This window comes from Nocardioides pollutisoli (assembly GCF_040045055.1).
Taxonomy (GTDB): Bacteria; Actinomycetota; Actinomycetes; order Propionibacteriales; family Nocardioidaceae; genus Nocardioides; species Nocardioides tweenelious.
The window spans coordinates 791,140-844,935 of the sequence record NZ_JBDZDU010000002.1; the positions used below are offsets into that span (position 1 = coordinate 791,140).

Here is a 53,796-nt window from a genome sequence, read left to right on the forward strand (position 1 = left end):
CCAGGAGTAGCCGTTGTCGGCCATCGTGCCCGGGACCGTCGCATCGCCCGCGGTCACGTCGACCGACTGGAGCTCGGCGTTGGAGACGGTGACGGCGAGCTCGCGGTCGACCGGCACGTTCTTCTCGCCACGCTTCACGTTGGTCGTGACCCGTGCCTGGAGGGCAGCCTGGCTGGCCGAGGCCGAGCCGGACGGGTCACCGGGGTCGGCAGCGCCCGGAGCGGCGTTGCCCGAGTCGCACGCCGTGAGCGCGAGCGCAGTCAGGAGCAGGGCGGCCGTACCGGTGAGGGCGCGGAGACCTCTGTCGGACATGCTGGAACTCCCCAAGAAGACGTGTGTGTGCGGTCGTCTTCCAGAGTAACCGCCGCACCCCGACGCGCCCGATTCGACGCGTCGGTCGGACGCGTCAGTGCGCGTGCTCGCCGCGGTAGTACTCGAAGATCCACCCGATCAGGGTCACGGCACCGATCGCCACGCCGATGATGAAGAGCCACCACGCACCAGCCGCGACACCGAAGACGCAGACGCCGAGCGCCATCGCGCACCACAGCGGCCACCAGGAGTACGGCGGGAAGAAGCCCAGCTCACCGGCACCGTCGGCGATCTCGCCGTCGTTGCGGTCCTCGGGACGCGGGTCCATCTTCGCGGCGTGGAAGCCGAGGTAGAGGGTCACCATCAGCGTCAGCAGGGTGGTCATGGTCAGCGCGGACGTGCCGGTCCAGTCGCCGGTGATGAACCAGTACGCCGGGCTCACCAGCACCAGGAAGATCGTGCAGATCCCGAAGACCCAGGCCTCGGACTTCATCAGGCGTCACCCTCCGGGGCGTTGTTGCGGTCGCGGAGCATCTCCTCGCGACCCTCCATGTCTGGTGCGTCCGCAGCATCGCCGTCACGGGCCGCCTCGTTGTCCTCGAGCTCGATCGCCGCCACCTCCGGGTGGTGCAGGTCGAACGCCGGCGACTCCGAGCGGATCCGCGGGATGCTGTGGAAGTTGTGCCGCGGCGGCGGGCAGCTGGTGGCCCACTCGAGCGACCGACCCCAGCCCCACGGGTCGTCGACCTCGACGAGCGGTGCCCGGCGAGAGACGTAGACGTTGTAGAGGAACGGCAGCGTCGAGGCACCCAGCAGGAAGGCGCCGATCGTGGACACCTGGTTGAGCGTGGTGAAGCCGTCGTCAGGCAGGTAGTCGGCGTAGCGACGCGGCATGCCCTCGACGCCGACCCAGTGCTGGACCAGGAAGGTCGTGTGGAAGCCGATGAACAGCAGCCAGAAGTGCAGCTTGCCGAGGCGCTCGTCGAGCATCCGGCCGGTCATCTTGGGCCACCAGAAGTAGAAGCCCGCGAACATCGCGAACACCACCGTGCCGAACACGACGTAGTGGAAGTGCGCCACCACGAAGTAGGAGTCGGACACGTGGAAGTCGAGCGGCGGGCTCGCCAGGATGATGCCGGTCAGACCACCGAAGAGGAAGGTCGTGAGGAAGCCGATCGACCACAGCATCGGGGTGTCGAAGGACAGAGATCCCCCCCACATCGTCCCGATCCAGTTGAAGAACTTCACGCCTGTGGGTACGGCGATCAGGAACGTCATGCCGGAGAAGAACGGCAGGTCCACGGCGCCGGTGACGAACATGTGGTGCGCCCACACGGCGACCGAGAGGATCGCGATGCCGAGCGTCGCGCCCACCAGACCGATGTAGCCGAAGATCGGCTTGCGGCTGAAGACCGGGAGGATCTCGGTCACGATGCCGAAGAACGGCAGCGCGATGATGTAGACCTCCGGGTGACCGAAGAACCAGAAGAGGTGCTGCCACAGGATCGCGCCGCCGTGGGCGGTGTCGAAGACGTGGGCCCCGAGCTGTCGGTCGGCCTCGAGCGAGAGCAGCGCGCCGGCGAGCACCGGGAAGGCGATCAGCACGAGCAGGCTGGTGACCAGCGTGTTCCAGACGAAGATCGGCATCCGGAACATCGTCATGCCGGGTGCGCGCATGCAGATGATCGTGGTGATGAAGTTGACGGCACCGAGGATGGTGCCGAGACCGGCCATCCACAGGCCCATGATCCACAGGTCACCGCCGACGCCCGGCGAGCGGACGGCGTCGGAGAGCGGCGTGTAGGCGAACCAGCCGAAGTCGGCCGCGCCCTGCGGGGTCAGGAAGCCGGAGGCCGCGATCAGGCCGCCGAAGAGGAAGAGCCAGTAGCTGAACATGTTCAGCCGCGGGAACGCCACGTCGGGCGAGCCGATCTGCAGCGGCATGATCACGTTGCCGAAGCCGAAGAACAGCGGCGTCGCGAACAGCAGCAGCATGATCGTGCCGTGCATGGTGAAGAGCTGGTTGTAGAGCTCGTCGTTGACGATCTGCATGCCGGGGTAGGCCAGCTCGGACCGGATCAGCATCGCCATCAGGCCGCCGATCATGAACCAGGCGAACGACGTGCCGAGGTAGAGCTTGCCGATCAGCTTGTGGTCGGTGGTCGTGAGGATCGTGGCGAGCTGCTGACCCAGCGCCTTGCGCGGAACGGCGGTGGTCGGTGCTGCAGTCGTGGCGGTCACTCCGCCCCCTCCTCGGACTCGTCGCCGGACTCGAGTCCGGCCTGGGTGCTGGCGTTGTCGCCACCGAGCAGCGGCAGGTCGGTCTCGGCGCCGCTGTCCTGCAGGTGCTGCACGTAGGCGGCGTAGTCCTCCTTGCTCACCACCTGGACGTTGAAGAGCATCCGCGAGTGGTAGACACCGCACAGCTCATAGCACTTGCCGCGGAACTTGCCGATGCGAGTCGGCGTGATCTCGTAGTGGTTGACCCGGCCCGGGACGACGTCCATCTTCATGAGGAACGACGGGATGCCGAAGTCGTGGATCACGTCGGGCGAGTGCAGGTTGAAGCGGGTCGTCTCGCCGACCGGCAGCACCAGCAGCGGGATGTGGGAGCCGGTGCCGGAGTCGTGGACGTACGACGAGTAGGGGAACGTCGTCGTCTGCGGGTCGACGTTGCACTCACCCATGTCGCCCACGCCGTAGTTGAAGGTCCACGACCACTGCTGGCCGGTGATCTCCATGCAGTTGTCGACCGGGCGGTCGTCGTCGAGGACGTAGTTCTGGGTCTCCACCGTGTGGGCGAAGAACACGATCACCATGATGATCGGCGCGATCGTGTAGAAGATCTCGAGCGGCAGGTTGTAGCGCGTCTGCACGGGGATCTCGTCGTCGCTGCGCCGGCGGAAGCGGATGAGCGCGTAGAACATCAGCGCCCACACGACACCACCCGTGATCAGCGCCGCGATCCACGCGCCCTGCCACAGGTTGAGGATGTGCTCACCCTGCTGCGACGCCGGGTCGGGCATCGCGAAACGCTCCCACTCACCCTTCGTCTCAGAGGAGCAGCCGCCCAACGCGAGCACGCTGATGCCGACGGTCGCCAGGGCAGTGACCCGACGGATGGCCACGGGCTTCCCGGCCGCACGCCTGGGGAGTTGCAGACCCACGAACGAGCCTCTCTCTCAACGATCACGGATAGGTCGAACACTATCGGAATCGCACCCCAGATGAGCCGCTGGGGTGCCGGTAGGTTGCGGGTGTGAGAAAAGCCGCGGTCTACCTGGACACGGCGTCCTCGGAGCCATTACACCCTGCGGCGCGCGAGACGCTGATAGCGGCCTACGAACGCGGGTACGCCGACGCGCGGCGTCTCCACGGTCCGGCCCGCGACGCGCGCCTGCTGCTCGACAACGCGCGAGCCGTGGTGGCGGAGTGTCTGGAGGTGCGCCCCGACGAGGTCACCTTCACGTCGTCCGGCACCGACGCCGTGCACCGGGGCCTCCTGGGACTGGTGCGGCCCGGCGCACGGGTCGCGCACAGCGCGGTCGAGCACTCGGCGGTGCTGCACGCGCTCCGGTGGGCCGGCGCCGAGACCGAGGTGGTCCCGGTCGACCGGACCGGCCGGATCTCGGCAGGCATCCCCGACGGCGTCGGCGTGGCGGCCGTCCAGTCGGCCAACCACGAGGTCGGCACGCTTCAGCCCACCGCGGGTCCCGGCACACCGCTCTTCGTCGACGCCTGCGCCTCGATGGGCCGGCTGCCGCTCCCCCGCGGCTGGTCGACGCTCGCCGGCTCGGCGCACAAGTGGGGCGGGCCGGCCGGCGTCGGCATCCTCCTGGTCCGCAAGGGCACCCCGTGGCTCAACCCCTTCCCCGCCGACGACCGGATCGACGAGCGCGCGAGCGGCTTCGAGAACGTGCCCGCCGCGCTCGCCGCCGCGGCCGCCCTGCGCGCCGTCGTCGAGGAGCGCGACGAGGTCAACGCCCGGCAGTTCGCGCTGGTCGACCGGATCCGGGGCGCCGTCGCCGAGATCCCCGACGTCGAGGTGGTGGGCGACCCCGTCGATCGGCTCCCCCACCTGGTGACCTTCTCCTGCCTCTACGTCGACGGCGAGGCGATCGTCACCGAGCTCGACCGGAGGGGGTACGGCGTGGCGAGCGGCTCCGCCTGCACCGCGTCGACGCTCGCGCCCAGCCACGTGCTCGAGGCGATGGGCGTGCTGACCCACGGCAACGTGCGGGTCTCGCTGACCCGCGACACGAGCGAGGAGGACGTCGAGGGCTTCCTCGCCGTCCTGCCCGACGTCGTCCGCGACATCCGCGCCGAGGTCGGCCTGTGACTCCCGACCTGGAGCTCGACTGCCGCGGCATGCTCTGCCCGCTCCCGGTCATCGAGCTCGCCAAGCACTACGCCGAGGTGCCGGTGGGCGGGCTGGTGGCCGTGCTCGCCGACGACGTGGCGGCACGCACCGACATCCCGGCCTGGTGCCGGATGCGCGGTCAGGAGTACGTCGGCGAGGAGCCGGCCCAGCGCTACGTCGTACGACGGACTAGCTGATCGCCTTCAGGTGCGGCTCGACGTCGGCGGCCGCTTCGGCGCCGTAGGACTCCTCGACCCGGGCCAGGAACTGCGCGCCGGTGAAGGTGTACTCCTGGGTGCCGACCGTCTCGACGACGTACGCCGCCAGCACGCAGCCGACCTGCGCGGCCCGCTCGAGGCCGAGCTGCCACGACAGCGCGGCCAGGAAGCCGGCGCGGAACGCGTCGCCGACACCGGTGGGCTCGATCGCGGTGACGTTCTTGGCGGCGGGCAGCTCGATCGGGTCGGAGCCGTTCTCCTGCACCCGGACGCCGTCCTTGCCGAGCGTGGTGACCTGGATGCCGACCCGCGAGAGCACCTCGTCGGCCGACCAGCCGGTCTTCTGCTCGATCATGTGCGACTCGTACTCGTTGGACATCAGGATCGCGGCGCCGTCGATCAGCTTGCGGATCAGGTCGCCCTCGCTGAAGGCGAGCTGCTGGCTCGGGTCGGCGATGAAGGGGTAGCCGCGCTGCCGGCACTCGTCGGTGTGGCGCAGCATGCCGTCCGGGTCGTCGGCGCCGATCAGGACGTACTCCGGCGCGCCGACGCGCTCGACGATCGGCGAGAGCTCGATGAGGCGTGACTCGCTCATCGCGCCCGGGTAGAACGACGCGAACTGGGCCATCGTCGTGTCCGTCGTGCACACGAAGCGAGCGGTGTGGCGGGTGTCGGAAATGCGCACGTGGGAGCAGTCGACACCGTGGCGCTCGAGCCACGAGCGGTAGTCGGCGAAGTCCTCGCCGGCCGCACCGACGAGCACGGGCCGCAGGCCGAGACGGCCCAGCCCGAAGCACATGTTGGGGGCGACGCCGCCGCGGCGGATCTCGAGGTCGTCGACCAGGAACGAGACCGAGAGCTTGTCCAGCTGCTCGACGACGAGCGAGTCGGCGAACTTGCCGGTGAAGCTCATCAGGTGGTCGGTGGCGATGGAGCCCGCGATCAGCAGCGACATGACACGGGAGACTACCGACGGGTACTCCTACACGTACTAATCGGTAGCCCCTAGCGTCGAAGCATGAGCACCCAGCGACTCGCCTACGACGACGCCTCGACGCCCGCCGAGATGACCGCCGACTGCCTCGCGGTCCAGGCCTCCCTCACCCGTCCCCTCGCTGCTGCGGCGCGCGACCTGTCGCGCGAGCAGACGAAGTCGGCCATCGAGGTGCCCGAGGCGGCCGCCCGCCTCGCGCGGGCGCTGTACGGCGAGTGAGGACGCGCCAGCGGACTCACTCATCGGTGGTCGAGCAGCGACCGGGGACGCGTCAGCGGACCCGACGGAGCGTGTCGAGACCCGGTGAGTGACGAGGCAGGCTCTAGACGCACATCAGCCCCGGACCGATTCGGTCCGGGGCTGATGTTTGCCTAGAGGCTGCTTCTCGACTCACCAGGTCTCGACACGCGCCTTCTGACTTCGCAAGCTCAGTCAGAGCGCTCGCTCGACCACCATCATCGAGTCCGCTGTCGCGTCCTCGATCAGTGGAACGAGTCGCCGCACGCGCACGAGCCCGTGGCGTTCGGGTTGTCGATCGTGAAGCCCTGCTTCTCGATCGAGTCGACGAAGTCGATCATCGCGCCGTTGAGGTAGGGGACGCTCATCCGGTCGACGACGACGGACACGCCGTCGAAGTCGGTGACGACGTCACCGTCGAGGGTGCGCTCGTCGAAGAAGAGCTGGTAGCGGAGACCCGAGCAGCCGCCGGGCTGCACGGAGATGCGCAGCGACAGGTCGTCGCGGCCCTCCTGCGCCAGAAGCGTCTGCACCTTGGTGGCCGCGACCGGGCTCAGGTTGATCTGGTCGGTACGGCGTTCGGTGGTGGTGTCGACCTGCTCGGTCATGTGCGTTTCTCCCAAGGTCGGAGGAAGTCTGTTACTGGGTCCAATGGTCGCACACGGGCGGTTATTCCCGTGACCACGTGCGGGCGACGCGCTCAGCCAGGTCGGCCAGCGCGCCGGCCGGGTCGGCGAAGGAGCGCTCCTCCCCCACCAGCTCGACGGTCGAGTACGCCGACTCGACGCCCAGGGCCCGCATCTCGCGGGAGCCGACCAGCACCTGCCCGGCGAGCGCGACGCACGGCCGCAGCGCCTCGGCGGCGATCTGCGCGACGCCGTACGGCACCTTGCCCGAGCGGCTGGAGAAGTCGAAGGCGCCCTCGCCGGTGATCACGAGGTCGGACGCGCGGGCGCGCTCGCCCAGGCGTACGGCGTCCGCGACCAGCTCGATCCCGGGCTCCCGCGTCGCGCCGAGCAGCAGCAGCGCGAAGCCGAGTCCGCCGGCGGCCCCGGCGCCCTTGTCGAGCGACACCCGCCGGTCGGTGGCGGCGGCGAAGCCCTCCAGCCAGCCGTCGACCTCCGGGAGCCGCTCCTCGGCGATGCCCTTCTGCGGTCCGAAGACCTTGGTCGCGCCGAACAGCCCGGTCAGCGGGTTGTCGACGTCGCTCGCGGCGACCAGCTCGACGTCGAAGCCGGGCAGCGTCACCTCGGAGACGCCGGCCAGCCCGGCGACCCCGGCATCGAGCGGCCGGTCGGCGGTCGCGCCGAGCGCAGCGAGCAGACCCGCGCCCCCGTCGTTGGTGCCGCTGCCACCCAGGCCGGCCACGATCCGGGTCGCCCCGGCGTCGCGTGCGGCCAGGAGCAGCTCCCCGACGCCGTACGTCGTGGCGGTCTCGGCGTTCTCTCCCCCGGTCAGGTGCAGTCCGCAGGCCTGTGCGGCCTCGACGTACGCCGTGGTCCCGGCGAGCAGCACGGTGGCGGGCGTCGGCTCGCCGTGCGGGCCGCGCACGACCACCGCGAGCAGCTCGCCGCCGAGCGCCGCGTGCAGGACGTCGACGAAGCCGGGTCCCCCGTCGGCCATCGGCGCCAGGTCGAGCTCGTCGCCCGGCGCGCGGCGCCGCCAGCCGGTCGCGATCGCCTCGGCCGCCTCGACGGCGGTCAGCGTCCCGGCGAACTTGTCGGGAGCGATGAGGATGCGCATGCGCCCTAGTCTGTCCGACGTGCAGATCCGGCCAATGACCACCGACGACGTACCGGCTGCGGAGCGGGTCAGCGACGAGAGCTTCTTCGCCCTCGACACGGCGTCCCGCCGCCCCGGCGAGCCCCCGCCCGAGCACCGCAGCGCCCCGCACCGCGAGGTCTGGATCGAGCGCACCCGCCACTTCGTGGACACCGACCCCGGCGGCTGCTGGGTCGCGGAGGACGAGACCGGGATCGTCGGCATCGCGACGTCGTTCCGTCGCGAGGTCCTCTGGTGCCTCGCGACGTACGCCGTGCTGCCGGACCGACAGGGCCAGGGCATCGGCAAGCCGCTGATGGCGGCCGCGATGACCCACGGGAGCGGCTGCACCCGGTCGATGCTCTCGGCGTCCGGCGACACGAGGGCGGTCCGGATCTACCGCCAGGCCGGCTTCGACCTGCACCCCCAGATGTACCTGACGGGCACGGTCGACCGCACCGCGATCCCCGTCATCGAGAAGGTGCGTGAGGGCAGCGCCGGCGACCTCGACCTGATGGACTCGCTCGACCGGGCGGCGCGCGGCGCCGGCCACGGCGTCGACCACGAGCTGATGCTGCGCTCCTGGCCGCTGCTGGTCTCGGACACGCCCACGGGCTCCGGCTACGCCTACCTCAACGAGCGCGGCCAGCTGACCCTGCTCGCGGCGTCCAACCGGCGTACGGCGACCCGCCTGCTGTGGGCCGCCCTGGCCGAGGGCGCCGAGCAGGTGACGCTCCACCACCTCACCGCCGCCAACCAGTGGGCGCTCGACGTCGGCTTCGCGGCCCGGCTCGAGCTGCACCAGGAGGGCTATCTGGCGCTGCGCGGGATGAAGCCGCCCTCGCCGTACGTTCACAACGGTGCACTGCTCTGACCTTGCCCACTGATGAGTGAGCACGCACGAATAGGATCGACCTATGACGACCGTGGACCTCCCGCTGCTGCCCCTGGGCCGTGGTGTCGACCTCAACAGCGAGCGGGGCGTCGAGTGCCCGGGCGACCTGCCCGCCGCGTCCGACCCCGACCTGGTCGCGCGCGCCCTGGCCGCCAAGGAGGCGCTGGGCGACAAGGTCTTCGTGCTGGGCCACCACTACCAGCGCGACGAGGTGATCCAGTTCGCCGACGTCACCGGCGACTCCTTCAAGCTCGCGCGCGACGCGGCCGCTCGTCCGGACGCCGAGTTCATCGTCTTCTGCGGCGTGCACTTCATGGCCGAGTCGGCCGACATCCTCACCGGTCCCGGCCAGCAGGTGATCCTGCCTGACCTCGCCGCCGGCTGCTCGATGGCCGACATGGCGCGGCTGACCCAGGTCGAGATGGCCTGGCAGGCAATGACCGACGCGGGCGTCGCCGACTCCGTCGTCCCCGTGACCTACATGAACTCGTCGGCCGACATCAAGGCGTTCTGCGGCCGCAACGGCGGAGTCGTCTGCACGTCGAGCAACGCCGAGGTCGCGCTCGAGTGGGCGTTCGACCAGAAGCCGGACGCGAAGGTCCTGTTCCTGCCCGACCAGCACCTCGGCCGCAACACCGCGATCCTGAAGATGGGGCTGACGCTCGACGACTGCGTCGTCTGGGACCCGCACCGCCCCAACGGTGGACTCACGACCGAGCAGCTGCGCGACGCGAAGATGATCCTCTGGAAGGGCCACTGCTCCGTGCACGGCCGCTTCACCGAGGAGGTCGTCGACGAGCTGCGCGCGACCATCCCCGGCGTACAGATCCTGGTCCACCCGGAGTGCAAGCACGAGGTGGTCCTGAAGGCCGACCTGGTCGGGTCGACGGAGTTCATCATCAACACCATCGAGGCCGCGCCGGCGGGCTCGAGCTGGGCGATCGGCACCGAGCTCAACCTGGTCAAGCGGCTCGCGGCCGCCCACCCGGACAAGCAGATCACGTTCCTCGACAAGACGGTCTGCTACTGCTCGACGATGAACCGGATCGACCTCCCCCACTTCGTCTGGGCGATGGAGTCGCTGGTCGCCGGCACCGTGGTCAACCGGATCGAGGTCGACCCCGAGACCGAGAAGCACGCCCTGGTCGCCCTCGAGCGGATGCTCGCCCTGCCGGGCAAGACCCACAAGGACTAGCCACTTCCGGAGGTTGAGGAAGGACGAAGTCCTGTCTCGAAACCCCGGAAACCAAGGGTGCTTCGTCCGCTGCGCGGGACAACGAGTGCGGTCGCTGCGCGACCTCCTCAACCAACGGCGTGACTACGCCGGCAGCTCGAACCAGGCGCAGGTGCCGCCGTACGGAGCGTTGGTGAGACCGATCCGGCCACCGTGCGCCTCGACGATGCGGCGGCAGGTCGACAGCCCGATGCCGGACCCCTCCACGTCCTCGTTGACGCGCGCCAGGGGCTGGAAGACCCGCTCCTGCTGGTCGTCCGGGATGCCCGGGCCTCGGTCGCAGACCTCGATGCGCCACCGCTCGCCGATCAGGGTCCCGTCGACCTCGATGTGCGCGGGTTCTCCGGGACGGGTGAACTTGGCGGCGTTCGCGAGCAGGTTCTGGAGGACCGCCCGCAGCTGCACCGGGTCACCGGTCACGGTCGGCAGGTCGCCGACCACGACGGTCGCGTCGGCCAGGGGTCCCGCGAGGTCCTCGCGCACGTCCGTCATCACGGCGGCCAGGTCGACGGGCACGCGCTGCAGCTCCGCGCCGACGCGCGCGTAGGCGAGCAGGTCGTCGATCAGCGACTGCATCCGCTCGGCACCGCCGAGCGCCTTGCTGACGAGGAACCCGAGCTCGGGGTCGTCGGCCTCGTCGCCGATCATCGCCAGCGACATCGTGACCGCGGTGAGCGGGTTGCGCAGGTCGTGGCTGACCTGGCCCGCGAACGCCGCCAGCTGCTCGTTGGAGCGCTTCAGCTCGCGCGTGCGCAGCTCCAGCTCGAGCAGGTCGACGACCCGGTCGGCGAGCGCCGCCAGTGCGTGCTCCTGCTCGTCGGTGATCGTCCGGGGCTCGACGTCGAAGACGCAGAGGGTGCCGATCACGACGTCCTCGGGCGTGACGAGCTGGTGGGTCGCGTAGAAGCGCACGTCGCCGATCACCCCGGTGACGAACGGGTTGTCGGCGAAGCGGGGGTCCTGGCTCGCATCGGGGACGACGACCGGCGCGCCCGCGTGGAGGACGACGTTGCACATCGAGTCCTCGCGCCGGCAGACCGAGGCGTCGAAGCCGTGCGTCGCGACCTGGTACTGCTCGGTGTCGGTGATCAGGTTGATCGTCGCCATCGGCACGCGAGCCACCTGGGCCGCGACCTCCACCAACGCGAGCAGGTCCGCGCGCGGCGGCTCGGTGAGGATGCGGTACTTGCCGATCTCGGCGACCCGGGGCGCGTCCAGCACGTTCGTCGTCACGAGATCGGAGATTAGTACGCCGGCCCTCAGCCGCCGCGCTGCATCATCACCGGGCCGCCCCCCGGACCGCCCGCGGGGAACGTGCCGCCGCCCGGGAAGCCCCCGCCCCCGAACCCGCCCGTGTCGGACGTGTCGGTCGTCGGCAGGGCCGCATCGAGGTCCGCGAGGACCACCTCGTCGCCCTTCTCCAGCCCGTCGGTGATCTCGACCTCGGTCGCACCGACCACCCCGGTGGTGACCCGAGTCGGGGTGGCGACGCCGTCCTTGACCACCGTCACCGAGCCGCCACTGAGCGCTGACGCCGGCACGGTCACCACGTCGTCGGCCGACCCGGTGACGACCGAGACCGCCGCCGTCACGCCGATCGCGACGTCGAGGTGCTTCCTCGTCAGCGTGATGGTGACGGGGTACGTCGAGTCGTCGTCCGGGATCGAGCTGATCTGGCTGACGGTGCCGGCGAGGGCGGTGTCCGAACCGGCCGGCGTCGCCGTGGCCTGCTGCCCGACCTCCAGCTGCTGGACCTGCGTGCTCGACGCCGCGACCTCGACGGTCGTGGTGCCCTGGGAGACGAGCGTGAAGACCGCCGTGCCGGACGCGACCGAGTCACCCGCAGCGGCGTCGACGGCCACGACCCGCCCGGAGAACGGCGCACTGATCGTCGCCATCCTCAGCTGGTCCTCGGCGGTGATCAGGTCGACCTTCGCCTGGTCGATCGCGGCCTGGTCGCGCGCCAACGTCGCCGCGCTCACCGTGACACTGCCCGTGCTGCCAGTCGGGGTCGACTGCTGGGAGGAGCTCGCCGGGGCCGCCTGGGCCTGCTGGGTCGGCTGCGCCTGCTCGGTCGGTTCCGCCGTCTGCGTCGGCTCCGGCTCGCTGGTGTCGCCGCCGAACGACGGCGTGGACTGGAGGGCCGCGACCGCGTCGGTCAACGTGCCGGCCAGTGCCTCGAGGGCGTCCTGCAGGGTCTGCTGGTCGGTCGCGACCTGGGCCTGGGCGGTCTGCACGGTCGACAGGGCCGTCGTGCAGGCGGCGTTGGCGTCGTCGGTGGATCCGGTGCCGTCGTCGGTCCCGAACGCCGTCGCGCACGCCGCCTGCTGAGCGGCGAGCGCGTCGTTGGCCGCGGCGAGCGAGGCGCTCACCGTCGACTGCGCGCCGGTCACCGCGTCCTGCTCGTCCGCGAGCTGCGCCAGCGCCGCGTCGAGCGCGTCCGAGTCGCCGCTCCCCTGGGTCGGGGTGTCCGTCGGCTCCTGGGACGGGGCGGACTGCGTCGGCTGCTGGGACGGGGCCGTCTGGGGCGCTGAGGACTGCGACGTCGACGGCGTGCTCGACGACGACGCCGAGCTCACCGTCGACGTCTGGGCGTCCTCGTCCGACTCGAGCTGGGCCCGCGCCGAGGCGAGGGTGGACCGGGCCTTGCGGACCGCGTTGCGCAGGCTGGTCGTCTCGAGCGTGCCGAGGACCTGGCCACGCTTCACGCGGTCACCGGCCCCCACACCGACCGTGGCGATCGTGCCCGACGTCGCGAACGACAGGTCGGCGCGGCCGACCGGCTCGACGGTGCCCGACAGCGACAGCGTCTCCTGCACGTCACCGGTGGTGGCCGCGACGGTGCGGTACGACGCGGTGTCGGCGCTGGCGGCGTACGCCGCGTAACCGCCACCCACGACAGCGACCACGACCGCGCCGGCGAGCACCCGTCGCGCCTGGCGACCGGGTCGCCTCATCCGTCGTACGTTCACGCGCCGCCACCTCCGCCCCGCATGAACCCGAAGCCGCTCGTGCACTCCCCGCCGACCGGCTTCGAGATGCTGATCGAGCTCGCGGTGAGCGCGCCGGTGTTGTCGGATTCGCCCTGCGCGTTGACGCAGACTCCGACCTTGACGGCGCTGGCGGTCGCCTTCGCGCTGGTGACGTACGACGTGTCGCCGGAGACCGTGACGCTGACGTCGGTGGTCGTGGGTGACGCCGACTGGTCCTGGCCCGGGGTGACCTGCGCTGCGGCGACGGTGAAGCCGCTGCCGGACACGGCGGTGACCTCGCCGACGGTGCCGAACCCACCCGGCCGGGCCATGTCGCTGGGCAGGTCCGTCGGCAGGTCGGTGGGCACGTCCGAGGGCGCGCCGCTCGGCAGGTCGCCGCCTCCGGGAGGTCCGCCCATCCCGCACCCACCGTCGGTGCTCGGGACGATCCGCACGGTGGCGGCCGCGACGTCGGTGCTGTCGGCCGAACTGTCGTCGGCGGTGGTCACCCGCACGCAGGACCCCACCTGGACGTCGTCGAGCGTGCCGTCGACCTCCTGGTCGAAGGTGGTGGCGCCGGTCCACGACACCGCGACCTGGCCCGACTGGCCCTGGACCTGCGCGGTCTCGCCACTCACCGCAGCGACCTTCCCGGAGGCACCGGGGACCGCGCCCGGGCCGGCGGCGCCCTGGCTCGGCTGAGCGGCTGCCGCGGTCGAGTCCGTCGCCGTGTCGCTGCCGCCGCAGGCGGAGAGCATGGCCAGGACCAGGACCGACGAGGCGGTGCTGAGCGTGACGCGGGTGAGGTTCATGACGTGGCCTTTCATTCGCTGCGGAGAGCGTCGATGGGAGTGAGGCGGGCGGCGCGGCCGGCGGGATAGACGCCGAAGCCCACGCCGAGGGCGAGCGAGGTGGCGATCGCCCCGGCCGTCGCGAGGACAGAGAGGGTGACGGGCTGGTCGATCAGCGGTGGCAGGACCCACGAGCCGACGACGCCGATCAGCACACCGACGAGCCCTCCCGCCAGGCCGAGCATCGATGCCTCCACGAGGAACTGCCGACCGATCACGGTCGGCGTGGCGCCGAGGGCCTTGCGCAGGCCGATCTCACGGATCCGCTCGGTGACGGAGACGAGCATGATGTTCATGACGCCGACTCCGCCGACCAGCAGCGAGATCGCGGCGATGCCGGTCAGGAGCACCGTGAGCGTCTCGTTGGTCGAGTTCGCGGTCTCGACCAGGGAGTCCTGGGTGGAGATCGTGAAGTCGGCGTCGTCGGAGCTCACCGCGTGGCGGGTCAGGAGCAGGTTGTCGATCTCCTGGTACGCCGCGCTCAGGGTGTCCGCCGACGCCGCCTCGACGTAGATCGTGGAGACCGAGGTCGAGGTCGAGCCGGTCAGCGACTTCGCGGTGCTGATCGGGACGACCGCCTCGTCGTCCTCGGACGTGCCGGACGAGGAGGCGCCGGACGAGTCGAGCACGCCGATCACGGTGAGCTGGCGACCGCCGACGGACACGGTCTGGCCGACCGGGCTGCCCCGGGCGAAGAGCTCGTTGGCGGTGTCCGGGCCGAGCACGACGACGTCCGCGCCCCTGGTGACCTCGGCATCGGTGAAGAACCGGCCGGCCGCGAGATCACGGGTGCGGACATCGATCCACGACGTCGTCGTACCGACCACGGACGTCGTCCAGTTGGTCTCGCCGGCGGTGAGCGACGCCGAGCTGGAGGTCGTCGGAGCGACCTTCGCCGCATCGGGGACGACGTCGCTGTCGGCGATCGCGGCGGCGTCCTCGGTCGTCAGCGTCTGCGCCGAGCCGAACCCGCCACGCATGCCACCGGAGTCGGTGCTGCTGCCCGGCGCGATGATGAGCAGGTTGCTGCCGAGGGCGCTGATCTCGTCCTTGACCTGCTTCTGCGCGCCCTGACCGAAGCCGACGGTGAGGATCACCGAGGCGATGCCGATGACGATGCCGAGCATGGTCAGGATCGATCGCATCCTGTGCGCGCGCACGGCTTCGCCGGCGGAGCGGAACGTCTCGAGCCAGTTCATACGAGAGCCCCCGCCCGGGCGGTCGGGTTGTCGGAGACGATCTGGCCGTCGCGGATCACCAGGTTGCGCTCGGCACGTGCAGCGACCTCGTGCTCGTGGGTGATCAGGACGATCGTGCGGCCGCTGGCGTGCAGCTCGTCGAGCAGCTCGAGCACGTCCGCCGTGGACCGGGAGTCCAGGTTGCCGGTCGGCTCGTCGGCCAGGATCATCGCGGGCTCGGTGACGAGCGCTCGCGCGACGGCCACGCGCTGCTGCTGCCCGCCCGAGAGCTCACCGGGCCGGTTCTCGGTGCGGTCGCCGAGACCGACCCGCTCGAGGGCGGCGACCGCCCGCTCGCGACGCTCGGAGCGCGGGACCCCGGCGTAGACGAGCGGGAGCTCGACGTTGCGCCAGGCGGGCAGGCTGGCCAGCAGGTTGAACTGCTGGAAGACGAAGCCGATCCGGCGGTTGCGCACCTCCGCGAGGTGGGCCTCGGTCATCGCCGAGACATCCTCGCCGGCGAGCAGGTAGTGGCCCTCGGTCGGGTTGTCGAGGCAGCCGAGGATGTTCATCAGGGTGGACTTGCCGGACCCGGAGGGGCCGACGACCGCGACGTACTCCCCCGTGTTCACGGTGGTGTCGACACCGCACAGGGCCTCGAACTCGATGCTGCCCGAGCGGTAGGTCTTGCGGATGCCGTCGAGCTCGATGATGGCGCTCACTGGGGCGGACCTCCCGCCGGGAACCCGTTGCTGCCGCCCATCTGGCTGAAGTCGGGCAGCTCGCCGCCGCCGGGGAAGCCGTTCTCGCCGGTGTTGCCACTGCCGGTGGGCGCGGTGAAGCCGGGGATCACGACCACGTCGCCGTCCTTCAGGCCCGACGTGATCTCGGTGGTCATGCCGTAGGTCTGGCCGGTCTTCACCTCGGTCTTGACCTCGTCGCCGTCGACGACCACGGTGACATAGGTCGTGTCGTCCTCGGTCGTCAGCGCCCGGCTGACGACGGTGAGGACGTCCGGGGTCTCCTTGACGATGACGGAGACGGTCGCGGAGACGCCCGCGAAGAGGTCCTTCTGCTTGCCGGTCACCTCGATCGTGACCGGGAAGACGGCCGCCCCGCTGTCGTTGGTCTGGGCGACCAGGCCGACGGTCTTGACCGTGCCGTAGATCGTGTCGGTCACGCCGGTGGCCGTGACCTGGGCCTGCATGCCCTTCTTCAGCTGGTCGACGTCCTCGGCGGCGACGGTCGCGTCCACGACGTACTCGTTTGTCGAGACGATCGTGAAGTCCGCGGTCGAGGTGGTGTCGCCGGTCGCACCGGTGTCGGAGCCGACCACGTCGCCGCGCGAGACGCCGACGGCCGTGACGGTGCCGGGGATCGTGGCTCGCAGCGTCGCGTCGTCGACAGCCTGACGTGCGTCGGAGAGGCTCGCCCGGGCGGAGACGATCGCCGCCTGGTCGGCCGCGATCTGCACGTCGCTCGCGCCGGCGTCCTCGTCGTCGTCGAGCTGGGCGACGGAGGCGTTGAGCGACGCCACGGCCGCCGTACGCGCCGCGAGCAGCGCGTCGGAGCCGACCGTGGCGAGCACGTCACCCTTCGCGACCCGGTCGCCCGCGGACACCGCGACCCGGGTGACGGTGCCGGAGACGGCGAAGCTCTCGTCGCGCGTACGCCGCGCCGCGAGCGTGCCGTCCGCGGACACGGTCTCCTGCATGGTCTGGGTGGAGACGGTCGCGGTCGTCGAGGCCGCGGCCTCGGACGAGTCACGCGTCAGCAGCCAGGCGCCCGAGGACGCAGCGGCGACCAGGAGCACGACGGGCAGGGCGAGCCAGGCGCGGCGTCTGCCGCGAAGCAATTTCCTCACGCCCGGACTCTGGGGGCCGGGCCTGTGCCGGATGTGGGGTGTTCCTGTGCGGGTGCTGTGGTTCGCGTGCTCCGGCAAACGAGGTTGGCGCTCGGCTCACGGGGTTTCGAGACGGTTGCTAGCGCAACCTCCTCAACCAACGGTTGAAGAGCGGGACGGCGGTCCGGTGGTTGAGGAAGGACGAAGTCCTGTCTCGAAACCCCGGAACCCACGAACGACGTCGGCGCTCGGCTCACCGGGTTTCGAGACGGTTGCTAGCGCAACCTCCTCAACCAACGGTTGAAGAGCGGGACGGCGGTCCGGTGGTTGAGGAAGGACGAAGTCCTGTCTCGAAACCCCGGAACCCACGAACCATGTCGGCGCTCGGCTCACCGGGTTTCGAGACGGTTGCTAGCGCAACCTCCTCAACCGACGAGGCGACGGTTGCTAGCGCAACCTCCTCAACCAACGAGGCGACGGTTGCTAGCGCAACCTCCTCAACCAACGGCGTCAGAGGCCGGGGGCGCCCCAGACGGCCAGCCAGCGGCTGAGGTCCTGCTCCATCGGCAGCTCGCCGGCGAGGGTGTCGCGGAGCTGCATCTCGGTCAGGTTGTCGCGGCGCCGCTCCCCCGGCTTCGGCACGAAGGGGTAGAACGTGCCCTGCTTGTAGAGGTAGACGAGGCCGACCTTGCGCCCGGTCGGGTCGACGAACGGGATCAGCGAGCAGAGCAGCCCGGGTCCGAAGCCCTGCTCCTCGAGCGCGGTGTTGACGGCGTGCAGGTCGGTGCAGAGACCGGCGATGTCGTCGGGGTCGTCGCGGGTGACCAGCCAGGTGAAGCCGTACTCGTCACGGGTCAGCTCGACGTCGGGCTGGTCCGGGTCGGAGTTGAGCAGCTCGACGAACTCGTCCTGGGTCTCCTGGAAGGCCAGGCCGGTCGCGGCGCGGTAGCAGACCGATCCCTCACCGGTCGGCTTCATCCCGAGCCCGACCTGCAGCGTGACCGCCGCTCCCGGCACCTGGAAGAGCGCGTCGAGGTTGGCCTGCTTGGGCTTCGTGCGCCCGGTGATGACGCCCCAGAGCCCCATCAGCTGGTGCGGCCCAGCTCCGCCTGGATCCGCGCGAGCTGCTCGAGCCGCTGCTCCAGGGTCGGGTGCGTCGAGGTGAGGGTGCGCAGCGAGATCCCGCGGACGGCGGGGGCGATGAAGAACGCGTTCATCGACTGCGAGGCCCGGAGGTCGCGGTCGGGGATCGTGTTGATCTCGCCGGTGATCTTCTGCAGCGCGGAGGCGAGGGCCTCCGGCTTCATGGTCAGGTAGGCACCGGCGCGGTCGGCCGACAGCTCGCGGTAGCGCGAGAGCAGCTTGAGCAGCAGGAAGCTCACGACGTACGTCACCAGGCTGATCACCAGCACGATCACCCAGGTCGGGGCGCCGCTGTTGTTGTCGCGACGGCCGCCGCCGAAGAACGCACCCCACTGGGCACCACGGCTCAGCATCGCCGCGATGATGCCGGCCGACGACGCGATGGTCATCACCAGGACGTCGCGGTGGGCGACGTGGGAGAGCTCGTGCGCGAGGACGCCCTCGAGCTCCTCGGCGTCGAGGCGCTTCAGGATGCCGGTCGTCACGACGACGACCGAGCGCTGCGGGGACCGACCGGTCGCGAAGGCGTTGGGCAGGTCGGTGTCAGCGATGCCGACCCGTGGCTTCGGCATGTCCGCCAGCGTGCAGAGCCGGTCGATCATGCCGTGCAGCTCGGGCGCCTGCTCCGGGCTCACCTCACGAGCACCCATCGCCTTCATGGCGACGGTGTCGGAGTTGTACCACTGGAACCAGACGAGACCGAGACCGATCGCGCCGATGAAGGGCGCCCAGGTCGGCGGCAGGATCGCGATCAGGACCGCGATCAGTCCGACGAACAGGCCCCCGAGAAGGAACATCACCAGCGTGATCCGGGCGGTGAGACCCCGATCGCCGACGAAACGCGTGCGTGCCATGCGACCAATTGTTGCCGGTGGGACCAAGCCTCAGGCTTGCTCGTCCTCGGTCTTCGCCTCGGCCTTGAGGATGTCGCCGCCGTCCGCGGCGGCCTCGATGGCAGGGGTGGAGCCCGCCTTGAGCGCGGCCAGCTCGGCCTCGACGTCGGCCTTCGAGCTCATCGCGTTGAGCTCGCGGGTGATGTCGTCGCCGGAGTTCGTGGCGGTCACGTCGTCGAGGGCACCCGAGGCGATCAGCTCGTCGATCGCGCCGGCGCGGGCCTGCATCTGGGCGGTCTTGTCCTCGGCACGCTGGATGGCGGCGCCGACGTCGCCCATCTCGTCGCCGATGCCGGACATGGCCTCGTTGATCCGGGTCTGCGCCTCGGCGGCGGTGTACGTCGCCTTGATCGTCTCCTTGCGGGTGCGGAAGGCCTCCACCTGCGCCTGCAGCCGCTGCTGCGCGAGGGTGAGCTTCTCCTCCTCGCCCTGGAGCTGGGCGTGCTGCGCCTTGAGGTCGTCGATCTGCGTCGTGAGACCGGACTTGCGGGTCAGCGCCTCGCGGGCGAGGTCCTCGCGGTCCATCGAGATGGCCTTCTGGGCCTGGTCGGTCAGCTTGGCGGACTGCTGCTCGAGCTGGGTGATCTGGAGCTCCACGCGCTTGCGGCTCGTCGCCACGTCGGCGACCCCACGGCGTACCTTCGCGAGCAGGTCCCGCTGCCGCTGGTAGCTGTAGTCCAGGGTCTCGCGGGGGTCCTCGGCGCGGTCGAGCGCCTTGTTGGCCTTCGAGCGGAAGATCAGGCTGACGCGCTGCCACAGTCCCATGGGGTTGGATCCCTCTCCACGACGTTCGGTGCTGAACCCCAACCCTAGGCGGAAAACCAAGCCGGGGCGACGACGCCGGTAGTCTGGTGGCGTTCCTGCCCCACCTTGATTCCGCCCCACGATCGTGAAGGCTCACGCGTTGTTCCGTCGCACCAAGACCGAGACCGTCCCCGAGACCACCCCCGCCAAGGTCGGTGGCAAGGGACGCCCCACCCCGACCCGACGTGAGGCGGAGGCCGCCGCGAAGGCGCGCGCCAAGGTGCCGCGGACCCGCAAGGAGCAGGCGGCCGCGCAGCGCACCGGCCGCACCGGCGAGTCGAGCAGGTCGATCCGTGAGGCGATGCGCAACGGCGACGAGCGCTACTACCCCGCCCGCGACCGCGGCCCGGAGCGCCGGTTCGTCCGCGACTTCGTGGACGCCCGCTTCTCGCTGATCGAGCTCGTGATCCCGCTGCTGCTGATCACGATGATCATGGGCTACTCCGGCAACACAACGCTGCGCCAGTGGGGCAACACCCTGCTCCTCGGCACCGTCGTGCTCGTCCTGCTCGACATCTTCTTCCTGCGCTTCCGGCTCCGCCGCGAGCTCGTACGCCGCTTCCCGGACCAGTCCTACAAGGGCCTCAGCTACTACGCCATCACCCGGGCGCTGCAGATGAAGTTCATGCGGCTGCCGAAGTCGAAGGTGAAGATCGGCCAGCAGCTCCCGGAGGACGGCTACAGCAAGTAGCCGCTAGCCGAAGTCGCGGGTCTGCGGCGACTGCGTCTTCGCCGGGTCGCGCTCGACGACCGGGTCGACGACCTCGTCGATGGCCTTCAGGGTCGCCTCGTCGAGGACCACCCCGGACGCCTTGGCGTTGTCGGTGACCTGCTCGGGCCGGCTCGCGCCGATGATCGCCGAGGAGACGTTGTCGTTCTGGAGCACCCAGGCGACGGCGAGCTGGGCCATCGACAGGCCGGCCTCGTCGGCGATCGGCTTGAGCTGCTGGACCCGCTCGAGCACGTCGTCCTGGAGCCAGCGGCTGATCATCTTGTCGCCGCCCTTCTCGTCGGTCGCGCGGCTGCCCTGCGGCGGCGCCTGGCCGGGGAGGTACTTGCCGGTCAGCACGCCCTGCGCGATCGGCGACCAGACGACCTGGCCGATGCCGAGCTCCTCGGAGGTCGGGACGACCTCGGCCTCGATGACCCGCCAGAGCATGGAGTACTGCGGCTGGTTCGACACCAGCGGGATCTTCAGCTCGCGGGCCAGCTCATGGGCTGCGCGGATCTCCTCCGCGCGCCACTCCGAGACGCCGATGTAGAGCGCCTTGCCCTGGCGTACGACGTCCGCGAACGCCTCCATCGTCTCCTCGAGCGGCGTCTCGTGGTCGTAGCGGTGAGCCTGGTAGAGGTCGACGTAGTCGGTCTGCAGGCGCTTCAGGCTGCCGTTGATCGACTCGTGGATGTGCTTGCGCGACAGGCCGTGGTCGTTGTGCTTGCCAGGCCCGGTCGGCCAGTAGACTTTGGTGAAGATCTCGAGACCCTCGCGGCGCTCCCCCGCGAGCGCCTTGCCGAGCACGGTCTCGGCCGCGGTGTTCGCGTAGACGTCGGCGGTGTCGAAGGTCGTGATGCCCTCCTCGAGTGCCTGCCGGACGCACGCCGTGGCGGCGTCCTCCTCGACCTGGGACCCGTGGGTCAGCCAGTTGCCGTAGGAGATCTCCGAGATCTTGAGCCCGCTGCCACCGAGGTTGCGTGTCTTCATGTCGGCGAGCCTAGCGACGCACCCATACGCAACCAACGGTTGCGCATTCGGCAGGACCGTCGTACGGTTGTGCAACCAAAGGTTGCGAAAGGGAGTCGAGATGGAACAGACCATGGAGCTGGGCACGATCGAGCGCGACATCCAGGTGGATGCCTCCCCCGAGGTGGTCTTCGAGGTCGTGAGCCGACCCGAGCACATCCAGGAGTGGTGGCCCGACGAGGCCGACCTGGACCCGGTCCCCGGCGCGCCCGGCGAGGTGCGGTGGCGCAACGCGGAGTCCGGTGACGTGAAGACCGCGGAGCTCACGGTGGTCGACGTCGACCCGCCGCGGCGCTTCTCCTTCCGCTGGTGCTTCGCCGAGCCCGACCGCAGCGGTTCGTCCCTGCTGGTCACCTTCGACCTGGAGCCGGTCGACGGCGGCACCCGGATCCGGATGACCGAGACCGGCTTCCGCGAGATGGGCTGGGAGGCCGCCGTGCTCGAGGAGTGGTACGCCGACCACGCCCGCGGCTGGGACATCTTCATCCCGCGGCTCGGGACCTACGCCGAGCGGGTCGCTGCCTCATGAGCACCGTGGTCGACGACGACCTGTGGTCGGCGATCGGCGACCCGACCCGCCGCACCATGATCGACCTGCTCCTCACCGACGGTGCAGGCACGGCCACCTCGCTCAGCGAGCGACTGCCGGTCACCCGGCAGGCCGTGGCGAAGCACCTCGCCGTGCTCGACCGCGCCGGCCTCGTGCACGCCGCCCAGGCCGGCCGCGAGCGGCACTTCCAGGTCGACGAGGCGCAGCTCGCCCGCGCCGTCGCCCAGCTCTCCGCGGTCGGCTCCACGTGGGACGCCCGACTGCGCCGCATCAAGAAGATCGCCGAGGCGATCGAACAAGCCACGAAGGAAGGAACCTGAGATGCCCGACATCCTGCACCGCGTGGGCGTGGTCGCCCCGCTCGACGAGGTCTACCGCGCCGTCGCCACCCCCGAGGGCGGAGCCGCCTGGTGGACCGAGGACACCACCGGCACGAGCGAGGTGGGCGCGCAGCTCGCCTACCGCTTCGGCGAGGCCGGCGGCTTCGACATGGAGATCACCGAGCTCGACCCGACCGGCCGGATCCGGTGGCGGGTCGCCGACGGGCCCGAGGAGTGGATCGGCACCGAGGTCGACTGGCGCCTCGAGCAGCGCGGGGACTACACGATCGTGCTCTTCGCCCACCGCGGCTGGGCCGAGGAGGTCGAGTTCATGCACCACTGCAGCACCCGCTGGGCGACCTACCTCCTCAGCCTCAAGTCGCTCCTCGAGACCGGCAAGGGTCAGCCCTTCCCGCACGACCTGCCGATCAGCGACTGGACCTAACTGCCGTGGCGGCGGTGAGCAGGCAACCGTTTTCACCGATGAAGACAGGTGAAACGGTTGCTGGCTCACCGCTGACCCGCAGTCGGCCCTATCCTGGGTCCGCGGATGGGCTGGCCGGGCGACCGCGTCGCCGTCTTCGGACGGCGCCGAGGAAGGTCCGGGCTCCACAGAGCGAGGTGGTGGGTAACACCCACCCGGGGTGACCCGCGGGACAGTGCCACAGAGAACAGACCGCCACTGCCGGCAACGGGAGCGGTAAGGGTGAAACGGTGGAGTAAGAGACCACCAGCGGCCGGGGTGACCCGGTCGGATCGGCAAACCCCACCTGGAGCAAGATCAAGAAGGCTCGTGCTTGCACGGGTCGCGCGCACGTTCGAGGGCTGCTCGCCCGAGTGCGCGGGTAGATCGCTGGAGGGTGTCGGCAACGGCACCCGTAGATGGATGGTCGCCACGCTTCGGCGTACAGAACCCGGCCTACAGGCCAGCCCGTCCGCACCGACCTGACGATCGCGGTCAGTTCGTGGCGTAGGTGAACCACGTGATGAACATGAACAGGCCGATGATCGCGGCGACCCCGAGGACCGCGCCCAGGACCGCGATGAACGAGTCCAACCGGTCGTTGTAGGTCCGTGTCTCGGTGTCGTACGCCGGGTGCTGACTGGCCATGTCGAGGCCCTCCGTTCTGCGGGCGCGGCAACCCGCTGCCTCCTTCCTACTCCTGCTCGCCGAAGGTCGCCAGCCCCAGGACTCCGACATGCTCCGCGCGTGGAACACCGTCCCCAGCGAGCCCCGATCGGTGGAGACTGCCTCCATGAGCCCGAGCATCCGCCACGTCGAGCTGCCGACCCACCGCGCCGAGCTGCTCGAGTGGGGGCCTGCTGACGGCCCACTCGCCCTGCTGCTGCACGGCTTCCCCGACAGCGCCTGGACGTGGCGACACCTCGGACCGGTGCTCGCCGAGCACGGCTACCACGCTGTCGCACCGTTCACGCGCGGCTACGCGCCCTCGGGCGTCCCGAGCGACACGACGTACACCGTCGGTTCGCTGATGGCGGACGCCGTCGCACTGCACGGCGAGCTCGGCGGCGATGCGGGCGCCGTGCTGATCGGTCACGACTGGGGCGCGATCACCGCCAACGCGTTGGCGGCCCACCCCGACTCGCCGTTCGGGCGCGTCGTCTCGCTCGCTGTCCCTCCCCTGTCGACGATGAACCCCACCCGCGACACCGTGGTCCCGTGGCTCGGCGCGGTCGTCCGGCAGCCGGTGAAGAGCTGGTACATCTTCCTCAACCAGCTGCCCGGCATCTCCGAGCAGCGGCTCGACCGGCTGGTCCCCTACCTGTGGCGCACCTGGTCGCCGGGGTACGACGCGAGCGAGGACGTCGAGCACGCGCTGGCCGCCGCGCCCGACGAGGCGCACGCCCGGGCGATCGTGTCCTACTACCGCGCCTTCCTCCGGCCCGGGCCGCGGGCCGTCGCCTACAAGCACTGGCAGCGCACGATGATGGACCCGCCCCAGGTGCCGCTGCTCTACCTCCACGGCGCCCAGGACGGTTGCCTCGAGCCACGGTTCTTCCCGTTGGTCACCGAGCACCTCCCGGAGGGAGCCAGCGCGACGCTGGTGCCCGGCGCCGGCCACTTCCTGCACGTCGAGGACCCGGCGACGGTCAACGGACTGGTCGTGGACTTCCTGGGACACTCCTCCCCATGAGCTGGGCACGGTGCGACCTCGGGCACGTCCACTGGGGACCCCGGGGCGCGGCCGGGCTGCTGGTGGCCGAGGGCGGTCGCCTGCTGCTCCAGCTGCGGGCGACCTGGGCGCACCAGGGCGGCACCTGGTCCGTACCGGGTGGTGCACGCGAGCGCGGCGAGACCGGCGTCGAGGCAGCGCTTCGCGAGGCCGGCGAGGAGCTGGGCCTGGCTCCCGACGCCGTCGACGTCCGCGGCTCGTCGATGGCGGACTGCGGCGGGTGGACCTACGAGACCGTGCTCGCTGTGCCGTACGGCGTGCTCGAGCTGCGCGACCGCGCCGAGAGCGACGGCCACGAGTGGTTCGCGAGCGCCGACGTCAGCGCCCTGCCCCTGCATCCCGCCTTCCGCAAGGCGTGGGACGCGGCGGAGTCACCGCTGCGTGAGTTCGTCGCGACCAGCTAGCGGGACCCGTCGAGCGCGAGCTCGACCTTGCGCGACGCCACGTCAGCTGTCGTGAGCCGGACGCGTACGTCGGTCCCGAGCGGCAGGTCCGCGTCGCCCACGACCCGCGCCTCCACGTCCGGGTCGTGGAGCACCACGACCCCGCGGTGGGGATCCTTGTCGTCGATGTCGACGACCACCCCGTCGAACTCCTCGCCGACCCGGTCACGCAGGACTCCGGACTCCACCAGGTCGAGCACTGCCCGCTCGTAGGCGTGGGCACGGGACGCCGAGGCCCGCAGGGTCTTGGGCAGCGTCGGCAGGGCGGCGAGCACCCAGGGAGGCACGTCGGTCCCGGCACAGAGCGCGAGACAGACCTCGCCGGCGTACCGGTCCCCCAGCCGCCGCAGCGGAGCGGTCACGTGGGCGTACTCCGACGCCAGCGCGGCGTGCTGCGGCTGCTCCGGGACCTCGCCGTCGAACGCGACGTACCCGCTCCCGCGCAGCAGGCGCGCGCAGGCGTTGACCATCGCGGCGTGGTCGGGCCGCGCCGGGTCGAGCGACCGGATGAAGTCCGGGTAGAGCTGCTCCGCCGGCCAGTCGATGTGGAGGGCTCGAGCCGTGCGGTGCAGTCGCTGCACGTCGCGCGGGTCCGGCGGCGGCAGCGTGCGCAGCAGACCGACCGCCGCGTAGACCATGAGTGACGCGGCCGCGAACCCGGTGAGCAGGGAGATCTGGGCGTTCCAGCGCTCGACGGGGAGCTGCTCGCGGAACTCGAGACGCCACTGGTCGCCGAGGATGTCCACCTCCTGCTCGGGCAGCGGCAGCGACACCCCGCCGCGCAGGGCCTCCCGCCCGATCCGGATCTCGCCGAGCTCCTTCAGCACCTGGAGCGACTCCGAGGCGGTGCCGGCGTCGATGTCGCGCTGGACCTCCTCGTAGGACAGCTTGGCCGTCGAGCGGACCAGCGCCCGCTCGACGTGGACGTCGGTCCGCTCGCCGTGGGCGTCCATCCGGATCGTCCACAGCAGCGCCGGCCGGACCTGGCCCGGCAGCAGGGAGGCGGCGTCCTCGCTGAGCACCTTCGGGTGCAGCGGGACCTTCGAGTCGGCGCCGTACAGCGTCTCGCCGCGCTTGTTGGCCTCGACGTCGACCGGGTCACCCGGCGCCACGAACGCAGCCACGTCGGCGATCGCGTAGCGCACGACGTAACCACCACCGTCGCGCTCGAGGTACATCGCCTGGTCGAGGTCGAGCGCCGACGGCGGGTCGATGGTGACGAACGGGAGGTCGGTGCGGTCGAGCTCCGGGAGCCGGGGCGCTGCCGCTGCGGCGCGCGCCGCCTCCTCGACCTCGGGCGGGAAGTCCGGCGTGACACCGAGCTCGGCTTGGATGTCGACGATGCCCGAGCGCAGCGCGGCTGCGGCCACGCCGTCCTCGACCGTGCGGACCCGGACGACGCGACTGCTCGGCATACCGGCACCATAACGTCGTGCTCATCCTCCTGCCGCCCTCCGAGGGCAAGGCCGCGCCGCGTCGTGGCAAGCCGCTCGACCTGGCGACCCTCGACTTCCCGACGCTGACGCCTGCGCGCGAGCGGGTGCTGGACGCGCTCGTCGAGCTCTGCAGCGGCGATCCGGAGTCCGCGGCGAAGGTCCTCGGCGTGGGCAGCACCCAGCTCGACCTCGTCGAGCTCAACCGCACGCTCCGCACCGCGCCGACCGCGCGTGCCGACCAGGTCTACGCCGGGGTCCTGTACGACGCCCTCGACGTCGCCACGCTCTCGCCGGCCGCCAAGCGCCGCTCGACGGCGCGGCTGGCGGTCACCTCCAGCCTCTTCGGACTGGTCCGGCCGTCCGACCGGATCCCGGCGTACCGCCTCTCCGGCGACGCCACCCTCCCCGGCCTCGGCTCGGTCGCCGGGGTCTGGCGCGAGTGCCTCGGTCGGGCAGCGGAGGACGCGCTGGGTGGTGGGCTGCTGGTCGACCTGCGCAGCGGGATGTACGGCGCCTTCTGGCGGCCCGACGGGGTGCGTGCAGCAACCGTCCGCGTGCTCCACGAGCACCAGGGGCAGCGCAAGGTGGTCAGCCACTTCAACAAGGCGACCAAGGGCCGGATCGTGCGCGCGCTGCTGGAGAGCGGTGCCGCACCGCGCACCCCGGCCAAGCTGGCGGACGCCCTGCGCGACCTCGGCTGGACCGTCGAGGTCGGCGAGCCGACCGCCAAGGGCACCCAGCTCGACGTGGTCGTCAGCGAGCTCTGACTGGTGGCTCCGCGGGTTGTTCACACGTTCGTACGTGGATCGCGTACACGTGTACGTGATCTACGTACGAACGAGTGAACAACGGAAAACCGGTCCTCGCGCTCACCACCTGGTGGCGGCGGACGAGAACGCGTCGCTCCCCGGAGGCAGCGCGTTGTAGAGCCGCATCGACGGACGATCGCCGTACCAGCTCAGCACGGTGACCGACGCGGGCGAGAGCTCCATCCGGAAGACCGCCTCGAGCGGCGCGTCGACGGCCGCCGCGACCAGGACCTTGATCGGGGTCACGTGGCTGACGACCACGACGGTCTTGCCGGCGTGGGACTCGAGGAGCCGGTCGAGCCCGGCCAGGACGCGCTCCTGCACGACCCGGAAGGACTCTCCGCCCGGCGGCGCGACCTCGGTCGAGCCGAGCCACTTCTTCAACTCGTCGGGGTGCTTCTCCCCCACCTCACCGAAGGTCATCCCGTCCCAGTTGCCGAACTCCATCTCGGCGAAGCCGGGCTCGACCTCGACCGCGTGACCCAGCGCCTCGGCGAGGATCTCGGCCGACTCGAGGGTGCGGCGTACGGGCGAGGCGACGACGGCGTCGACCCGATCGGCGATCGGCGACAGCCACTCGGCGGCGGCGCGGATCTGGGCCCGACCCTCGTCACTGAGGCCGGGGTTGGAGCTGGCCAGCCCGCCGGAGAAGCGCTTCTCGAGCGTGTGCGGGGTGACGCCGTGACGCACCAGCACGACCGTCGTCGGCGCGCTGTCCGGCGACCAACCCCGGGTCTGGCTCTGCATCGAGGGCTTCGTCGAGGGCTCCTCCACCTCTTCGACCAGCGACTCCCCCGCGATGGTGACTCCGTCGCGGAAGCCGTCGAGCGCCTCGTTGGCGAGGCGGTCGGCGTGCGAGTTCTGCTCCCGCGGGATCCAGGTGTACGTCGTACCGGCCGGCGCCAGCTCCGCCGCCTCGGCCGCCAGCGGCAACATGCTCGGGTGCTTGATCTTCCAGCGACCCGACATCTGCTCGACGACGAGCTTGGAGTCCATCCGGACCTCGACCTCCGCGCCGGGCGCGAGCTCGGCGGCCATCCGCAGCCCGGCGATCAGCCCGGAGTACTCCGCGACGTTGTTGGTCGCGACCCCGATCGTGGTGCCGTCCTCCGCGATGACCGCGCCGGTCTCCGCGTCCTTGAGGACCGCGCCGTACGCCGCCGGACCCGGGTTGCCCCGCGACCCGCCGTCCGCCTCGATGAGGACCCGCATCAGACGCCAGACTCAGCCGTCCGGACGAGGATCCGGGTGCACTCCTCACAACGGATGACCTCGTCCTCCGACAGGGTGCGGATCCGGGCGATCTCGGACGGGTCCAGGGTGAGCTGGCAGCCGCTGCACCGACGCTGGAGCAGCGCGGCGGCTCCGACGCCGTTCTTCGAGGCACGGAGCTTCTCGTAGAGAGCCAGGAGGTCGTCGGGCACCTCGGCGGCGATGGGACCCCGTCGCTCGACCAGGTCGGCCAGCTCGGCCTCGACCCCGGCGCCCGCGGAGTCGCGGGACGAGCCGAGCGTCGCCAGCTGCTCGTCGATGTTGGCGATCTGGAGCTCGAGCTGGTCGAGGTCGCGCTGCGCGTCCTCGAGCCGGCCCATCACCTCGAGCTCGTCGTCCTCGAGCGAGCTGATCCGGCGCTCCAGGGAGACCATCTCGTGCTGCATCCGCTCGAGGTCCTTGGGGTTGGTGATCAGCCCCTGGTCCATGCGGTCCTGGTCGCGCTTGCGGCGGGTCTTGACCTGCTCGACGTCGAGGTCGACCTTGCGCTGCTCGACGTTGAGGTCGTCGACGACGATCCGCAGGTCACGGGCCTGGTTGTCGAGCTCGGTGCGGCTGGTCTCGAGCTCGGTGATCCGGGCGAGCTCGGGCAGGTGTGCCCGTTGGTGGCGCAGCTGGTCGGCACGCGCATCGAGCTCCTGGAGGTCGAGGAGCTTGAGCTGGGCGGCGGGATCGGCTTTCAGGGGGTGCTCCTCGATCAGGTGCGGAACTGCCAGGGGTCGGTCCGGATGGTGCTCACCCGGGTCTCCACCGTATCGTCCAGCGCCGCACGCAGCCGCGCCTCCACCACCGGGAGCCAGGTCCACTCTGCCGCCCAGTGCGCCACGTCGACCAGCGCCGGCCCGCCCCGCTCGACGAACTCGCCCGCCGGGTGGTGCCGCAGGTCGCTGGTGACGTAGACGTCGGCGTCGGTCGACGCGATCGTGTCGAGCAGGAAGTCGCCCGCTCCCCCGCACAGTGCGACCCGCTCGACCGACCGGTCCGGGTCACCAGCGACCCGTACGCCGCCGGCCGTCTGCGGGAGCGCGGACGCGACCGTCTCGGCGAAGCCGCGCAGGGTCGTGGGAGCAACAGTGCCGATCCGGCCGGTTCCGGTGCCGGCCACCCGCGGGTCGGCCAGCTCGACCACGTCGTACGCCGGGGTCTCGTAGGGGTGGGCACCCAGCATCGCGGCGACGACCGCGGCCCGGAGCCGACGCGGGAGCACGACCTCGATCCGCGACTCGTCGACGACCTCGGCGGCGCCGACGGTCCCGATGGTCGGGTTCGCTCCCTCGAGGGGACGGAACCGGCCCTCGCCCGGGGTGGAGAACGACGCCTGGTCGTAGTCGCCGATCCGGCCCGCGCCGGCGTCGGCGAGGACGCCCCGGAGCCGCTCGGCATCCGGCGCCGGGACGAAGACGGTCAGCTTGTCCATGGCCGGCTGCGGCGCAGGGCGGATCGGCGCCAGGTCGGTCAGGCCGAGCGCCAGGGCCATCGCCTCCGAGACCCCGCCGACGGCCTGGTCGGCGTTCGTGTGCGCGGTGAGCAGCGCGCAGTCGGCCCCGGCGAGCGTGGCGAGGGTGCGGCCCTTGGGCGTCGTCGCGGCGAAGCCGTGCACCGGCTTGAGGAAGAGCGGGTGGTGGACCACCAGCAGGTCGGCGCCCCACTCCGCCGCCTCACGAGCGACCTCGACGGTCGGGTCGACCGCGAACATCACCTTGTCGACCCGGGCGCCCGGGTGCCCGAGGACCAGCCCGACCGCGTCCCACGAGTCCGCGGTGTCGGGCGGGTACCACCCGTGCAGCAGGGCGACGACGTCGTGGAGGTCCGGCATGGCTGGAGGCTATCGGGGAGGATGGGCGCCGTGGAGGGGACGGTCGTCACGGCGCTGCACGTCGCCCCGACCAAGCACGCCCCGATGGAGGTCCGCGACGAGCTGGTCGTCGAGGAGGGAGCCGGCATCGTCGGCGACCGGTTCCACGGCACCCGCCACCGGCACGTCACCGTGCAGTCGGCCGACGACCTGGCGGAGGCCGCCGTACGACGGGGCGCCCCGGTGCCCCCGGAGGCGACCCGTCGCAACATCACGATCGACGGACCCGTGCCCCGCGAGCCGGGTGCCCGGCTCCAGGTCGGCGACGTCCTGCTCGAGGTCGTCCGGGTGGCCGCGCCGTGCCGGATCATGGAGACCAGCATCGGGCCGGGCGGCCAGGAGGCGCTGCGTCACCGCGGCGGATCGGTCTTCCGGGCCCTGAGCTCGGGCAGGATCCGCCGCGGTGACGCCGTACGACCTGCGTGAGGCCCTGCGCGAGACTCAGATGTCGAGCGGGCGCAGCACGTGGTTGATGCCGTGACCGACCTGCTTGTTGCCCTTGTTCACGTCGAAGGCGACGATCCGCGGGTTGGTGGCGTCGGGGTCGGCGTCCTTCAGCGTCACCTTCTTGCCGTTCACCTTGACGGTGATCGTGCCGCCCTGAGCGGTGGTGAGCTTGGCACCGTTGGCCTTCAGCGCCTGCTTCTTGGTGATCGTCGAGCCCGCCACGACGTGGTAGAGGAGCACGGACTCGATGGTGTCGATGTCGGCCGCCCCGGCCAGCGTGGTGAACGTCGACTTCTCGGTCTTCGGCGCCTTCCCGGTGAGGGACTTCACCAGCGAGCGGAACGCCGCATCGGTGGGCAGGAACGCCGTCACCGGCTTCTTGCCCTGGGTCAGGATCGTGACCGCGCTCTTCGGCTTCTCCTTCAGCACGGCCGCCACGGCGGCGTCGACGATGTCGAAGTCGCCCCAGTTCTTGTCGAACCGGTGACCGTCCGCGGCCAAGACCTTCGCGAGGCTCTTGTTGCCCAGCTTCGGCGCCTGCGCGGCGTCGGCAGGCGCGGCCAGCCCGGACAAGGCGAGGGCGCCGGCGACAGCTGCGGTGGCGGTGGTCGTGATGATGCGGTTCTTCATGATCTTCCTTTCAGAGGGGACATGCGGGTGAGATCAGGTGGAACGTCAGGAGGTGGACGCAGAGGCGGACGCGGAGGCGCCCGCATAGCTGCCGCGGAGGACCGACGTGACCGAGTGACCGGGGTCGCCGTCGTCGTCCTCGAGGCTCACGTCGATCGCGCTGTAGGAGTCGAGCAGCGCGTCGTCGAGATCGAACGAGGCGGTGCCACTCGGTCCGATCTGGCCCAGCGGCAGCATCTTGTTGGTCTCGGGATCGAGCAGCCAGGCGTAGTAGAAGTGCCCCCGTCCCGCGCCGGGCAGGTCGGGAGCGTCGACGGTCATCTCGGTCCGTCGCCCGCCCTCCTCGACCATCCGCACCACGCCGGTTGCCTGACCCTCCACCGCGTCGAGCGGGACCGAGGCATAGGCCGTCCGGGCCGGCGCCCCCTCGTCGGGCGACCCGCCGAGGAGCGACGTCGCGGCGGCACCGAGCCCGACCCCGACCACCACGGCAGCGGCGGCGGCCAGCAGAGCGACCGCTCGCGGATGGGTCCGGCGCACGGTCATCCTGGGGAGAGGCGGTACGACGGGCAGCGGATCCGCCGTACCGCCCGGTCCCCGGGTGGTGCGCACCGCGCGCGACAGCAGCGCATTGCCCACGGCGAGCTCGGCGAGCTCGGCACGGCACTCGGCGCAGTCGGCGAGGTGTGCTCCCGCCGCCGTCGCCTCCAGGTTGGTCAGCTCTCCCCGAAGGAGGGCGAACAGGTCGGGATGGTTCATCGCGATCCCCCTTCGTCGTCGGTGTCGAGCAGCGTCGCCAACCGCTTGGTCCCGCGAGCTGCACGGGCCTTGACCGTGCCCAGCGGGACGTCGAGCCGAGCGGCGATCTCGCGCTGGGTCAGGTCCTGGTAGTAGGCGAGGTCGAGCACCTGTCGCTCGTGCTCGGGCAGCTGGTCGAGTGCCGCACGCACCTCGGCGGCGTCGGCATAGCGCTCGGCGGTCTCTCGGCCGTCCTCGCCGACGAGCGCCCGGGCTGCCTCCACGTCGACCACCGGGTGGCGTCGACCGCGCAGCGAGTCCACGGCCCGCCGGTGCGCGATGGTGAACAGCCAGCTCGCGAACCGCTGGTTCGGGTCGTAGCGCTCCGCGTGGCGCCACGCGTCCAAGAAGGTCCGCTGGAGCACGTCCTCGGCCTCATCGGGGCCGACGTACCGCCGCAGGTAGGCGAGGAGGCTGGGAGCGTACGTCTCGTACGCGGCCTCGAGTGCCGACTCGTCGCGCCCGGCCAGACGCACTCCGAGCAGTGCCCCGCTCTCCATGCTGGTACTTCGTGGGAACCGTCGCCGCCGGTTGCCGGTCGGCCGAAAAAACTTCGCCGACCTAGGCTGGCCGCATGCCCGTCGTGAAGATCAACGCCATCTCCGTCCCGCCCGAGGCGCACGAAGAGCTCGAGAAGCGCTTCGCCCACCGCGCCCACACCGTCGACGGCTCCCCCGGTTTCCTCGGCTTCCAGCTGCTGCGCCCGGTCAAGGGCGAGGACCGCTACTTCGTGGTGACGCAGTGGCAGGACGAGGAGTCCTTCGCCGCCTGGCGCGACGGCGGTGCCGCCGCGGCCCACGCCGGGCAGCGCGCCAACCCGGTGGCGACCGGCGCCGACCTCCTCGAGTTCGAGGTCGTCCTGGACGTGCGCGCCAAGTAGCGAGCCCGATCAGGCCGTGAGGCGCCAGCCCGCGACGTCGATCACGAAGTGCGTGAGCACGAGCGCGCCGAGGTAGAAGGTCGACACCGCCAGCGCTGCACCGATCCGGGCCGGCAGCGAGCTGGTGCGGACCAGGGCGAACGCGGTGGCCGCAGCCCACCCGAGCGCCGCTTCCGCCGGGACGACGTAGACCGCCACGCCCAGCAGGCGATGGGTGTCGCCGGTGGGCTCCCACAGGCCCAGGGTCGGAGCGAGGAGCTCGGAGCCGAGGAAGATCACGCCCGCCAGCAGGGCCGCCATCGCCGGCCGGCCGCCGCTCAGCGCGATCGCGGCGAACAACGGCGCGACCCACATCGCGGCCATCGCCAGAGGGATCACGTCGTCGACGCGCGGCCCCCCGGTGTCGGGGAACCGCAGCGTGCCCACCAGGTCGGCGAGCACCCAGTCCGGCAGCACCTGGAAGACCGAGACCAGCGCGACGAAGCCGGCCAGCGCGAGCAGGTCGGCGCGCCCCGTCGCGCGGCACACCCAGAGCAGCGCGACGACGTACGCCGCGACGACCAGGAAGATGCCCCAGCCCTGGGCAGGTGCGTCGAGTGCCAGCGCGACCGCGCCACCCACGAACAGCCCGACGTGGACGCCGATGACCGGCGCGAGCCCCTCGCGGGACGTGAGGTCGGTCGTGGGAAGGGTCGCAGTCACGGTGCCAAGGTAGGGGACGGAGCGACCCTCCACGTGCGGATCGGGTCGTAGGGTTGCCGCATGCCTGACGAGTCGGTCCACCCCATCGCCTACACCGCGCTGCAGCCCGGCACCCCGGTGCAGACGAGCGACGGCCACGACTTCGCCACGGTCGAGTCCGTGCTGGTCGACGAGGTGGTGTCGGTGTTCGACGGCATCGTCGTGCAGACGGCCGACGGCACCCGCTTCGTCGACGCCCCGCAGGTGGACTCGATCTACACGACGTACGTCCGCACCACGCTCTCCGCCGAGCAGGCGGCGCAGCTCCCGCCGCCGGACCGGTCGACCCTGGTCCAGATCAAGCCGTCGAAGTCCCTGACCGACCGGATCGGCCGGATGTTCGGTCGCAAGAAGTTCTAGCCGTCGCCGTCAGTTGACCTGTCGGTCGCGGCCTTCCCAGTACGGCGCGCGCAGCTTGAACTTCTGCAGCTTGCCGGTCGCGGTGCGGGCCAGCTCCTCGCGGAACTCGATCGACGTCGGGGCCTTGTAGCCAGCGGCCTTCTCCTTGCACCAGGCGATCAGCTCGGCCTCCGTGGCGTCCTTGCCGCCCTCGAGCACGACGAGCGCCTTGATCGTCTCGCCCCACTTCTCGCTGGGCACGCCGATCACGGCGACCTCCGCGACGGCGGGGTGGGAGAAGAGCACGTCCTCGACCTCGATGCTGCTGACGTTCTCGCCACCGGTGATGATCACGTCCTTCTTGCGGTCGCTGATCGTGAGGTAGCCGTCGTCGCCGATCGTGCCGCCGTCACCGGTGTGGAACCAGCCGCCGCGCAGCGCGGTCGCGCTCTCCTCCGGCTGCTCCCAGTAGCCCTCGAGCACGACGTTGGACCGGGCGAGCACCTCCCCCTCGCTCTCCTCCTCGTCGGAGATCGCGAGGCGTACGCCGAGGGCGGGCGCTCCCGCCCGGGTCAGCCTGGTCGCCTTCTCCAGCGGATCGAGGTCGTCCCACTCGGCCCGGCTGCGGTTGATGGTCAGCAGCGGCGAGGTCTCGGTCAGCCCGTAGATCTGGATGAACTCCCAGCCCAGCTCCTCCTCGACCCGGGCGACGGTCTTCGTCGGCGGCGGCGCGCCGGCCATGATGATCCGGACCTTGTCACGGCCGGGGATCTCGCCCTCCCAGGACTGCGCGGCCTCGAGCACCGCGGCGGCCACCGCGGGAGCCGCACACATCACCGTGACCCCGTAGTCGCGCACCCGGCGCAGGATCTCCGCGCCGTCGATCTTGCGGATCACGACCTGCTTCACACCGAGACCGGTCATCGCGAACGGCATCCCCCAGCCGTTGGCGTGGAACATCGGCAGCGTGTGCAGGTAGACGTCGCGGTCGCTGACCGTCGTGTGCATCGCGAAGGTGACGGCGTTGACCCAGATGTTGCGGTGGGTGATCTGGACGCCCTTGGGACGCGCGGTCGTGCCCGACGTGTAGTTGATGCACGCCGTCGCGTTCTCGTCCGGCTGCCACGGCTGCGGCTCGACGCCCTCAGGGGCGTACAGGTCGTCGTCGCGGCCGAGGACGAGCTTTAGCTCCGCCTCGACGCCGGCGAGCGAATCCTCGAGCTCCGGGTCGACGAGCAGCACCCGGGCACCGGAGTGCTCGACGATGTACTGCACCTCGTCCGGACGCAGCCGGAAGTTCACCGGCACCAGGACCCGGCCGTAGCCACTCACCCCGAAGAAGGCCGTCAGCAGACGGGCGCTGTTGTGGCTCACGATCGCGACCCGGTCGCCCACACCGATCCCGAGCTCGTCGAGCTTGGCGGCCTGGCGCTTGGCCAGCGCGCCGATCTCGGCGTACGTCAGCTCACCGAGCGACGGCGCCGGTTGGTCGGGCTCGTCGACGACACCGACCCGCTCGCCGTAGACCTGGACGGCACGGTCGATGAAGTCCGAGACACTGAACGGAACGATCATGCGGAGACCTCCTGTGCTGTGACGCCAGCCACCCTAGTGCGGTCACCCACGATGAGAGTGCTCTCATCGACCTCTCACGAACGCTCCACGATCAGGCAGGATCGTGGGCCTGATGAAGACGATGTGGAAGGTCCTGCTCGGGCTGGCCCTGGTGGTCCCGTTGACGGCGTACGTCGTGGGCTCGCTCGCCGCGTCCGCGGCCGACGACCCCGCACCGCGGCAGACCATCGAGATCCGCGAGCCGTCCCGCACCCCGAGCCCGACGCACACGCCGTCGACCAGCCCCTCGACCAGCCCGTCGACCAGCCCGACTCCCGAGGTCGAGGTGATCACCCCGTCGTACGACGACCTCGGCGACGACCACGGCGGCGACCGGCACGGTGGCGACCGGCACGGCGGCGACGACAGCAGCGGGCACGGCAGTAGCCACGGCAGCAGCGGCCACGGCGGTGGTCGTGGCGAGGACTAGCCCGTCGGTCCGCGTCCGGATCACGGCGACCGTCGCCCTGCTCGTGCTCGTCGGCCTCGTGGTGGCCGGCGCCGTCGTCTACTCGATCGAGTCGCACCGGCTGGACGACCAGATCGCCGCGCAGTCCGACCAGGAGTTCGCCGAGCTGGCGACGCTCCAGGACCAGACGACCTTCGCGAGCCCGAAGGCGATGGTCCGGCGGTTCATGGAGACGCACGTCCCGGCCGACGACGAGCTCCTGATCGGCTGGTGGGACGACGGCGTCCGCGCCCAGTCACCGAAGTGGGACGCGATCTCGGGCAGCACCTGGCTCGCCGACACCGTCCGCCCCCTGATCGCCGACAACGGGACCACCCGGGTCGACTCGGAGTTCGGCGAGCTCGAGATCGGCGTGCAGGGGGTCCGGCAGGGCGACACCACCGGGGCGCTGGTGGTGGTCACGTTCCTCGACCGGGCCAGGGAGGGGCTGCACGAGACGATGCGCACCTACGCGATCGCGGCGGCCCTGGTCCTCCTGCTCGTGACCGCGATGGCCGCGTGGGTGTCCGGGCGGCTGCTGTCGCCGCTGCGCTCCCTGCGCGAGACGGCAGAGGACATCTCCGAGACGGATCTCTCCCGACGACTCCCGGTGACCGGCAACGACGACATCACCGCGCTCACCCACACCTTCAACGGGATGCTCGAACGGCTCGAGGCGGCGTTCGTCGGACAGCGCCAGTTCCTCGACGACGCCGGCCACGAGCTCAAGACCCCCCTCACGGTGCTCCGCGGCCACCTCGAGCTGCTCGACACCGGCAGCCCGGCCGAGATCGCCGAGACCCGCGAGCTGCTCCTCGACGAGACCGACCGGATGTCGCGCCTCGTGAGCGACATGCTGGTCCTGGCGAAGAGCGACCGGCCCGACTTCCTGACCCCACGGCCGGTCGACCTCCAGCAGCTCACCACCGACCTGGTCGCCAAGGCGCGGGGGCTCGGTGACCGGGAGTGGCTCCTGGACGGGACCGCCGACCTGAAGATCCAGGCCGACGAGCAGCGGCTGACCCAGGCCGTGCTCCAGCTCGCCGACAACGCGGTCAAGCACACCCACGTCGGAGGCACGGTCGCGATCGGCTCGTCGTACGACGGCGCGGTGGTCCGTCTCTGGGTGCGCGACACGGGTCCGGGAGTGCCTCTCGAGGATCGTGCGGCGATCTTTGAACGTTTCGGCCGCAGCGCCGTACCTCCTGGTGACGAGGGCTTCGGTCTCGGCCTCTCGATCGTGGCGGCCATCGTGCGAGCGCACGACGGCGGCGTGGCGGTCGAGGACGCCGATCCGGGCGCACGCTTCGTCATCAGCCTGCCGCAGAGACCACAGGAGGAACCGTGGCCCGCATCCTGATCGTGGAGGACGAGCAGCGGATCGCGTCGTTCGTGGCCAAGGGCCTGCGGGCCGACGGCCACCTCACGACGATCGTCGGCAACGGGTACGACGCCCTCGACGAAGCACGCTCGGGTGGCCACGACCTGGTGATCCTCGACATCGGACTGCCCGGCATCGACGGCTTCGAGGTGCTCAGCCGGCTGCGGGGCGAAGGCTCGACGGTGCCGGTGATCGTGCTGACGGCCCGTGACTCGGTCGGCGACACCGTCTCCGCCCTGGAGGGCGGTGCCGACGACTACATGCCGAAGCCGTTCCGCTTCGCCGAGCTGCTCGCCCGGGTGCGGCTGCGGCTGCGCCAGGGGCAGGGCGACGCCTCATCGCGCGAGGAGGTGCTCGAGTCGGGTGGCGTGCGCCTCGACGTACGCACCCGGCGGGCGGCGGTCGGCGAGAAGCACGTGGACCTCTCCGCGCGCGAGTTCGCCCTGGCCGAGACCTTCATGACGAACGCCGGCCAGGTGCTGTCGCGGGAGCAGCTGCTCGACCACGTGTGGGGCATGGACTTCGACCCGGGCTCCAACGTCGTCGACGTCTACGTCGGCTACCTGCGCCGCAAGTTCGGCGCGGAGTCGATCGTCACCGTGCGTGGGATGGGTTATCGCTTCGCCCGCTGAGCGGCCGACTGCCGGTATACCGTCCGCGTCATGGACTTTCCCTGGGGCACGACCGACGTGGTGGACCTGCCCGGCGTCGGGGTCGGCATCGACACCCTCACCGACCTCTCCGAGGTGGCCGGCGGTCCGGGTCTCCGGCTGAAGAAGGTCCGGGCCGAGGGCGAGGCGTTCCGCCGCGAGCTCCCGACGTCGGGGACGCCGGACAGCATCGTGACCTGCGACCTGGTCACGCTCCCCTACCCGACCCGGTTCGGCCTCTACCGCGCCTCGCGCGCCATCGCGCCGTTCCTGGCGATCACCAACCGGATGCTGGTGATCAGGTGGACCGACTCCGACGGGCGGGGACGAGTCCTGCTGTTCGAGCCGAGCGACTACGAGCTCGGCCGCTACACGCCGTACTTCGACGACCTGGGCCAGAAGATCCCCGGCGCCGTCCAGCGGCAGGTCGTAACCGAGCACGGCACCGTCCTCGACCACCTGGGCCGGCTCGGGATCCGTCCCGAGGACGTCGACTACCTGGTGTTCGACCACCTGCACACGCAGGACCTGCGGAGATGGGTCGGCACCACCACCCACCAGGACGACCTCGACGGCCGGCCGACCGCGGCCTTCCCGAACGCCAAGGTGATCGTCCAGCGCGACGAGCTCGCCGCGATGGCCGAGCTGCACCCGCTGCAGAAGCCGTGGTACCAGCCTGCCACCTATCGCAGCGTGCCCGCCGAGGCGTTCCTACCGATCGAGGGGTCGGTGCTGCTCGGCCCCGGCGTCGCGGTCGTGAAGACCCCGGGCCACGTCTTCGGCAACCAGAGCCTCGTCGTCAACACCGACACCGGCATCTGGGTCAGCAGCGAGAACGTGATCGCCGCCGAGGCGCTGACCCCCGAGCACTCGAAGCTGCCCGGCCTGGCCAAGTGGAGCCACCAGTGGCAGCAGGAGATCATCCTGAACGCCAACAGCATCGAGTCGACCGCGGACCAGTACAACTCGATCATCCTCGAGAAGACCCTCGCCGACCCCAGTCTGGCGGACCCGAGGTTCCTGCAGTTCTTCCCCTCCAGCGAGCTCACGGCCGCCTGGACCAACCCTGGCACCCGACCGACCTTCACGCACGGCCACCTCACCCACGGCGTCTGACCCAGCCCGCCGTCCAGAAGAGATCCGTGGCCGTGCGTCGATCACGGTCGGGTCAGCGGTCGCCACCGTGGTCGTCGTTGGCGTCGTGGTTCGGGCCGTCGTCGTGGCCGCGCCCGTGGTGGCGGCCGTGGTCGTCGTTGGCGTCGTGGTTCGCACCGTCGTCGTGACCGCGCCCGTGGTGGCGACCGTGGTCGTCGTTGGCGTCGTGGCTCGCACCGTCGTCGTCGCCACCGTGCCGGTGGCTGACGTTGCCCGGCGTGGCGTCGTCGGCGCCGTGGTCGGCCAGGGCAGGGGCCTGCCAGCCGATCAGGGCCGCGGCGGCCACCCCGGCCACCCCGAGAGATGCGGTCTTCATCAGCGTGTTCATGGTGTCTCCTCGTTGTTGGTGGTGACTACGAGGACGACTCTGCCGACGTGCGGTGAGGTGGCCGTGAGGTGCGGATGAGACCCCTCTCATGCGTTCCGGCCGGGTCAACGCCTCCAAGCAGCCAGGCGGCGAGCGGGGGCGTCGGGCTCGGGCGACTCGGTCTGCTCCCAGACGCGTCGCCACGCGGCGACCGGCGGGCCGGTGGGATCGGGCGTGGTGCCGTCGGCGCTGCGCCGCTTGGCCTCCCACCAGGTCGACCGGTCCTCGTCGAGCAGGGCCGCGACGGAGTCCTTGACCCGGGCCGCGAAGTCGCGCACCGACTCGTCGTCTCCGGCGGAGATCGGCTCGCCGAAGCGGATCGTCAGCTGCCGGCGCCCGCGCGCGGGCCAGCCCTGGCCGCGCGGCATCGCAGCGAAGGTGCCCCGGTGGGCGACCGGCACGACCGGGACGCCGTGCTCCTTGGCGAGGAAGGCCGCGCCCATCCGGAACTTGCCCATCCAGCCGTCGGTCGAGCGGGTGCCCTCGGGGAAGATCACCAGGCTCCAGCCGTCGGCGAGCACCTCCCCGGGTGTCGCGGCCATGGTGCCGCCGCGGCGGTCGATCGGGAACGTGTTGAAGAAGAGCGACGAACCGACGGCCCGCCACCAGGTGTCGAAGAAGTAGTCGGCCGCGGCCGCCACCGCCGTACGCCGCCGCCACTCGTCGGGGAGCGACAGCAGGATCAGCGGCGTGTCGAGGTGCGAGGCGTGGTTGGCCACGAAGATGACCGGACCCTCGGTGCGCGCCAGGACGTCGAGGCCCTCGACCCGGGTGCGGCTCACGGAGCGGAACAGCGGCTGGAGACCGGCCTTCTGCGCCACCTCACGGGCGGCCATCGCGGGCTTGCGACGCGACCAGTCGCTCGGGAACACCGTCGACTTCGCTGCCGGGACGTACTCCTCCGCCGAGCGCGGCACCTGGGCGCGCCGACCCCACCGCCAACCCCGCGAGACGAGGCGTACGTCGTCGACCGACTCCTTGAGGAAGCTCATCGCACGTGGGCCAGCAGGTGCGGCGGGTTGTGGAGGTAGGTGATCGACGGGCTCGTGCCGACCGTGCCCGACGCCATCTCGAGCGCGTCGGCCAGGGTCGAGGCGGCCCGGAAGCCGAGCCGGGCAGCGACCTTGCGGTCGGCGCCGACCCAGATGACCTCGTCGACGTGGTCCATCGCGTGCGCCGCCCAGTACCACATGTAGAAGGGGTGGACGCCGTGGTAGGCGTGCGAGGTCCGGTAGAGGTGGCGGTACCACGGGTCCTCGGCGAACTGCTGCTCGTACTTCTCCCCCACCACTGCCGGGTCCGTCGACTCCGCGAGGACCTCCTCGTAGAAGTCGACGTACGACGGGTGGTGCAGCTGGTTGAAGCCCTCGTTGAGCGGGTGGTAGAGGATCACCGCGCCGCCCTTCCGGACGACGGGCTGACCGATGTAGGAGTTGAAGTAGTAGCCCAGGCCCATGCAGGTCGCGAGGATCGGGTTGAGCGACGAGTTCACGTTGTAGGGCCCGACGTACGGGATGCCCATCACGAGCACGTCCGACTGGCCCTGCACCTCGACGAGGTGCTGCTGGTGCACTTTCTCGAGCGTCTTTGTGTGCACCGCCTCGACCTCGCCGGCGTTGACGCCGGTCAGGCCGTAGACCGAGCGCAGGTCGTGGAACATCTTGTGCTTGAGCTTGGGCGGCGCGATCGACAGTCCCCGACGCATCCCGAGCATCGTGGCCTGGTCCTTGATCGACCACTCCCACTCACGCTTCTGCAGGAAGTCGTAGGGCTTCGGGAAGATGTCGTTGTTGAGCGTCGTCTCGATCTGGAAGACCTTGACCGTGTCCTTGATGACCCGGCCGATCCGCCAGGCGGAGTGGTGCATCGCGGAGTGCTTGTGGTCCATGAAGGAGCGCGACTGCACCATCGTCTTGGCGTTGTGGTGGTGGCGCAGCGACTTGTACGACGCCAGCCCGATGCCCACCGACTTGTGGCCGCCGTCCATGGCGACGAGGTTGACGTTGACGTAGACGAGCAGGTCGGACTCCGCGGCCCGCTTGCTGATCTCGATGTCCTCGCCCTTCTCGGTCGTGCCGAGGTGGGAGAGGTTGTCGCGGTCCTCCGCGTCGAAGTTGTAGAGCTTGCCCTGCGGGTAGAACGAACGGAAGACGCGCTCGCCCACGATGTGCTTGAGCTCCGCCTCCGTCATCCGGCGGTGCAGCGCGTTGGCCGCGATCAGCTCGACGTCGTCGACGCCGGCGTCGGCAGCCATCGTCAGGACGTGCTCGATGATCCGGCCGCGGATGTCCGGCGGACGCATGGTCGGCAGCGGCAGCGAGATGTCGTCGAAGGCGATCGTCAGCTTCATGCCCGCGAACAGCAGCTCCGGGAGCGGATCCATGTCGTGCGGGTGCAGCAATGCGTCACGGATCGCCTGGTCGACGTCCGGCACCGCCGGGAGCGACTCCGGCGGGTAGACGACGCGGGTGCCGAGCGGGAAGCTCTCCAGCCGGAAGCCGAGGCCCTCGTGGACGATCAGTGGTGGGGTGCGGTCGTCGACATCGAGGACGAAACCGGGGCGACTCATCGTGTGCTCCTCATCGGGACGATCGGGGGTCGAAGGCGACCTTGACCGTGCCGAGGCGGCCGGCCGAGTGGGCGTGGTCGAGCGCTTCACGCCAGCGGTGCAAGGGATAGCTGGCGACATTCTTCGCCAGCTGCTGGACGGCATCGGTGGCCGCGAGCTCGGTCGCGATCCGGAAGGACTCCTCGTGCTGGGCCGACGCGTAGGTGCCGACGACCTCCAGCTCGCGGAACCAGGCGGCCGACAGGTCGGCCGCGGCGGGCATGCCCGACAGCACGACGCGGCCGCCGGCCCGGGTGGCGTGCAGGGCGGTCTCGAGCGACTGCTTGCTGCCGACGGCGTCGATGGCGACGTCGACGCCGCCGAGGAGGTACGGCGCGGAGAACTCCGGCTTGAGCTGGAAGGCGCCCGTCGAGCGGCGTACTCGCCGCAGGACCTCGCCCGGAGCGACCACCTCGGTCGCGCCGAACTCGCGCGCGAGCTCCTTCTGGTGGGCGTGCTTGGCGACCACGATGATCTCGCCGGCGTCGGTGAGGTGGCGCAGCGCCAGCGTGGCGAAGAGCCCGACCGAGCCCGCTCCGCTGATCAGCACCCGGTCGTTGGTGGCGACCCCCGCACGCAGCGCGGTGTGCACCGCGCACGCCAGCGGCTCGATCAGGATCGCCTGCTCGTCCGAGAAGCCCTCGGGCACGGGGTGCAGCTGGCTGCGGTGGGCCGTGAGCTGCTGGCCCCAGCCACCGCCGGTGTCCTTGCAGAAGCCGGTCTGCAGCCCAGGGGCCAGGTGGCCCACGGTGATCCGCTCGCAGCGGTTCGTCGCGCCGGTCGAGCAGGCCGAGCAGGCCTCGACGCCGCGCGCCGCGCAGGTCAGCACGGGGTCGACCACGACGCGGGCGCCGGCCGGCAGGTCCTCGCAGTCGTCGATGAGCTCGGCCACGACCTCGTGGCCCGGGACGAACGGCAGCGACACGACAGCGGAGAAGTAGAGGCTCGTCTTGCCCGACAGCATGCCGAGGTCCGAGCCACAGATCCCGGACAGCCGGGTCTTGAGGCGCGCCCAGCCCGGGCGGTCGATCTTCGGCTCGGCGATCGTCATCAGACGCAGGGGCGCGGCGAAGCCGGACAGGATGCCGGGCATCCGCCCGCCGACCGCGCGGCCGGCCACGGTGCGCGGCACCGATCGGAACATCTCCAGCGCGAGCATCATCGCGGACCACCTGCCGGGTTGAGCGTGCGCGTGTTGGAGCTCGAGCTCTGCCAGTCGACGATCGTCCAGCGCGCCTTTCGCGCATGGCGGAAGAGCGGCACGTCCGGGCGTACGGCGACCGGGCGACCGACCGCCTCGAGCAGCGGCAGGTCGGAGTGCGAGTCCGCGTAGCCGTACGACGCGGCCAGGTCGATGCCGTTGTCGGCGGCGTACTGCCGGATCCACGCGGCCCGCGACTCCCCCACCAGCGGCGACGAGGCGAGGTAGCCGGTGCAGACGCCGCGGTCGTCGACGGCCAGCTCGGCGGCCTCGATGTGGTCGAAGAGCGGACGCAGCGGCCGGGTCAGCGGCCGGATCGCGCCGGTGATCAGCACCGTGCGATGTCCTGCTGCCCGGTGCTCGCGGATCTTGCGGACCGCAGCCGGCGAGAGCCGGGTGAGCACGTGGTCGGTGAGGTGCGCATCGGTGATGTCGTCGAGGTCGTCGAGCCGAGCGCCTTCGTACTCGCGGTAGACCGACCGGAGGAACGCGCTGCGCTCGCGGCGCTCGGCCTGCAGCAGGCTCGGTACCTTCGCGGCGATCCGGCTCAGCTCCCCGAACCGTTCGGTGCCCGAGAGCTCCTGCAGCCGCAGCCACAGGTAGGTCTCGATCACGTTGGACGACAGCAGGGTGCCGTCCATGTCGAAGAACGCCGCGACGTCCGGCTTCTCGGCCATCGCCTTCTGCGCCGTCGCGGTCGGCTTCCTGCGTGCGGCCCGCACCTCGTCGAGGCGACGGATCGGTGCCGTCACCGCAGGGCAGTGGATGTCCTGGAGGTAGACCTTCCAGTCCACGACCGAGGTGTCGAAGGCGAACTTCTCCTGGTCCTCGGGCGACAGCGAGCGGAAGAGCGCCAGCGTGTTGGTGTCGGAGTAGCGGAGCTCCGCCTGCGCGTACTCCTGGTAGAGCCCCATGTAGCGGCGCAGGAACTCCAGGCGCCGGCCCTGCTGGTCGAGCTTGCGGGCCAGCTCGCGCGTGCGGTCTCCCCGCGGCGCGTGGCCGATGACGTAGTCGGCGACCTTGAGGGCGCGCTCGCTCGTGCTCAGGAGGCGCTCGACGGACTGCGATCCCGGGAACCGCCACTCCGGCAGACGGGTCGCGCCGCGGTCGCCGGAGATGAACGGGTGGGCGTCGAAGTAGGCGCGGACGTTCTGGTAGAGCGTCCGGAAGGTCAGCGGGTTGCGGTCGCCGGACGAGACGTGGAAGTACGCCGGGGCGCCGGCCTCCGGCGGGTGTGCCAGCACCGCGACGATCGCGGCCACGACGTGGTCGACCGGGACGACGTCGACCGTCGTGTCCGCGGCCCCGGGCATCTCCGGCAGCTCACCGCGGCCGTAGGCCAGGATCAGCGGCTCCATCATCTTGAAGCCCTCGATCCAGCCCGGGTAGGGACTCACGAGAGCGGACTCGATGATGCTCGGCCGCACGATCGAGACCCGGTTGGTCTTCGCGTGCTCCTCGACGATGCGCTCACCCAGCGCCTTGGTGAACGTGTAGCAGTCGGTCCAGCCGAGACTGCGCGCTCGCTCCGCACCGACGCGGACCAGCTCGTCCTTGACCCACTGCTTGCGGGCCTCCTCGGTGGCGTTGGCGGCGGTCAGCAGGCCGGCCCGGCTGTGCTCCTTCTCGGCCTTCTTGCGCTCGGTGGTGAGCACCTCGGTGCCGCGCGAGCGGTGCTCGATGTCCTGGCGCTGGCTGAGCCCCCAGGCCAGCTCGGCCTCGAGGTCGACGACCTGCGGCACCGGCCCCTCGGGGATGCTGCCGCGGCGGCGCCCGGCGACGTACGCCGTGGAGATGTGGACGTAGTGGATGTCCGGCCCGGCCTCGCGGACGCGAGCCATCAGCTCGCGGGCACCCTGCACGTTGGTGCGGAAGCCCTCGTCGACGGGCGGGTCGAAGGAGACGTCGCCGGCGCAGTGCACGACGGCGTCGAGGTCGGTCGGCAGCGCGGGGGCGTCGTACAGGTCGCCCTCGAGCACCGCGACCCGGGCCGCCATCAGCGCGTCGATCCCACCGGACGCCTCGACGACGTCGGTGAAGATCGGCTTCTTCAGCAGGTTCCCGAGCCGACTTGTGCCGCTGGTCGAGCCCTTGGGGCGCACCAGCAGGGTCACCCGCACACCGGGCACCTCGGTCAGCATCAGGTGGAGCAGGGCCTCACCCACGAACCCCGTGACCCCGGTGAGCAGGACGTGCTGGCCTTCGAGCCGCTCGGCTACCGATCGCTCCGTCACCTGTCGGATCGTGCCATGTCCGACAGGTGACGGGCGAGTAGGGGTCAGCTGGTGGGCCAGTCGGCGGACGTCACCTCTCCGCCACGGACCTCGACCTCGAGCCGTACGTCGGTCGTGCCCTTCTCCGCCAGCCGGTAGCGACCCGCGGTGAGCTCGCCGAACACCAGCGACGGCACCTCGCCGCCGGCGACGGGACGAGGTACGACGGCGACGTGCGGCCGGTGCGCCCGATCGAACTCCTCGTCAGCCGGCGCGATCTCGACCTCGTGGCCGAGCATCCACTCCGGCGTCATGACGACGAGGGCGCCGATGTCGCCGCCGATGTCGAGCAGCACGCTGCCCTGGCCCGCGTGCGGGTTCTCGTGCACGTGGGGGTGGACGTGCGTGCTCACGACGCGGCCTGCGTGGTGCCCGGCTCGGTCTGGTAGCCACCGCCCGGGAGCCCGAGGTACGGGAACACGTCCAGCAGCGGCGCGTTGGTGTCGGTCGTCCCGTCCTCGATGGCGCTGGTGGCGCCGTCGGGGGTGAAGGACGGGTCGACCAGCGGCAGCGTGAGCCCGGCGACCGCCCGGAGCTCGATCGTCACCACGTCGTCGACGATCCGCCGACCGTTGGGGAAGCCGGCCGCGTCGCCGGCCACCAGACCGAGCGAGTTGGGCGACTCGCTCGGCGGGATAGCGACGTTGAGCCGGAGCATGTCCGACTGCACCGACCCCGTGTAGTTCTGGAAGCCGGGCACGACGCCGCTCGGGATCCCGGTCATCAGGATCGCGTTGAGGTCCGCCCTCGGCTTCTTGTACGCCGCGAGGTTCGGGAACACGCCCGGGTAGAGCACCGGGAGCAGCCCCGCCAGCTCGGGCTTGTTCACGTACTTCGTGTACTTGGCGTCCCCTCCCGGCTTCGCCGCGTTCCAGGCGTCCTTCTCGGCCATCGGCACGATGACCTCGTTGAAGAGCGGGTTGCCGAGCCGCGACACCTGCACCCAGGGGCCGTTCCCGACGTACGCGCCCTTCTTGGCGTCGAACACGCGGCCCTTGCGCCGGCTCGCGGTCGCCCACACGCCGATGACCGAGCGGGCGGAGGCCGGGTCGGTCGGAATGCCCTCGCCCCGGGTCACCTCGCCGATCGGGACCTGGATCGCGATCGTGTGCACGTTGTAGGACTGGACGGCGTTGCGGCCGTTCATGTTCGGCATCGAGATCAGGTGCGCCTCGTTGAACGGACGCAGCGCTCCCAGGTCGAAGATGCTGCCGAGGTCGACGTGGAACGCGTCGGCACGCTGGCCTGCGAACACGCGGTGCGGACCGAGCGCGTGCACCGCCTCAGCCGCCAGCGCGGCGTAGTCGGGCGTGCTGCGCACGCCGACGTTGACCGGCGGGCACGGGAGCTTCTCGGCGAGCACCTTGGACTTGCCGTTCCGGACCCGGGTCACGGAGTAGAACTGCGGCCGGTTCCAGTTGGGGTCGTCGATCGACGAGATCGGGCCGACGTTGTAGAGGAACGTCTTGGGGTTGCGGATCTGCGTCTTGAAGCGGAACTGGTAGGTGACGTCGGCCGTCCCCTTCCCCGTGTTGGCGACGTGGATCTCGTAGAGCACGTCGTCGCCGAACTCGTAGAAGTTCGGGCCGCCGTCGGGCTTCTGGAGCGGGATGAAGTTGGCGATCAGGGTGACCGTGTTGGGTCGGTCCGGGCTGACGAACGCGTAGGTGTCGGTGCCGTCGGCCACCGGGTCCTTGGAGATCTCCGGTGCTTCGCGGTGCGAGGACATCAGCGTCCCCCTGCCGCGTTGAGGATGCGGTTGACGAGGTCGCGGTCGTCGACGACCACCTCGCGCTCGCCGACGAGGAGCCGCAGCTCGCTCGACGTGTGGTCGACGATGGCCAGCACCGTTTCTTGCGCGCTGTCGGCGTTGCGTCGTGCCCCGGCGGCGTTCGCCATCCCGGTCGTCAGCGCGATCGTCCCCGCGGTGGCCCCCACACCTGCCGCGGCCAGGAACTTGCGTCTGCTCGTGTCGCTCATCGGTCCTCCGTCTGTGCCCGGGCGGATCGGTGTGATCCGCGCCACAGGCGCTTCGTAGCCGTCGAGCAGACGGATGGGTCCGGTCCAGATCAGTGGGCCCGGCGGTCCTCGACCTTCTTCTTGACGAAGATCAGCGGCAGGACGAAGACGCCCAGCAGCGAGACGATCCAGACGATCACGGTGGCCTCCAGCCAGGTGGCGGCACCGCTGATGGAGAGCGTGTCGGAGCTCGTCAGCCAGTTGGTGATGATCAGGCCCACCAGGGTCGCAGCGAGGGCGGTCGCCCCGCGCAGTGCCGACGCCTTGCTGATCGCCATCTGCGTGAGGAACGGCTGCGCGATCGCGTAGACGACGGTGAAGATGGCGGCGGCGACCACGACACCGGTCGTGGACACCTCCATCTTGTCGAGGACCGCAGCGGCGACGATCAGTCCCAGCGTGTTGGCAGCGAGCTGGATGACCACGCTGATCAGCATCCGGATCATGCTCGGCACGCTACTCCTCGCGGGCGTAGGCACACCGGACCTTCTGGAAGAAGTCCGCTGGGCCAGCAGCATGGGTCAGGCCAGAAGGCCGTCGACCACGAGCAGCACGCCGAAGAGCGCGAACAGCGCGGCCGCGCCGTACTTGATCACCCGCTCGGGCAGCCGCTTGCCGAGCATCGCGCCGACCACGATCGCGAGCGCGTCGGCCGCGACCATGCCGATGGTGCTGCCGATCCAGGTGCCGAGCCAGCCCTCCTGGGTGGCCAGCGTGATCGTGGCCAGCATGGTCTTGTCGCCGAGCTCCGCGAGGAAGAAGGCGATGCCGACCGCGAGGATCGCGGCGCCCTGGCTGCGCCGGGCCTTGTCCGCCTCCTCCTCGGTGAGCTCGTCACCACGCAGCGTCCACGCGGCGAAGCCCAGGAACGCGACGCCGGCCACCACCGAGATCACCCCCTGGCTCTCGGCGAAGGCGTCGCCGATGAAGTAGCCGATGGCCACCGAGGCGAGGTGCACGATCGCCGTCGCGGCGGTGATGCCGATCAGCACGTCGCGCACGCGGTAGCGGGCGGCGAAGGTCATCGCCATCAGCTGGGACTTGTCGCCGAGCTCCGCCACGAAGATGACGGCGGTGCTGAGCAGAAGGGCGTACATGTGAGGTCCTCTCTCCGGCCGGGCCGGAGAGCGACACCCGGAGGGACGCGCCTTCGACCAGGCACGTCCATGAATGGGTTCGTGGATCTGGTCGAAAGTCTCGTCCGCCTCCCCGTCGTACGTGTCGTACGACGGACGGGCCTGCTGCACCGGTCCCGCGAGCGGGACAGCATGTCGGCACAGCCGTTGGGGACTACTCCCTTTCGATTTCAACCATATCCGACATGGTCGGCGAGGTCGAGACGAGTGGGCGCAGAGGGGATCGAACCCCCGACCACCTCCTTGTAAGGGAGGTGCTCTACCGCTGAGCTATACGCCCCGGCTCGAACCGCGGGAGGGCGGCGAGCGCGCACAGACTACGCGAGGTCGGGCCTGCCGGGAAAAGGCCCGGAAATGAAGTCGGACCGCAGGCGTCTCGGGTCACCTGCGGTCCAACGAGCAAAAGATTAGGGGTGGGATCGGCGGCTGTCCCGCGTTCCTGACGAATTTCGCGGAATCGGCGATCTCGGTCTAGACCAACACCGTGTGGTGGGCCACATTCGGGTCAGAGCGCTGCGGCGAGCTGACGCAGGTGCTCGTCCAGGTCGCGGCCCTCGGGCATCGCGTTGTGGACCGCCCAGCGGACCGTGCCGGCCTTGTCGATGACGTACGACGAGCGCCGCGGGCACCCCTTCGTGTCGTCGAAGACGTCGTACGCACGGGTCACCTCACCGTGCGGCCAGAAGTCCGACAGCAGCGGGAAGTTGAGGCCGTCCTGGTCGGCGAACACACGCAGCGCGTAGGTCGGGTCGCAGGAGACGGCGAGCACCTCGGTGTCGAAGGTCAGGAACTCGTCGAGCCGGTCGCGGACCCCGGCCATCTCGCCGGTGCAGACCCCGGAGAAGGCGTAGGGGTAGAAGAGGATCGCGACGGCCTTCTTGTCGCGGTAGGACGAGAGCGAGATGTCCTGGCCGAACTGGTCGCGCAGCGTGAAGTCGGGCGCAGGTCCGCCGAGCTCGAGTCCGGTCATGGCGTCATCCTGTCACCCGACTCGGACGGGCCCTCCATCGGGCGAGTCAGTCCTGGGAGAGCTCGCGCTTGAGCACCTTGCCGGTCGCGTTGCGCGGCAGCTCGTCGAGGAAGACGACCTCGCGCGGCACCTTGAAGCGCGCCAGGTTGTCCTTCACGTGGGCCTTGAGCTCGTCCTCGCTGACGTCGGTGTTGACCACGACGTAGGCCCGCAGGCGCTTGCCGAAGTCGGGGTCGTCGACCCCGACCGCCGCGACCTCGACCACGGCCGGGTGGCGCATCAGGGTGTCCTCGACCTCCTTGGGGAAGACGTTCTCCCCACCGGAGACGATCATCTCGTCGTCGCGCCCCTCGACGTGGAGGCGACCGTCGTCGTCGAAGCGGCCGACGTCGCCGGTCGACATCAGCCCGTCGACGACCTCCTTGTGACCCCCGCCGGTGTAGCCCTCGAAGAGCAGCCCGTTGCCGACGAAGATCCGGCCGGTCTCCCCCGCAGGCACCTCGTGGCCGTCGGGGTCGAGGATCTTCACGATCGTGGCGTACGGCGGCTTGCCGGCTGCCGACGGCGCCGCGCGGAGGTCCACCGGGGTGGCGATCGACGCGTAGGCGACCTCGGTCGAGCCGTAGATGTTGTAGAGGTTGTCGCCGAAGTGGTCCATCCAGTCGATGGCCAGGTCACCCGGCAGCGCGGAGCCCGACGAGGCGACCACCTTCACCCGGGTGAGGTCGTACGACGTCAGCGTCTTCTCGGGCAGCGCCATGATCCGCTGCAGCATCACCGGGATCACCACCAGCGAGTCGCAGCGCTCGTCGCGGGTGACCGCGAGGCAGCCCTCGGGGTCGAACTTCCGCTTCAGGACCACGGTCGAGCCGAGCAGCATGGACAGCGCCAGGTGGGCGAAGCCCCACGTGTGGAAGAGCGGCGCCGCGATGTGGGTGCGCCAGCCGTACTTCAGCGGCATCCGGGACAGCAGCGACACCGCGGCCTCGATGCCGGCCTCGCTGCGTGGTGCGCCCTTCGGGGTGCCGGTGGTCCCGGACGTCAGGATCACGATCCGGCCGTGCCGTCCCGCCGGCTCGACGTCACCGTCGGGCTGCGACGCGATCAGCGACTCGAGCGTCGGCTCGTCGGTCTCGCTGTCGGTCCAGCCGAGGACCGCCGTACCGACGTCCGCCTTGGCGAGCATCGCGGTGAACTCCTCGTCGTGGACCACGACGGTGGGCGCCTCGCGTTCGAGCACGTCGACCAGCTGCGGCCCCGCGAAGGCGGTGTTGAGGTAGAGGATGTCGGCGCCCAGCTTGGCGGTCGCAATGCTGGCCTCGACGAAGCCGCGGTGGTTGCGACACATCAGCGCGACGCTGCCGTCCGCGCCGACGCCGAGGTCGGCGAGGGCCCGGGCCAGGGCGTTCGAGCGCCGGTGCATCTCGTCGAAGGTCAGCGAGCCGAGCTCGTCGACGAGACCGATCCGGTGCGGATCCAGGGTCGCCATCGCCGTGAAGCCGCCGGCAGGACCGGTGCCCCAGTCGCGCAGCGCCTTGCCGGCGCGCGCGAGCGCCAGCGGGTGGTGCGGGCGGATCACCCCTGCGGTCCCGAGGACCTTGAGGGTGGTGCCGGTGGCCGAGAAGCCCGCGAGAACCTTCTCGATCACCATCAGACGGGCGTCTTGGGCGCGACCAGCCGGGTGGCGGACCAGTCCTTGCTGACTGCCGCGGTCGTCGTCTGCGAGAGGCCGGCGATCGGCGCGGCCTCCGCGATGTCGGCCGGGTCGACGGCGTTGGGCCGGCCCACCTTCGGGGTGAGGAGCCAGATCGCTCCCCCACCGACCAGGTCGGTCAGCGCGTCCACGAGTCCGTCGACCAGGTCGCCGTCCTCGTCACGCCACCAGAGGATCACGGCATCGACGACGTTGCCGTAGTCGCTGTCGACCAGGTCTGCGTCGATGCGGTCCTCGATGTCGACCCGGAGGTCATCGTCGGCGTCGCTGTCCCAGCCCAGCTCCTGCACGACCATGCCGGGGTTGAAACCCAGCCGTTCGGCCGGGCTTGCAGCAGGTCCTGTCTGGGTGGACCCACCACCCGAGGTCGAGCTCAACGGACGCCTCCAGTCAAAGTTGGTAAGAAGTGAGGAGTAGTCCAGCGGAGTTAGCGCAGGGGCGCAACCCGTGATCCCGCTGGCCCAGCCTGTGGGCACTCCCGTTTCGGCTACCCGCGGGTAAATTCCTTGGGCCTTGAGAGCGTGCAACGATGAGCGGGTGACCGAAGACGCTGAACACAATATTGGCCCCACTTCAGGCACGGAGACCAAGCGGAGCGGCACCATCCCGACCGTCATCCACGAGGGCCTGCCCACCCAGCTTCCCGACATCGACCCGGACGAGACCACCGACTGGATCGACTCCTTCGACTCCCTCGTCGAGGAGCGCGGCCGCGAGCGAGCTCGCTACGTGATGCTCCGCCTGCTCGAACGAGCCCGCGAGATGCAGGTCGGTGTCCCTGCCCTGCGCAGCACCGACTACATCAACACCATCCCGCCCGAGCGCGAGCCGTGGTTCCCCGGTGACGAGGAGGCCGAGCGCCGCATCCGCGCGTTCATCCGGTGGAACGCCGCCGTGATGGTGTCGAGCGCCAACCGCAAGGGACTCGAGGTCGGCGGCCACATCGCCACCTACCAGTCGTCCGCGAGCCTCTACGAAGTCGGCTTCAACCACTTCTTCAAGGGCAAGGACCACCCCGGCGGCGGCGACCAGATCTACATCCAGGGCCACGCCTCCCCCGGCATCTATGCCCGCGCCTTCCTCGAGGGCCGGCTCACCGAGGAGCAGCTCTACCGGTTCCGGCAGGAGGTCCAGCACGGACCGCACGCCGGGCTCTCGTCGTACCCCCACCCGCGGCTGATGCCGGAGTTCTGGGAGTTCCCGACGGTCTCGATGGGCCTGACCGGCATCAACTCGATCTACCAGGCGCGCTTCAACCGCTACCTGGCCAATCGCGGCATCAAGGACACCAGCGACCAGCACGTGTGGGCGTTCCTCGGTGACGGCGAGATGGCCGAGCCCGAGTCGCTCGGCGCGATCCGGATCGCTGCCCGCGAGGAGCTCGACAACCTCACCTGGGTGATCAACTGCAACCTGCAGCAGCTCGACGGTCCGGTCACCGGCAACGGCAAGATCATCCAGGAGCTCGAGGCCAACTTCCGCGGCGCCGGCTGGAACGTCATCAAGGTCGTGTGGGGTCGCGAGTGGGACCCGCTGCTCGCCCGCGACGTCGACGGTGTGCTGGTCAACCAGATGAACACCACGCCCGACGGCGCCTTCCAGACCTACTCGGTCGAGGACGGCGCCTACGTGCGCGAGAGCTTCTTCGGCGCCGACCCGCGTCTGCGCAAGATGGTCGAGCACATGACCGACCAGCAGATCGAGAAGCTGCCCCGCGGCGGCCACGACTACCGCAAGGTGTACGCCGCGTTCGAGTCGGCGACCAAGCACGTCGGCCAGCCGACCGTGATCCTCGCCCACACCATCAAGGGCTGGACGATCGACGCCCTCGAGGGCAAGAACGCCACCCACCAGATGAAGAAGCTGACCCAGGACGACCTGAAGAAGTTCCGGGACCGCCTCTACCTGCCGATCTCCGACCGCGACCTCGAGCGCTCCTACGAGGAGACCGGCGGCGCGCCGTTCTTCCACCCGGGCGCGGAGGCCGACGAGATCGTCTACATGATGGACCGGCGCAAGAGCCTCGGCGGCTCCCTGCCCAAGCGGGTGCTGCGCGCCAAGCCGCTGCAGCTCCCGGGTGACGGGATCTACGCCGAGCTCAAGCAGGGC

The 53,796-nt window shown here is 70.5% G+C and carries 60 protein-coding genes, 1 tRNA gene and 1 other RNA gene (2 of these 62 cut by a window edge); 21 read left to right on the top strand and 41 right to left on the bottom strand.

Annotated elements, in window-relative coordinates:
- From ABLE68_RS21885 to ctaC, 4 genes are all read right to left on the bottom strand, one after another.
- Window positions 1-312: the 5' portion of a L,D-transpeptidase gene (locus ABLE68_RS21885; RefSeq protein ID WP_348874272.1), read on the bottom strand. 894 nt of this gene lie to the left of the window's left edge; 312 of the gene's 1,206 nt are visible here — the first part of the coding sequence; its start codon is at window positions 310-312; its stop codon lies off the left edge, out of view.
- A gap of 94 nt (window positions 313-406) precedes the next feature.
- Window positions 407-805, bottom strand: a complete 399-nt coding sequence (locus tag ABLE68_RS21890) for a cytochrome c oxidase subunit 4 (protein ID WP_348874274.1) — start codon at window positions 803-805, stop codon at window positions 407-409.
- On the bottom strand, window positions 805-2,553 hold the full coding sequence (ctaD, locus tag ABLE68_RS21895) for an aa3-type cytochrome oxidase subunit I (RefSeq protein WP_348874275.1): 1,749 nt from the start codon (window positions 2,551-2,553) through the stop codon (window positions 805-807). Before ctaD ends, ABLE68_RS21890 begins: the two co-directional genes overlap by 1 nt.
- Entirely contained in the window at window positions 2,550-3,479 is a 930-nt protein-coding gene (gene ctaC, locus ABLE68_RS21900; RefSeq protein ID WP_348874276.1) for an aa3-type cytochrome oxidase subunit II, read from the bottom strand. Before ctaC ends, ctaD begins: the two co-directional genes overlap by 4 nt.
- A gap of 92 nt (window positions 3,480-3,571) precedes the next feature.
- Between ctaC and ABLE68_RS21905 the strand changes: the two genes are divergently transcribed.
- The gene (locus ABLE68_RS21905) at window positions 3,572-4,651 is read left to right on the top strand and encodes a cysteine desulfurase family protein (protein ID WP_348874278.1); all 1,080 of its coding nucleotides are present in this window, start codon (window positions 3,572-3,574) and stop codon (window positions 4,649-4,651) included.
- Entirely contained in the window at window positions 4,648-4,869 is a 222-nt protein-coding gene (locus tag ABLE68_RS21910) for a sulfurtransferase TusA family protein (RefSeq protein WP_348874280.1), read from the top strand. Before ABLE68_RS21905 ends, ABLE68_RS21910 begins: the two co-directional genes overlap by 4 nt.
- Here the strand turns inward: ABLE68_RS21910 and ABLE68_RS21915 are convergent.
- The gene (locus ABLE68_RS21915; protein WP_348874281.1) at window positions 4,862-5,845 is read right to left on the bottom strand and encodes a carbohydrate kinase family protein; all 984 of its coding nucleotides are present in this window, start codon (window positions 5,843-5,845) and stop codon (window positions 4,862-4,864) included. The two genes, ABLE68_RS21910 and ABLE68_RS21915, sit on opposite strands and share 8 nt — an antisense overlap.
- 63 nt (window positions 5,846-5,908) lie before the next feature.
- On the opposite strand from ABLE68_RS21915, the gene ABLE68_RS21920 reads away from it, so the two are divergent.
- Window positions 5,909-6,103 (top strand): hypothetical protein, encoded by a 195-nt coding sequence (locus ABLE68_RS21920; protein WP_348874282.1) that lies wholly within the window; start codon window positions 5,909-5,911, stop codon window positions 6,101-6,103.
- Window positions 6,104-6,366: 263 nt separating this feature from the next.
- On the opposite strand, the gene erpA is transcribed toward ABLE68_RS21920, so the two are convergent.
- Together erpA and ABLE68_RS21930 are read right to left on the bottom strand one after the other, a co-directional pair.
- On the bottom strand, window positions 6,367-6,729 hold the full coding sequence (erpA, locus tag ABLE68_RS21925; protein WP_348874283.1) for an iron-sulfur cluster insertion protein ErpA: 363 nt from the start codon (window positions 6,727-6,729) through the stop codon (window positions 6,367-6,369).
- 61 nt (window positions 6,730-6,790) lie between these two features.
- Complete coding sequence (locus tag ABLE68_RS21930) at window positions 6,791-7,864, bottom strand: glycerate kinase family protein (RefSeq protein ID WP_348874285.1); 1,074 nt, start codon at window positions 7,862-7,864, stop codon at window positions 6,791-6,793.
- Here ABLE68_RS21930 and ABLE68_RS21935 point away from each other — a divergent pair.
- Together ABLE68_RS21935 and nadA are read left to right on the top strand one after the other, a co-directional pair.
- Complete coding sequence (locus ABLE68_RS21935) at window positions 7,863-8,756, top strand: GNAT family N-acetyltransferase (protein ID WP_348874286.1); 894 nt, start codon at window positions 7,863-7,865, stop codon at window positions 8,754-8,756. The two genes, ABLE68_RS21930 and ABLE68_RS21935, sit on opposite strands and share 2 nt — an antisense overlap.
- A 43-nt stretch (window positions 8,757-8,799) precedes the next feature.
- Entirely contained in the window at window positions 8,800-9,972 is a 1,173-nt protein-coding gene (nadA, locus tag ABLE68_RS21940; RefSeq protein ID WP_348874288.1) for a quinolinate synthase NadA, read from the top strand.
- A gap of 123 nt (window positions 9,973-10,095) precedes the next feature.
- Here the strand turns inward: nadA and ABLE68_RS21945 are convergent, their stop codons facing one another.
- The 9 genes from ABLE68_RS21945 to ABLE68_RS21985 form a co-directional block, all read right to left on the bottom strand.
- Window positions 10,096-11,244, bottom strand: coding sequence for a sensor histidine kinase (locus ABLE68_RS21945; protein WP_348874290.1), 1,149 nt, complete (start codon window positions 11,242-11,244; stop codon window positions 10,096-10,098).
- Window positions 11,245-11,270: 26 nt separating this feature from the next.
- Window positions 11,271-12,968, bottom strand: coding sequence for an HlyD family efflux transporter periplasmic adaptor subunit (locus ABLE68_RS21950; RefSeq protein ID WP_348874292.1), 1,698 nt, complete (start codon window positions 12,966-12,968; stop codon window positions 11,271-11,273).
- Window positions 12,969-12,979: 11 nt separating this feature from the next.
- Window positions 12,980-13,795: a hypothetical protein gene (locus ABLE68_RS21955; protein ID WP_348874293.1), complete on the bottom strand. Its 816-nt coding sequence runs from the start codon at window positions 13,793-13,795 to the stop codon at window positions 12,980-12,982.
- Between the two features lie 11 nt (window positions 13,796-13,806).
- Window positions 13,807-15,033: an ABC transporter permease gene (locus tag ABLE68_RS21960; RefSeq protein WP_348874295.1), complete on the bottom strand. Its 1,227-nt coding sequence runs from the start codon at window positions 15,031-15,033 to the stop codon at window positions 13,807-13,809.
- A complete protein-coding gene (locus tag ABLE68_RS21965) occupies window positions 15,030-15,734 on the bottom strand; it encodes an ABC transporter ATP-binding protein (protein ID WP_348874297.1) in 705 nt (234 codons plus the stop codon). Before ABLE68_RS21965 ends, ABLE68_RS21960 begins: the two co-directional genes overlap by 4 nt.
- Window positions 15,731-16,876 (bottom strand): efflux RND transporter periplasmic adaptor subunit, encoded by a 1,146-nt coding sequence (locus tag ABLE68_RS21970; RefSeq protein ID WP_348874299.1) that lies wholly within the window; start codon window positions 16,874-16,876, stop codon window positions 15,731-15,733. Before ABLE68_RS21970 ends, ABLE68_RS21965 begins: the two co-directional genes overlap by 4 nt.
- Window positions 16,877-17,365: 489 nt before the next feature.
- Entirely contained in the window at window positions 17,366-17,941 is a 576-nt protein-coding gene (pspAB, locus tag ABLE68_RS21975; protein ID WP_348874300.1) for a PspA-associated protein PspAB, read from the bottom strand.
- Window positions 17,941-18,852, bottom strand: coding sequence for a zinc metalloprotease HtpX (gene htpX / locus ABLE68_RS21980; protein WP_348874301.1), 912 nt, complete (start codon window positions 18,850-18,852; stop codon window positions 17,941-17,943). The genes pspAB and htpX overlap by 1 nt, the downstream gene beginning before the upstream one ends.
- Before the next feature lie 30 nt (window positions 18,853-18,882).
- Window positions 18,883-19,656, bottom strand: coding sequence for a PspA/IM30 family protein (locus ABLE68_RS21985; protein WP_348874302.1), 774 nt, complete (start codon window positions 19,654-19,656; stop codon window positions 18,883-18,885).
- 139 nt (window positions 19,657-19,795) lie between these two features.
- On the opposite strand from ABLE68_RS21985, the gene ABLE68_RS21990 reads away from it, so the two are divergent.
- Complete coding sequence (locus ABLE68_RS21990; protein ID WP_348874304.1) at window positions 19,796-20,386, top strand: DUF3043 domain-containing protein; 591 nt, start codon at window positions 19,796-19,798, stop codon at window positions 20,384-20,386.
- A gap of 3 nt (window positions 20,387-20,389) precedes the next feature.
- On the opposite strand, the gene ABLE68_RS21995 is transcribed toward ABLE68_RS21990, so the two are convergent.
- Entirely contained in the window at window positions 20,390-21,397 is a 1,008-nt protein-coding gene (locus ABLE68_RS21995) for an aldo/keto reductase family protein (protein ID WP_348874305.1), read from the bottom strand.
- A gap of 100 nt (window positions 21,398-21,497) precedes the next feature.
- Here ABLE68_RS21995 and ABLE68_RS22000 point away from each other — a divergent pair, with 100 nt between their 5' ends.
- From ABLE68_RS22000 to rnpB, 4 genes are all read left to right on the top strand, one after another.
- Entirely contained in the window at window positions 21,498-21,965 is a 468-nt protein-coding gene (locus ABLE68_RS22000; RefSeq protein WP_348874307.1) for an SRPBCC domain-containing protein, read from the top strand.
- Window positions 21,962-22,306: an ArsR/SmtB family transcription factor gene (locus tag ABLE68_RS22005; RefSeq protein ID WP_348874309.1), complete on the top strand. Its 345-nt coding sequence runs from the start codon at window positions 21,962-21,964 to the stop codon at window positions 22,304-22,306. The genes ABLE68_RS22000 and ABLE68_RS22005 overlap by 4 nt, the downstream gene beginning before the upstream one ends.
- A gap of 1 nt (window position 22,307) precedes the next feature.
- A complete protein-coding gene (locus ABLE68_RS22010; protein WP_348874311.1) occupies window positions 22,308-22,751 on the top strand; it encodes an SRPBCC family protein in 444 nt (147 codons plus the stop codon).
- Between the two features lie 106 nt (window positions 22,752-22,857).
- Window positions 22,858-23,244, top strand: an RNA gene (rnpB, locus tag ABLE68_RS22015) — RNase P RNA component class A.
- Window positions 23,245-23,264: 20 nt separating this feature from the next.
- Here the strand turns inward: rnpB and ABLE68_RS22020 are convergent.
- Window positions 23,265-23,417: a hypothetical protein gene (locus ABLE68_RS22020; RefSeq protein ID WP_348874312.1), complete on the bottom strand. Its 153-nt coding sequence runs from the start codon at window positions 23,415-23,417 to the stop codon at window positions 23,265-23,267.
- Between the two features lie 145 nt (window positions 23,418-23,562).
- Here ABLE68_RS22020 and ABLE68_RS22025 point away from each other — a divergent pair, with 145 nt between their 5' ends.
- A complete protein-coding gene (locus ABLE68_RS22025) occupies window positions 23,563-24,462 on the top strand; it encodes an alpha/beta fold hydrolase (protein WP_348874313.1) in 900 nt (299 codons plus the stop codon).
- The gene (locus tag ABLE68_RS22030) at window positions 24,459-24,905 is read left to right on the top strand and encodes an NUDIX domain-containing protein (protein WP_348874315.1); all 447 of its coding nucleotides are present in this window, start codon (window positions 24,459-24,461) and stop codon (window positions 24,903-24,905) included. Before ABLE68_RS22025 ends, ABLE68_RS22030 begins: the two co-directional genes overlap by 4 nt.
- On the opposite strand, the gene ABLE68_RS22035 is transcribed toward ABLE68_RS22030, so the two are convergent.
- Window positions 24,902-26,359 (bottom strand): RNB domain-containing ribonuclease, encoded by a 1,458-nt coding sequence (locus tag ABLE68_RS22035; RefSeq protein ID WP_348874317.1) that lies wholly within the window; start codon window positions 26,357-26,359, stop codon window positions 24,902-24,904. The genes ABLE68_RS22030 and ABLE68_RS22035 overlap by 4 nt on opposite strands.
- A gap of 17 nt (window positions 26,360-26,376) precedes the next feature.
- Here ABLE68_RS22035 and yaaA point away from each other — a divergent pair, with 17 nt between their 5' ends.
- Window positions 26,377-27,147 carry a peroxide stress protein YaaA gene (gene yaaA / locus ABLE68_RS22040; protein WP_348874319.1) on the top strand — a complete coding sequence of 257 codons (771 nt, stop codon included), beginning with the start codon at window positions 26,377-26,379 and terminating at the stop codon, window positions 27,145-27,147.
- A gap of 102 nt (window positions 27,148-27,249) precedes the next feature.
- Here the strand turns inward: yaaA and ABLE68_RS22045 are convergent, their stop codons facing one another.
- The 3 genes from ABLE68_RS22045 to ABLE68_RS22055 are packed head-to-tail and all read right to left on the bottom strand — an operon-like array spanning window position 27,250 to window position 30,277.
- Window positions 27,250-28,401 carry a bifunctional RNase H/acid phosphatase gene (locus tag ABLE68_RS22045; RefSeq protein ID WP_348874320.1) on the bottom strand — a complete coding sequence of 384 codons (1,152 nt, stop codon included), beginning with the start codon at window positions 28,399-28,401 and terminating at the stop codon, window positions 27,250-27,252.
- On the bottom strand, window positions 28,401-29,267 hold the full coding sequence (locus ABLE68_RS22050; RefSeq protein ID WP_348874322.1) for a zinc ribbon domain-containing protein: 867 nt from the start codon (window positions 29,265-29,267) through the stop codon (window positions 28,401-28,403). The genes ABLE68_RS22045 and ABLE68_RS22050 overlap by 1 nt, the downstream gene beginning before the upstream one ends.
- On the bottom strand, window positions 29,159-30,277 hold the full coding sequence (locus ABLE68_RS22055; RefSeq protein ID WP_348874324.1) for a Nif3-like dinuclear metal center hexameric protein: 1,119 nt from the start codon (window positions 30,275-30,277) through the stop codon (window positions 29,159-29,161). The genes ABLE68_RS22050 and ABLE68_RS22055 overlap by 109 nt, the downstream gene beginning before the upstream one ends.
- A gap of 30 nt (window positions 30,278-30,307) precedes the next feature.
- On the opposite strand from ABLE68_RS22055, the gene ABLE68_RS22060 reads away from it, so the two are divergent.
- Window positions 30,308-30,742 (top strand): MOSC domain-containing protein, encoded by a 435-nt coding sequence (locus tag ABLE68_RS22060; protein WP_348874326.1) that lies wholly within the window; start codon window positions 30,308-30,310, stop codon window positions 30,740-30,742.
- Between the two features lie 15 nt (window positions 30,743-30,757).
- On the opposite strand, the gene ABLE68_RS22065 is transcribed toward ABLE68_RS22060, so the two are convergent.
- Genes ABLE68_RS22065 through ABLE68_RS22075 form a run of 3 tightly spaced genes read right to left on the bottom strand, consistent with a single transcriptional unit; the run spans window position 30,758 to window position 32,691 of the window.
- Complete coding sequence (locus tag ABLE68_RS22065; RefSeq protein ID WP_348874327.1) at window positions 30,758-31,393, bottom strand: fasciclin domain-containing protein; 636 nt, start codon at window positions 31,391-31,393, stop codon at window positions 30,758-30,760.
- Between the two features lie 45 nt (window positions 31,394-31,438).
- A complete protein-coding gene (locus ABLE68_RS22070; protein ID WP_348874328.1) occupies window positions 31,439-32,152 on the bottom strand; it encodes an anti-sigma factor in 714 nt (237 codons plus the stop codon).
- Window positions 32,149-32,691, bottom strand: a complete 543-nt coding sequence (locus ABLE68_RS22075) for an RNA polymerase sigma factor (RefSeq protein WP_348874329.1) — start codon at window positions 32,689-32,691, stop codon at window positions 32,149-32,151. Before ABLE68_RS22075 ends, ABLE68_RS22070 begins: the two co-directional genes overlap by 4 nt.
- 74 nt (window positions 32,692-32,765) lie before the next feature.
- Here ABLE68_RS22075 and ABLE68_RS22080 point away from each other — a divergent pair, with 74 nt between their 5' ends.
- Window positions 32,766-33,071, top strand: a complete 306-nt coding sequence (locus ABLE68_RS22080; protein ID WP_348874331.1) for an antibiotic biosynthesis monooxygenase family protein — start codon at window positions 32,766-32,768, stop codon at window positions 33,069-33,071.
- A gap of 9 nt (window positions 33,072-33,080) precedes the next feature.
- Here ABLE68_RS22080 and ABLE68_RS22085 read toward each other — a convergent pair whose 3' ends face one another.
- Window positions 33,081-33,773, bottom strand: a complete 693-nt coding sequence (locus tag ABLE68_RS22085; RefSeq protein ID WP_348874332.1) for a DUF6989 domain-containing protein — start codon at window positions 33,771-33,773, stop codon at window positions 33,081-33,083.
- Window positions 33,774-33,833: 60 nt separating this feature from the next.
- Here ABLE68_RS22085 and ABLE68_RS22090 point away from each other — a divergent pair, with 60 nt between their 5' ends.
- Entirely contained in the window at window positions 33,834-34,172 is a 339-nt protein-coding gene (locus ABLE68_RS22090) for a hypothetical protein (protein ID WP_348874334.1), read from the top strand.
- Between the two features lie 9 nt (window positions 34,173-34,181).
- Here the strand turns inward: ABLE68_RS22090 and ABLE68_RS22095 are convergent, their stop codons facing one another.
- Entirely contained in the window at window positions 34,182-35,726 is a 1,545-nt protein-coding gene (locus tag ABLE68_RS22095) for an AMP-binding protein (RefSeq protein WP_348874336.1), read from the bottom strand.
- 112 nt (window positions 35,727-35,838) lie between these two features.
- Here ABLE68_RS22095 and ABLE68_RS22100 point away from each other — a divergent pair, with 112 nt between their 5' ends.
- The 4 genes from ABLE68_RS22100 to ABLE68_RS22115 are packed head-to-tail and all read left to right on the top strand — an operon-like array spanning window position 35,839 to window position 39,360.
- On the top strand, window positions 35,839-36,195 hold the full coding sequence (locus ABLE68_RS22100) for a hypothetical protein (protein ID WP_348874338.1): 357 nt from the start codon (window positions 35,839-35,841) through the stop codon (window positions 36,193-36,195).
- Window positions 36,182-37,573: a sensor histidine kinase gene (locus tag ABLE68_RS22105; RefSeq protein WP_348874339.1), complete on the top strand. Its 1,392-nt coding sequence runs from the start codon at window positions 36,182-36,184 to the stop codon at window positions 37,571-37,573. Before ABLE68_RS22100 ends, ABLE68_RS22105 begins: the two co-directional genes overlap by 14 nt.
- Window positions 37,558-38,226, top strand: a complete 669-nt coding sequence (locus ABLE68_RS22110) for a response regulator transcription factor (RefSeq protein ID WP_348874340.1) — start codon at window positions 37,558-37,560, stop codon at window positions 38,224-38,226. Before ABLE68_RS22105 ends, ABLE68_RS22110 begins: the two co-directional genes overlap by 16 nt.
- Before the next feature lie 30 nt (window positions 38,227-38,256).
- On the top strand, window positions 38,257-39,360 hold the full coding sequence (locus tag ABLE68_RS22115; protein ID WP_348874342.1) for an MBL fold metallo-hydrolase: 1,104 nt from the start codon (window positions 38,257-38,259) through the stop codon (window positions 39,358-39,360).
- A 52-nt stretch (window positions 39,361-39,412) separates the two neighbouring features.
- Here the strand turns inward: ABLE68_RS22115 and ABLE68_RS22120 are convergent, their stop codons facing one another.
- The 14 genes from ABLE68_RS22120 to ABLE68_RS22185 form a co-directional block, all read right to left on the bottom strand.
- Window positions 39,413-39,727: a hypothetical protein gene (locus ABLE68_RS22120; protein WP_348874343.1), complete on the bottom strand. Its 315-nt coding sequence runs from the start codon at window positions 39,725-39,727 to the stop codon at window positions 39,413-39,415.
- 104 nt (window positions 39,728-39,831) lie between these two features.
- Window positions 39,832-40,758: a lysophospholipid acyltransferase family protein gene (locus ABLE68_RS22125; protein WP_348874345.1), complete on the bottom strand. Its 927-nt coding sequence runs from the start codon at window positions 40,756-40,758 to the stop codon at window positions 39,832-39,834.
- Complete coding sequence (larAH, locus tag ABLE68_RS22130; protein ID WP_348874347.1) at window positions 40,755-42,335, bottom strand: NPN-dependent hydroxyacid isomerase, LarAH14/15/16 family; 1,581 nt, start codon at window positions 42,333-42,335, stop codon at window positions 40,755-40,757. Before larAH ends, ABLE68_RS22125 begins: the two co-directional genes overlap by 4 nt.
- A gap of 10 nt (window positions 42,336-42,345) precedes the next feature.
- Window positions 42,346-43,536, bottom strand: a complete 1,191-nt coding sequence (locus ABLE68_RS22135; RefSeq protein WP_348874348.1) for a zinc-dependent alcohol dehydrogenase — start codon at window positions 43,534-43,536, stop codon at window positions 42,346-42,348.
- Entirely contained in the window at window positions 43,533-45,809 is a 2,277-nt protein-coding gene (locus ABLE68_RS22140; protein ID WP_348874349.1) for an HAD-IB family hydrolase, read from the bottom strand. The genes ABLE68_RS22135 and ABLE68_RS22140 overlap by 4 nt, the downstream gene beginning before the upstream one ends.
- Window positions 45,810-45,853: 44 nt before the next feature.
- Window positions 45,854-46,201, bottom strand: coding sequence for a hypothetical protein (locus ABLE68_RS22145; RefSeq protein ID WP_348874351.1), 348 nt, complete (start codon window positions 46,199-46,201; stop codon window positions 45,854-45,856).
- Window positions 46,198-47,577, bottom strand: coding sequence for a DUF4331 domain-containing protein (locus tag ABLE68_RS22150; protein ID WP_348874352.1), 1,380 nt, complete (start codon window positions 47,575-47,577; stop codon window positions 46,198-46,200). Before ABLE68_RS22150 ends, ABLE68_RS22145 begins: the two co-directional genes overlap by 4 nt.
- Window positions 47,577-47,828: a twin-arginine translocation signal domain-containing protein gene (locus tag ABLE68_RS22155; RefSeq protein WP_348874353.1), complete on the bottom strand. Its 252-nt coding sequence runs from the start codon at window positions 47,826-47,828 to the stop codon at window positions 47,577-47,579. Before ABLE68_RS22155 ends, ABLE68_RS22150 begins: the two co-directional genes overlap by 1 nt.
- 89 nt (window positions 47,829-47,917) lie before the next feature.
- Window positions 47,918-48,313 carry a hypothetical protein gene (locus ABLE68_RS22160; RefSeq protein ID WP_348874354.1) on the bottom strand — a complete coding sequence of 132 codons (396 nt, stop codon included), beginning with the start codon at window positions 48,311-48,313 and terminating at the stop codon, window positions 47,918-47,920.
- A gap of 75 nt (window positions 48,314-48,388) precedes the next feature.
- Entirely contained in the window at window positions 48,389-48,964 is a 576-nt protein-coding gene (locus ABLE68_RS22165) for a TMEM165/GDT1 family protein (RefSeq protein ID WP_348874355.1), read from the bottom strand.
- Window positions 48,965-49,211: 247 nt separating this feature from the next.
- Window positions 49,212-49,283 (bottom strand) — tRNA-Val (locus ABLE68_RS22170).
- 225 nt (window positions 49,284-49,508) lie between these two features.
- Entirely contained in the window at window positions 49,509-49,973 is a 465-nt protein-coding gene (locus ABLE68_RS22175) for a peroxiredoxin (RefSeq protein ID WP_348874357.1), read from the bottom strand.
- Between the two features lie 46 nt (window positions 49,974-50,019).
- Window positions 50,020-51,624, bottom strand: coding sequence for an AMP-binding protein (locus tag ABLE68_RS22180; protein WP_348874358.1), 1,605 nt, complete (start codon window positions 51,622-51,624; stop codon window positions 50,020-50,022).
- Complete coding sequence (locus ABLE68_RS22185) at window positions 51,624-52,064, bottom strand: DUF3052 domain-containing protein (protein WP_348874359.1); 441 nt, start codon at window positions 52,062-52,064, stop codon at window positions 51,624-51,626. Before ABLE68_RS22185 ends, ABLE68_RS22180 begins: the two co-directional genes overlap by 1 nt.
- 226 nt (window positions 52,065-52,290) lie before the next feature.
- Between ABLE68_RS22185 and aceE the strand changes: the two genes are divergently transcribed.
- A protein-coding gene (aceE, locus tag ABLE68_RS22190; protein WP_348874397.1) for a pyruvate dehydrogenase (acetyl-transferring), homodimeric type crosses the window boundary here: on the top strand, window positions 52,291-53,796 show its 5' portion. Its footprint extends 1,227 nt past the window's final position; 1,506 of the gene's 2,733 nt are visible here — the first part of the coding sequence; its start codon is at window positions 52,291-52,293; its stop codon lies beyond the right edge, outside the window.

What these genes read in the sequence shown, in the direction of transcription:
- ABLE68_RS22135 (WP_348874348.1), bottom strand. Translation starts at nt 43,536, where the DNA reads ATGATGCTCGCGCTGGAGATGTTCCGATCGGTGCCGCGCACCGTGGCC.
- ABLE68_RS22120 (WP_348874343.1), bottom strand. Translation starts at nt 39,727, where the DNA reads ATGAACACGCTGATGAAGACCGCATCTCTCGGGGTGGCCGGGGTGGCC.
- ABLE68_RS22035 (WP_348874317.1), bottom strand. Translation starts at nt 26,359, where the DNA reads ATGCCGAGCAGTCGCGTCGTCCGGGTCCGCACGGTCGAGGACGGCGTG.
- ABLE68_RS22065 (WP_348874327.1), bottom strand. Translation starts at nt 31,393, where the DNA reads ATGAAGAACCGCATCATCACGACCACCGCCACCGCAGCTGTCGCCGGC.
- ABLE68_RS22180 (WP_348874358.1), bottom strand. Translation starts at nt 51,624, where the DNA reads ATGGTGATCGAGAAGGTTCTCGCGGGCTTCTCGGCCACCGGCACCACC.
- ABLE68_RS22030 (WP_348874315.1), top strand. Translation starts at nt 24,459, where the DNA reads ATGAGCTGGGCACGGTGCGACCTCGGGCACGTCCACTGGGGACCCCGG.
- erpA (WP_348874283.1), bottom strand. Translation starts at nt 6,729, where the DNA reads ATGACCGAGCAGGTCGACACCACCACCGAACGCCGTACCGACCAGATC.
- ABLE68_RS22005 (WP_348874309.1), top strand. Translation starts at nt 21,962, where the DNA reads ATGAGCACCGTGGTCGACGACGACCTGTGGTCGGCGATCGGCGACCCG.
- ABLE68_RS21930 (WP_348874285.1), bottom strand. Translation starts at nt 7,864, where the DNA reads ATGCGCATCCTCATCGCTCCCGACAAGTTCGCCGGGACGCTGACCGCC.
- ABLE68_RS22160 (WP_348874354.1), bottom strand. Translation starts at nt 48,313, where the DNA reads ATGATCCGGATGCTGATCAGCGTGGTCATCCAGCTCGCTGCCAACACG.
- pspAB (WP_348874300.1), bottom strand. Translation starts at nt 17,941, where the DNA reads ATGGGGCTCTGGGGCGTCATCACCGGGCGCACGAAGCCCAAGCAGGCC.
- ABLE68_RS22045 (WP_348874320.1), bottom strand. Translation starts at nt 28,401, where the DNA reads ATGCGGGTCCTCATCGAGGCGGACGGCGGGTCGCGGGGCAACCCGGGT.
- ABLE68_RS21920 (WP_348874282.1), top strand. Translation starts at nt 5,909, where the DNA reads ATGAGCACCCAGCGACTCGCCTACGACGACGCCTCGACGCCCGCCGAG.
- ABLE68_RS21955 (WP_348874293.1), bottom strand. Translation starts at nt 13,795, where the DNA reads ATGAACCTCACCCGCGTCACGCTCAGCACCGCCTCGTCGGTCCTGGTC.
- ABLE68_RS22070 (WP_348874328.1), bottom strand. Translation starts at nt 32,152, where the DNA reads ATGAACCATCCCGACCTGTTCGCCCTCCTTCGGGGAGAGCTGACCAAC.
- ABLE68_RS22150 (WP_348874352.1), bottom strand. Translation starts at nt 47,577, where the DNA reads ATGTCCTCGCACCGCGAAGCACCGGAGATCTCCAAGGACCCGGTGGCC.
- ABLE68_RS22125 (WP_348874345.1), bottom strand. Translation starts at nt 40,758, where the DNA reads ATGAGCTTCCTCAAGGAGTCGGTCGACGACGTACGCCTCGTCTCGCGG.
- ABLE68_RS22080 (WP_348874331.1), top strand. Translation starts at nt 32,766, where the DNA reads ATGCCCGTCGTGAAGATCAACGCCATCTCCGTCCCGCCCGAGGCGCAC.
- ABLE68_RS21995 (WP_348874305.1), bottom strand. Translation starts at nt 21,397, where the DNA reads ATGAAGACACGCAACCTCGGTGGCAGCGGGCTCAAGATCTCGGAGATC.
- htpX (WP_348874301.1), bottom strand. Translation starts at nt 18,852, where the DNA reads ATGGCACGCACGCGTTTCGTCGGCGATCGGGGTCTCACCGCCCGGATC.
- ABLE68_RS21935 (WP_348874286.1), top strand. Translation starts at nt 7,863, where the DNA reads ATGCGCCCTAGTCTGTCCGACGTGCAGATCCGGCCAATGACCACCGAC.
- ABLE68_RS21960 (WP_348874295.1), bottom strand. Translation starts at nt 15,033, where the DNA reads ATGAACTGGCTCGAGACGTTCCGCTCCGCCGGCGAAGCCGTGCGCGCG.
- ABLE68_RS22100 (WP_348874338.1), top strand. Translation starts at nt 35,839, where the DNA reads ATGAAGACGATGTGGAAGGTCCTGCTCGGGCTGGCCCTGGTGGTCCCG.
- ABLE68_RS22010 (WP_348874311.1), top strand. Translation starts at nt 22,308, where the DNA reads ATGCCCGACATCCTGCACCGCGTGGGCGTGGTCGCCCCGCTCGACGAG.
- ABLE68_RS21915 (WP_348874281.1), bottom strand. Translation starts at nt 5,845, where the DNA reads ATGTCGCTGCTGATCGCGGGCTCCATCGCCACCGACCACCTGATGAGC.
- ABLE68_RS22000 (WP_348874307.1), top strand. Translation starts at nt 21,498, where the DNA reads ATGGAACAGACCATGGAGCTGGGCACGATCGAGCGCGACATCCAGGTG.
- ABLE68_RS22165 (WP_348874355.1), bottom strand. Translation starts at nt 48,964, where the DNA reads ATGTACGCCCTTCTGCTCAGCACCGCCGTCATCTTCGTGGCGGAGCTC.
- nadA (WP_348874288.1), top strand. Translation starts at nt 8,800, where the DNA reads ATGACGACCGTGGACCTCCCGCTGCTGCCCCTGGGCCGTGGTGTCGAC.
- ABLE68_RS22020 (WP_348874312.1), bottom strand. Translation starts at nt 23,417, where the DNA reads ATGGCCAGTCAGCACCCGGCGTACGACACCGAGACACGGACCTACAAC.
- ABLE68_RS22175 (WP_348874357.1), bottom strand. Translation starts at nt 49,973, where the DNA reads ATGACCGGACTCGAGCTCGGCGGACCTGCGCCCGACTTCACGCTGCGC.
- ABLE68_RS21890 (WP_348874274.1), bottom strand. Translation starts at nt 805, where the DNA reads ATGAAGTCCGAGGCCTGGGTCTTCGGGATCTGCACGATCTTCCTGGTG.
- ABLE68_RS22095 (WP_348874336.1), bottom strand. Translation starts at nt 35,726, where the DNA reads ATGATCGTTCCGTTCAGTGTCTCGGACTTCATCGACCGTGCCGTCCAG.
- ABLE68_RS22155 (WP_348874353.1), bottom strand. Translation starts at nt 47,828, where the DNA reads ATGAGCGACACGAGCAGACGCAAGTTCCTGGCCGCGGCAGGTGTGGGG.
- ABLE68_RS22090 (WP_348874334.1), top strand. Translation starts at nt 33,834, where the DNA reads ATGCCTGACGAGTCGGTCCACCCCATCGCCTACACCGCGCTGCAGCCC.
- larAH (WP_348874347.1), bottom strand. Translation starts at nt 42,335, where the DNA reads ATGAGTCGCCCCGGTTTCGTCCTCGATGTCGACGACCGCACCCCACCA.
- ABLE68_RS22025 (WP_348874313.1), top strand. Translation starts at nt 23,563, where the DNA reads ATGAGCCCGAGCATCCGCCACGTCGAGCTGCCGACCCACCGCGCCGAG.
- ABLE68_RS22055 (WP_348874324.1), bottom strand. Translation starts at nt 30,277, where the DNA reads ATGCCGGACCTCCACGACGTCGTCGCCCTGCTGCACGGGTGGTACCCG.
- ABLE68_RS21950 (WP_348874292.1), bottom strand. Translation starts at nt 12,968, where the DNA reads ATGAGGCGACCCGGTCGCCAGGCGCGACGGGTGCTCGCCGGCGCGGTC.
- ABLE68_RS21985 (WP_348874302.1), bottom strand. Translation starts at nt 19,656, where the DNA reads ATGGGACTGTGGCAGCGCGTCAGCCTGATCTTCCGCTCGAAGGCCAAC.
- ABLE68_RS22075 (WP_348874329.1), bottom strand. Translation starts at nt 32,691, where the DNA reads ATGGAGAGCGGGGCACTGCTCGGAGTGCGTCTGGCCGGGCGCGACGAG.
- ABLE68_RS22115 (WP_348874342.1), top strand. Translation starts at nt 38,257, where the DNA reads ATGGACTTTCCCTGGGGCACGACCGACGTGGTGGACCTGCCCGGCGTC.